The sequence below is a fragment of the Streptomyces sp. ISL-10 genome, from assembly GCF_018614575.1.
Lineage (GTDB): Bacteria > Actinomycetota > Actinomycetes > Streptomycetales > Streptomycetaceae > Streptomyces.
Genome location: NZ_JAGGOJ010000013.1, coordinates 225,299 through 275,145, shown reverse-complemented (window position 1 = coordinate 275,145; position 49,847 = coordinate 225,299). Strand labels below are relative to the sequence as shown.

Sequence of the window (49,847 nt, the reverse complement as noted above, 5' to 3'; positions counted from 1 at the left end):
GGGGTGGGTCTCGGGGGCGGGGTGGGCATCGGGGCCAGGGGCGGCGGGGCGGTTGCGCGGCGCCCCGGGGCGGCTCGGGTCCGGGGGAACGGGGCCGCCCGCGAGTACCTGGGCGACCTCCTCCTCGTACGGCATGGCCGTCGAGCAGGCGAGGCGCGCGGCGACAACCGCGCCCGCGGCGTTCGCGAAACGCATCACCCGCTCCAACTCCCAGCCGGCGAGCAGCCCGTGGCACAGGGCGCCGCCGAACGCGTCCCCCGCGCCCAGTCCGTTGACCACGTCCACCGGCACGGGCGGGACCTCGGCCCGCGTGCCGTCCCGGTGCACGGCGAGCACCCCCGCGGGGCCCTGCTTGACCACGGCGAGCTCGACGCCTGCGGCGAGCAGCGCTTCGGCGGCCGCCTCCGGCTCACGCTCGCCGGTCGCGATCGCGCACTCCTTAAGGTTCCCGACGGCGACGGTCGCCAGGGCGAGTGACTTCGCATAGTGCGGTCCGGCCGATTCCGGGTCCGCCCAGAACATCGGCCGCCAGTCCAGGTCGAACACGGTGGTCCCCGACTTCGCCCGATGCGCGAGCGCGGCCAGCGTCGCCGTACGGCTCGGTTCCGCGCACAGTCCCGTACCGGTCATCCAGAAGATGCGCGCCGCCCGGATCGGTTCCGGCTCCAGTTCGTCCTCCCGGATCTCCAGATCGGGGGCTTTGGGCTGCCGATAGAAGTAGAGGGGGAAGTCGTCCGGTGGAAAGATCTCGCAGAAGGTGACCGGTGTGGGGTACGCGTCGACCGGCGTCACCCACCTGTCGTCCACGCCGAACTCCCGCAGCGCCCCGCGCAGATACTCGCCGAAGGGGTCCCGCCCGGTCCGGGTGATCACGGCCGTCCGCCGGCCCAGCCTGGCCGCCGCCACCGCTACGTTGGTCGCCGAGCCGCCGAGGAACTTCCCGAACGTCTCGACCTGGGCCAAGGGGACCCCGGTGCGCAGCGGATAGAGGTCCACCCCGATCCGGCCCATCGTGATCACGTCGTACGGCAAAGGCATGCGCGTCCCTTCGGTCAGGGGGTGCCCCCAGGTCTAGCCGCCCCTCACGAACCCTGTCAACATTTTGTCCGGACATTCGGACCAACCCTTGACACCTTTCTCCGGTGGCCGGAAAGCTGACCGGCATGACCCCCTCCGTCCCCGCCCTGAACCGCATCCGGGTCGGCTCGGCCCCCGACTCCTGGGGAGTGTGGTTCCCCGACGATCCCCGGCAAGTGCCCTGGCAGCGCTTCCTCGACGAGGTCGCGCAGGCCGGCTACGAATGGATCGAACTCGGCCCCTACGGCTATCTCCCGAGCGACCCCGCGCGCCTCACCGACGAGACGACCCGGCGCGGCCTGAAGGTCTCGGCCGGCACGGTCTTCACCGGACTGCACCACGGCCCCGCCGTCTGGGAGGAGACCTGGGCCCACGTCTCGGACATCGCCGCGCTCACCCGGGCCATGGGCGCGGAGCACCTGGTCGTCATCCCGTCCTTCTGGCGCGACGACAAGTCGGGGCGCGTGCTGGAGGACCGCACGCTCACCCCCCAGCAGTGGCGCGACCTCACCGGCCAGAGCGAACGCCTCGGCCGTGAGGTGCTCGAACGGTACGGGCTGAAGATCGTGGTCCATCCGCACGCGGACACCCACATCGACACGGAGGAGAACGTCAGCCGCTTCCTGGACGCCACCGACCCCGACCTCGTCTCCCTCTGCCTCGACACCGGCCACTACGCCTACTGCGGGGGCGACAGCGTCAAGCTCATCGAGAGGTACGGCGAGCGGATCGGCTACCTCCATCTCAAGCAGGTCGATCCGGCGATCCTCGCCGAAGTCGTCGCGAGCGAGGTCCCGTTCGGACCGGCCGTGGGCCGGGGTGTCATGTGCGAACCGCCGGCAGGCGTGCCGGCGCTGGAACCCGTCCTGCACGCGGCCGCGACCCTCGGCGTCGATCTCTTCGCCATCGTCGAGCAGGACATGTACCCCTGCCCGCCGGACAAGCCCTTCCCGATCGCCGAACGCACGCGCGGATTCCTGCGGTCCTGCGGCGTCTGAGCACCTGCTGCACATCTGTCCCGTTTGTTGCCGTCCGGTGACACATGTATCGATTACGCCCGCCTTCTGTCACAAGCGGTCGACAGCCCTGCTCCCGCCTCGGCCCCCCGTCGTTCAAAGGGCACAGGCTCAGCAATCGCCGGCGTCCGCGCGGCAGCTCCCCACGACATCCAGCCCGCCGCCGCCGCGCGCAGGGAGGTGCCAGACACATGACGGACAGAAGGCTCTGGTCCTACAAGGACATCGCCGCACACATCAAGGTGCAGCCGGACACGATCCGCTCGTATCGCAAATACGGGCTCCTTCCGCCCCCCGACCACGTGGAGGCCGGAAAGCCCTACTGGTATGCGGACACCATTCGCGTCTGGGTCGCCAACCGCCCCGGGAACAGGGGGCGCAGGGGGTGAGGCGCGAAGCGTGAGACCCGGTGGCCCCGGACCCTGGCGGCGCGGGGCCACCGCTGTGACGGATCCGGTGACGACACTTCGCGGCGGCGCGCCACCGAAGGGCTCGCATTCATACCCCCTAGGGGTATAAAATGACTGCGTCAGGACGTCCCGCCGTTCCCTGGGGCCCTGGCGCACCCTGTACATACGCGTCACGCGTACGTTGCCTACGTACGTTCCGCTCATGAGGAGAATGCGATGACCGTCGAGACGAAGATCGAGACCGTCCAGAGCACGGGGTCCTGCTGCTCGGCCGACGGCTCCTGCCACGACACCGGGGCGGGCGCGCAGGCCGGCGGCGTCACCACGGTCTACCAGGTCTCCGGCATGACCTGCGGCCACTGTGAAGGCGCCGTCAGCAGCGAGATCTCCGAGATCGCGGGCGTCACCTCGGTGCAGGCCGTCGCCGCCACCGGCTCGGTGACCGTGGTCTCCGACGCGCCGCTCGACGAGGACGACGTGCGCGCCGCCGTGGACGAGGCGGGCTACGAGCTGGTCGGCCGGGCCTGAGCGCCGCCGGGACCCGCATCGCGGACCGGAGGGCCGGGTTCTTCCCGATCAGTCCGATACTGGTCGGGAAGGACCCGGTCCCGGCACGTGTGGAGTCCCGAAAGTGGAAACAGCCCAGGTCGAGCTCACCATCGGCGGCATGACGTGCGCGTCCTGCGCGGCACGCGTCGAGAAGAAGCTGAACCGCATGGACGGCGTGAGCGCCACGGTCAACTACGCGACCGAGAAGGCGTACATCAGCTGCCCGCCGGACATGCCGGTCGCCGACCTCGTCGCCACCGTCGTCAAGACCGGCTACACCGCCGAGGAGCCGCCGCCTCCGGCCCCCGAGCCCCAGGACACGCAGGACCGGGCCCCGGCGGAAGGGACGGCAGGGACCGGTGAGCACGGCGCAGGCGGGCGGGACGGGGAGCAGAGCACTCTGCGGCAGCGTCTGGTCGTCTCCGCGGTGCTGTCCGTGCCCGTCGTTCTCATGTCGATGATCGGCACCTTGCAGTTCGACAACTGGCAGTGGCTCTCGCTGACCCTGGCCGCTCCCGTCGTCGTCTGGGGCGGTCTGCCCTTCCACCGTGCCGCCTGGACGAACCTGCGGCACGGAGCGGCCACCATGGACACGCTGGTGTCCACCGGCACGCTGGCCGCCTTCGGCTGGTCGCTCTGGGCGCTGTTCCTCGGGCAGGCGGGCATGCCGGGCATGCGCCACACATTCGACCTCGCCGTCTCCCGCGCGGACGGCAGCTCGGCGATCTACCTGGAGGTGGCCGCCGGAGTCGTCACATTCCTCCTGCTCGGCCGCTATCTGGAGGCACGCGCCAAGCGCCGGGCCGGCACCGCCCTGCGGGCGCTGATGGACCTGGGCGCGAAGGACGTGGCCGTGCTGCGGGGCGGCACGGAGGTACGCGTTCCGGTCGACCGGCTGGCCGTGGGCGACCGTTTCGCCGTACGCCCCGGGGAGAAGATCGCCACCGACGGCACGGTCGTCGAGGGATCATCGGCCGTGGACGTCTCGATGCTCACCGGCGAGTCCGTGCCGGTGGACGTGACGACGGGCGACCAGGTCACCGGCGCCACCCTCAACACCTCCGGACGGCTCATCGTCGAGGCCACCCGCGTCGGCGCCGACACCCGTCTCGCCCGCATGGCGAAGCTCGTCGAGGACGCGCAGAACGGGAAGGCCGAGGTCCAGCGTCTCGCGGACCGCGTGTCGGCGGTATTCGTTCCGGTCGTGTTCCTGATCGCCCTGGCCACGCTGGTCACCTGGCTGCTCATGACCGACGACGCGACGGCCGCGTTCACCGCCGCCGTGGCCGTGCTGATCATCGCCTGCCCCTGCGCCCTCGGCCTCGCCACCCCGACGGCACTCATGGTGGGCACGGGCCGGGGCGCACAGCTGGGCATCCTCATCAAAGGGCCCGAGGTCCTGGAGTCCACCCGCACGATCGACACGGTCGTCCTCGACAAGACCGGAACCGTCACCACCGGCCGGATGACCCTCCAGGGCATCCATCCGGCCGACACCGCTGAGATGAGGGAACTGCTGCGTCTCGCGGGCGCACTGGAGCACGCGTCGGAGCACCCGATCGCGCGCGCCGTCGCCGAGGGCGCCGAGGAGCGCACCGGCCCCCTGCCCACCACGGAGACTTTCGCCAACGTCCCCGGACTCGGCGTCCGGGGAACGGTCGAGGGCCACGAGGTGCTCGTCGGACGCGCCGAGCTGCTGCGCAGCGCGGGCGTGGAGCTGCCCGAGGCGCTCGTGAAGGCCGCGGCCGGCGATAGGGGCCGTACCGCCGTCTACGCCGCCCGGGACGGCAAGGCGCTCGGTGTGCTCACGGTCGCCGACACGGTGAAGGCGACCAGCGCCGAAGCTATACGGCAGCTGCGGGCCCTCGGGCTCACCCCGGTGCTGCTGACCGGCGATGGGCGGGCCGTGGCGGAGGCCGTGGCCGCCGAGGTCGGTGTGGACGAGGTGTACGCGGAGGTCCTGCCCGAGGAGAAGGTGCGGGTCGTCGAACGGCTGCGGGCCGAGGGCCGCACCGTCGCGATGGTCGGCGACGGCGTGAACGACGCCGCCGCGCTCGCCGCCGCCGATCTCGGCCTGGCGATGGGCACGGGCACGGACGCGGCGATCGAGGCCGGGGACCTGACGCTGGTGCGGGGCGATCTGAGGGTCGCCGGGGACGCGATCCGTCTCGCACGTCGGACTCTGGCGACGATCAAAGGGAATCTTTACTGGGCGTTCGGATACAACGTGGCTGCCCTGCCTTTGGCGGCGTTCGGCCTGCTCAACCCCATGATCGCAGGTTTCGCCATGGCCTTTTCGTCCGTTTTTGTCGTCACCAACAGCCTGCGACTGCGCTCCTTCTCGTGACTACAAACAGGTCACAAGACCTTCACAAGGAGACCTAGATCACACATATTTGGGGGTAACCATTAAGACTCCTCGCGGGTCTAAGTGGCGATGCCGAGAACGTCTTGGGGGACGTTCATGGAATGTCTTGGGGGACGTTCCAGGCAAGCGTTGGCCGGGGCACGTGCCCGGGGAGCTTTGAGCGGCCCTCCCGTGCGTGCGTACCCCGGCAGATCGCGCGAGGAGATTCTGCTGCCCAGCAGACGCCCGGCCGGATCCCGTGGGGGGAATCCGCTGTCGGGGATATGGGAAGCGCCCCGTCCGCCGACCCGTGGGGGGATCGGCAGCGGGGCGCTTTCCGCTTTTTCGCTCGCCCCTGAACACCCGGCCCAGCCGCGAGACGGCGAGGTGCGCCGGGCCCGGCCCGGGACTCAGCGGCCTGGACCGACGGCCGACCGCGACCGGCGCGGGCTCCAGTGACCGGCGACAGCCCGGGACGCCCCGGGATTGAGGCCGCAGTCTGCAGACTCCGGTGACGGTCACAGCGGGGACGCCCCGCGAGCCGGCCGCGGCGGCAGGCTCAGCGGGGCACGGGCCGACGGCCGCCGTGGCCGGCGCTCCGGTGACCTGCGACAGCCGGGACGCCCGCCGGCGTCCGCAGCCGGCAGTCTCGCCGACGTCGACGACCGGCGCAGCAGGCGGCGGGCTCAGCGCGACTCCGCGCCGACGACCGGCGCAGCAGCCGGCAGGCTCAGCGGGCCTCGACGGGGACGAAGTCGCGCAGGACCTCGCCGGTGTAGATCTGGCGCGGACGGCCGATGCGGGAACCGGGCTCCTTGATCATCTCGTGCCACTGGGCGATCCAGCCCGGCAGACGGCCGAGGGCGAAGAGCACGGTGAACATCTCCGTCGGGAAGCCCATCGCGCGGTAGATCAGGCCCGTGTAGAAGTCCACGTTCGGGTAGAGGTTGCGCGAGACGAAGTACTCGTCCGAGAGCGCGTGCTCCTCCAGCTTCAGGGCGATGTCCAGCAGTTCGTCGGACTTGCCGAGCGCCGAGAGGACATCGTGCGCCGCCGCCTTGATGATCTTCGCCCGGGGGTCGAAGCTCTTGTAGACGCGGTGGCCGAAGCCCATCAGACGGACGCCGTCCTCCTTGTTCTTCACCTTGCGGATGAAGGAGTCGACGTCGCCGCCGCCCGCCCGGATGCCCTCGAGCATCTCCAGGACCGACTGGTTGGCGCCACCGTGCAGCGGACCCCACAGCGCGCTGATGCCGGCGGAGATCGAGGCGAACATGTTCGCCTGCGAGGAGCCGACCAGACGCACCGTGGACGTGGAGCAGTTCTGCTCGTGGTCCGCGTGCAGGATCAGCAGCTTGTCGAGCGCGGAGACCACGACCGGGTCCAGCTCGTACTCCTGGGCGGGGACCGAGAAGGTCATGCGCAGGAAGTTCTCGACGTAGCCGAGATCGTTGCGGGGGTAGACGAAGGGGTGGCCGATCGACTTCTTGTACGCGTAGGCCGCGATCGTCGGCAGCTTGGCGAGCAGCCGGATCGTCGACAGGTGGCGCTGCTTCTCGTCGAACGGGTTGTGGCTGTCCTGGTAGAACGTGGACAGCGCGCTGACCACGGAGGACAGCATGGCCATCGGGTGCGCGTCACGCGGGAAGCCGTCGAAGAAGCGCTTGACGTCCTCATGCAGCAGCGTGTGCTGCGTGATCTCGCCCTTGAATCCCGCGAGCTCGTCGACGGTGGGAAGCTCCCCGTTGATCAGCAGGTACGCCACCTCGAGGAAGGTGGAGCGCTCGGCCAGCTGCTCGATCGGGTAGCCGCGGTAGCGCAGGATGCCCTGCTCGCCGTCGAGGTAGGTGATCGAGGATTTATAGGCGGCGGTATTGCCGTATCCGCTGTCCAGGGTCACCAGACCGGTCTGGGCTCGGAGCTTCCCGATGTCGAAGCCCTTGTCACCGACGGTGCTCTCGACCACCGGGTAGGTGTATTCACCGTCCGCGTACCGCAGTACTACAGAGTTGTCGCTCACGTCATCCCTCACCGACGTAGTGCCTCTACTTCGAGGTGCCCTGACTGTCTCTACCATCCCCCATTTGGCTCAGGAGAGTGCACTCGGGGTCGACCAATGGGCCCATCGGCGGCACTCAGTGCCGCCAACCTGCTCATCTTGCCCCCTTCGCCCTGGTTCTGAAAGCCGGGGTGAGGCCGGGGCGGTTTTTCCCACCCACCGCCGCCCCTTCCCGCCCCGCTGGGCACCCCAACCGCCGTCCGCGCCGCTCAGCCGATCGGCGACCCGCCCGCCAGCCGGTGATCCAGTGCGGTGAAGCGTCTGCCTGCGGAAACCGTGCGCACGGCCTGACCTATCGCCTTGCGCGAGCCGACCAGCACGACGAGTTTCTTGGCGCGGGTGACGGCCGTGTAGAGCAGGTTCCGCTGGAGCATCATCCAGGCCCCGGTGGTGACGGGGATCACCACCGCCGGGTACTCGCTGCCCTGCGAGCGGTGGATCGTCACCGCATAGGCGTGGGCCAGTTCGTCCAGCTCGTCGAAGTCGTACGGCACCTCCTCGTCCTCGTCCGTGAGCACCGTCAGGCGCTGGTCGTCGGTGTTGAGCGCGGTGACGACGCCGACGGTCCCGTTGAAGACGCCGTTGCGCCCCTTGTCATAATTGTTTCGGATCTGGGTCACCTTGTCGCCCACACGGAACACCCGCCCGCCGAACCGCTTCTCCGGCAGATCAGGCCGGGCCGGGGTGATGGCCTGCTGCAACAGTCCGTTGAGCGTTCCCGCGCCGGCCGGACCGCGGTGCATCGGCGCGAGCACCTGCACATCGCGCCGCGGATCCAGCCCGAACTTCGCCGGGATCCGCCGCGCCGCCACGTCCACGGTGAGCCGCCCCGCGTCCTCCGTCTCCTCCGCCACGAAGAGGAAGAAGTCGCTCATCCCCGAAGTGATCGGCTGCATGCCCGAGTTGATCCGGTGGGCGTTGGTGACGACCCCGGACTGCTGGGCCTGCCGGAAGATGCGCGTCAGCCGCACGCTCGGCACAGGCCCGCTGTCCGCCAGCAGGTCGCGCAGCACTTCGCCCGCGCCGACGCTCGGCAACTGGTCCACATCCCCCACCAGCAGCAGATGCGCCCCCATCGCCACGGCTTTGATCAGCTTGTTGGCGAGCAGCAGGTCGAGCATCGACGCCTCGTCGACGACCACGAGGTCCGCGTCGAGCGGCCTGTCCCTGTCGTACGCCGCATCGCCACCCGGCTTGAGCTCCAGCAGCCGGTGCACCGTGGACGCATCGGCCCCGGTCAGTTCGGCCAGCCGCTTGGCGGCCCGGCCGGTGGGCGCGGCGAGCAGCACCTTCGCCTTCTTGGCGCGGGCGAGCTCCACGATCGAGCGCACGGTGAACGACTTGCCGCAGCCCGGCCCTCCCGTCAGCACCGCGACCCTGCTGGTCAGCGCCAGCTTGACCGCGGCCTGCTGCTCGGGCGCCAGGGCGGCGCCCGTGCGCTGCGCGAGCCAGGCCAGCGCCTTGTCCCAGTCGACTTCCCGGAACGCCGGCATCCGGTCCTCGTCCGCCCGCAGCAGCCTGCGCAGCTGACCGGCCAGGGACAGCTCGGCGCGGTGGAAGGGCACCAGATACACGGCCGTGACCGGCTCACCGCCGTCGGGACCTGGCACCTGCTCCCGTACGACCCCTTCCTCGTCGGCCGCGAGCTCCGCGAGGCACTCGATGACCAGGCCGGTGTCGACCTGGAGGAGCTTCACCGCGTCCGCGATCAGCTGCTCCTCGGGCAGGAAGCAGTGCCCCTGATCGGTGGACTGGGACAGCGCGTACTGGAGGCCGGCCTTCACCCGCTCCGGACTGTCGTGGGGTATACCGACCGCCTGTGCGATCTTGTCGGCGGTCAGGAAGCCGATGCCCCACACATCGGCCGCCAGCCGGTACGGCTGGTTCTTGACGACCGAGATCGAGGCGTCCTCGTACTTCTTGTAGATGCGCACGGCGATGGACGTGGAGACGCCGACGCCCTGGAGGAAGACCATGACCTCCTTGATGGCCTTCTGCTCCTCCCAGGCGGCCCCGATCAGCTTCGTCCGCTTCGGGCCTAGACCGGGCACCTCGATGAGCCGCTTCGGCTCCTGCTCGATGACGTCGAACGTGTCCACACCGAAGTGGTCGACGATCCGCTCGGCGATGCGCGGCCCGATCCCCTTGATCAGGCCGGAGCCGAGGTAGCGCCGTATGCCCTGGACGGTCGCCGGAAGGACGGTGGTGTAGTTCTCCACGGTGAACTGCTTGCCGTACTGCGGATGGGAGCCCCAACGGCCCTCCATCCGCAGCGACTCGCCGACCTGCGCGCCGAGCAGCGACCCGACGACGGTGAGCAGCTCACCACCTCCGCGGCCGGTGTCGACGCGGGCGACGGTGTAGCCGTTCTCCTCGTTGGCGTACGTGATCCGCTCAAGGACGCCTTCGAGAACGGCGAGGCGAGGCATGACCTGTTGGGACATGCTCCGACGGTATCGCCGGGGTCGGACACAGTGGGGGGCCTGTGGACAACGTCCGGCACTTCGGGGCGGTCCCAGCAGGGCGCCGTGCCGCTGCCGTCGCCCCAGGACGTGGCACGACTTGCCCTCCGGCCGGGTCCAGGGCAGCCGCCGGGCACGGCACAGGGTGCGCCGCTCACCAAGGCGAGTGTCTTGAGGTGGCGCGTGGCCACGCGGACGTACCGGTGAAAGTAAGGTCGCGGCCGGACCGGCAGTGGTGTTCTCGATGGGTGGCGGTCGGCGTTCGTTGACGTGATCCGGAGCGGCGAGCTACACGTCTGAGGACAGGGACAGTGACAGTGAAAACGAAACGGACAGAACAATGAAGCCGGATTGTCGCCAAGGCGCTTCTTGGGTTCTGACAGATGTGTCTCTCGTCGTCAAGGGGCACGACCTCGACCCGGATACCGTGACCAGCAAGCTGGACCTCCAACCGACTGGAACCCGCAGCCCAGGGCATAGCCGATGGGGGTCCCCGGCGGATATCAACGGGGAATGGCGACTCCGGTGCGATGAGCGCTCGACGAGAAGGTTCTCCGAGCAGCTCGAAACGATCCTGACGGCAGTCGAACCGCACTCCAAGGATCTGATTGAACTCCTGGCGAACGACATCTCCGTGACCCTCACCATCAGGGGATACGTGGACAACGACTCTCAGATCATCCTTACTCCCGAAGAGATACGCCGCGTGGCTCGCCTCGGCATACCTGTGGTCTTCGCGCCCAGCACAAGCGAACGGTGACGACTATGTCAAGAGAGTCAAACGCCTTCAACAGTTCACCTGAGTGGACATCGATCAACACGTCGTTGGCCGTTACGGGTGCCGAATTGGAGAGTTCTTCCATCGAGCGCGCCCTGGGGCTCACTCAGGCTACGGAAATCCAGGACGGAGCGTCCGTCCATCACGGCCCAGGGTGGTGGACGTACACCGTCGACGAGCGCTGCTCAGGCGACCTGAGTGAGCAGGTTTCCGCTCTGGTTCATCGGGTCAAACCGCACCTCGCTGAGCTGAAGGCATTGACGGCGGCCGGTTATTTCATTCAAGTGGCGATCTCAGGAACAGTGGAACCAAATAACCGCTTGACGCTTTCTGTGCAATCTGCCGGTCAATTGGCTGACCTCGGTCTCCCGGTTTCCTTCACGACGCTCAAGGAGGGTAACGTCCCGTCGGAGGATCCATTGAGCTGGCTCGACTGAGAAACGCACGAGGACCGGGAGGTTTCGACGCGCCGATTCGCACGGACGGGCCCAGCTGGTGCACCGAGTGCAGGCCTCCAAGTGCACGTACTTCTCGGCCGTTTCCTCCGAGGCCTCGCCCACAGTGGGCCAGCCCGACCCGCAGCGCCCCCAGGTCAGGAGCGGACTGCTCTCGACGCGGCACGCAAGGGCGGCAGCACACTTCGTCAGAACACCTCTGACACAAACCTCCTCGCCGTCTCCCCCAGAACCTCCGCCCCGTCCCGCGCCCACACCCCCTCGTTGAACAACTCCACCTCGATGAAGCCCGTCCAGCCCGTCGCCTCCACCCGTTCGCGCCACCCGCGCATGTCGATCGACCCGTCGCCGAGTTGGCCGCGGCCGGTCAGGACACCCGCCGGCAATGGCGTGACCCAGTCCGCCAGCTGGAAGGAGTGGATACGGCCCGCAGCGCCCGCGCGGGCGACCGCCGCCGGGGCGCGGTCGTCCCACCAGACGTGGTAGGTGTCCACCACCACGCCCACTTGGGAGGACGGGAAGCGTTCCGCCAGGTCGATGGCCTGGTCCAGGGTCGAGACCACACAGCGGTCGGAGGCGAACATCGGGTGCAGCGGCTCGATCGCGAGACGGACGCCCCGCTCGCCCGCGTAGGGCGCCAGCATCGACAGCGCAATCCGTTCGCGCGCCGCGACCAGATCGCGGCTGCCCAGCGGGAGGCCGCCCGAGACCAGGACCAGCGTGTCCGTGCCGAGGGTGGCCGCCTCGTCGATCGCCGCGCGGTTGTCGTCCAGCGCGCGGGCGCGGTCGGCCGGGTCGAGGGCCGTCAGGAAGCCGCCGCGGCACAGGGACGTGACCGTCAGGCCCGCGTCCCGTACGAGCTTCGCCGTCGCCTCTAGGCCGTACTCCGCGACCGGCTCGCGCCACAGGCCCACCGCCGGCACGCCCAGACGGGCGCAGGCGCCGGCGAGTGCCGGCAGGGACAGCTGCTTGACCGTCATCTGGTTGACGCTGAAGCGGGAGAGAGCGTTCACTGCGGGACTCCGTAGACCGTCAGCAGGGACTTCATGCGGGACTCGGCCAGCGCGGGGTCCGGGAACAGGCCGAGGCCGTCGGCCAGTTCGTACGCCCGGGCAAGGTGTGGCAGCGAGCGCGCGGACTGCAGGCCGCCGACCATCGAGAAGTGCGACTGGTGGCCGGACAGCCAGGCCAGGAAGACGACACCCGTCTTGTAGAAGCGGGTCGGGGGCTGGAAGAGGTGGCGTGAGAGTTCGACCGTGGGGTCGAGGAGTTTGCGGAACCCTCCCACGTCGCCGGTGTCCAGGATCCGTACCGCCTCAGCCGCCAGCGGGCCCAGCGGGTCGAAGATGCCGAGCAGCGCGTGGCTGAAGCGTCCTCCCGCCGACGGTTCCTCGCCCGCGATCAGTTCCGGGTAGTTGAAGTCGTCGCCCGTGTAGCAGCGCACGCCCTGCGGTAGGCGCCGGCGCAGGTCGACCTCCCGCTGCGCGTCGAGGAGCGAGACCTTGATGCCGTCGACCTTGTCGGGGTGGGCCGCGATCACGTCGAGGAAGACGGAGGTGGCCTGGTCGAGATCGGTGGAACCCCAGTAGCCCTCCAACGCCGGGTCGAACATCGGGCCCAGCCAGTGCAGGATCACCGGCTCCGACGCCTGGCGCAGCAGGTGGGAGTAGACGGAGAGGTAGTCGTCGCAGGTGCGGGCCGTTGCCGCGAGGGCGCGGGAGGCCATCAGGATCGCCTGCGCGCCGGTGGACTCGACGAGCGCGAGCTGTTCCTCGTACGCCGCCCGGACAGAGTCCAAGGGCACGGGTCCGGTCAGCTGGTCCGTGCCCACACCGCACGCGATCGCGCCGCCGACCGCCTTCGCCTCGGCCGCCGAGCGGCGGATCAACGCCGCCGCGCCCGCCCAGTCCAGGCCCATTCCACGCTGCGCGGTGTCCATCGCCTCCGCGACGCCCAGGCCGTGCGACCACAGGTGGCGGCGGAAGGCGAGAGTGGCGTCCCAGTCGACGACGGCGGCGGAGTCGGGGGTGGTGTCGGCGTATGGGGCGGCCACCACATGGGCGGCGGAGAAGACCGTACGGGAGGTGAGCGGCGCGCCGGGCGTGAAGCACCGCGGCTCCGTGCGAGGGGCGTACGCGCGGAGTGTGCCGTCAGCGGCAGGGAGTCGGATCGTCACAGCGCCAGCTCCGGTACGTCGAGGCGACGGCCTTCCGCGCAGGAGCGCAGGCCGAGTTCGGCGAGCTGCACGCCGCGCGCGCCGGCCAGCAGGTCCCAGTGATACGGCTCGTCCAGCGCGACATGGCGCAGGAACAGCTCCCACTGGGCCTTGAAGCCGTTGTCGAACTCCGCGTTGTCCGGGATCTCCTGCCACTGGTCGCGGAAGGGCTCGGTGACGGGCAGGTCCGGGTTCCACACCGGCTTCGGGGTGGCGGAGCGGTGCTGGACGCGGCAGTTGCGCAGGCCCGCGACCGCCGAACCGTGGGTGCCGTCGACCTGGAACTCCACCAGCTCGTCGCGGTTGACGCGTACGGTCCAGGAGGAGTTGATCTGGGCGATCGCGCCGCCCTCCAGTTGGAAGATGCCGTACGCGGCGTCGTCGGCGGTCGCCTCGTACGGCTTGCCGTCCTCGTCCCAGCGGCGTGGGATGTGCGTGGCGACCTGCGCGGTGACGGAGGTGACGCGACCGAACAGCTCGTTAAGCACGTACTCCCAGTGCGGGAACATGTCGACGACGATGCCGCCGCCGTCCTCGGCGCGGTAGTTCCACGACGGCCGCTGGGCCTCCTGCCAGTCGCCCTCGAAGACCCAGTAGCCGAACTCGCCGCGCACGGAGAGGACCTCGCCGAAGAAGCCGCCGTCGATCAGGCGCTTCAGCTTGAGCAGGCCCGGCAGAAAGATCTTGTCCTGGACGACGCCGTGCTTGATGCCTGCGGCGGCGGCGAGGCGGGCCAATTCGAGGGCGCCCGCGAGGTCGGTGGCGGTGGGCTTCTCGGTGTAGATGTGCTTGCCCGCGGCGATGGCCTTCTTCAGCGCCTCGACGCGGGCGGAGGTGATTTGGGCGTCGAAGTAGACGTCGATCGTGTCGTCTGCGAGGACCGCGTCCAGGTCGGTGGAGGTCTCCGTCAGTGCGTGCCGGTCGGCGATGGCGCGCAGCGCATGCTCGCGGCGGCCGACGAGGACGAGCTCGGGCCACAGGACGTCGCCGTCCGCGAGGTCGAGGCCGCCCTGCTCGCGGATCGCAAGGAGGGAACGGACCAGGTGCTGGCGGTAGCCCATCCGTCCGGTGACGCCGTTCATGGCGATCCGCACTGTCCTGCGTGTCACGAAGGTACCTCCCTGTTCCTCTCGGTTTTCCCGAGATCCCTCGATATGGGCGTAGCAAGCGCTTTCTACGCGGTATGAAGCTAGCCTGCCGACAGCGGCCCGGACAAGGGGGCCGGTCCATCTCCTGCGGAGGAAGCGATGACAGTCACCCTGGCGGATGTGGCGGCGCGCGCCCGGGTGTCCCCGGCGACCGTGTCCCGCGTGTTGAACGGCAACTACCCGGTCGCGACGTCCACCCGCGAGCGGGTGCTGCGGGCGGTCGACGAACTCGACTACGTGCTGAACGGCCCCGCGAGCTCGCTCGCCGCCGCGACCTCCGACCTGGTCGGCATCCTGGTCAACGACATCGCCGACCCCTTCTTCGGGATCATGGCCGGTGCCGCCCAGACCGAGATCGGCGGGCAGGAGGGTTCGGGGCGGGCCGGTGGCGAGAAGCTGGCCGTGGTGTGCAACACCGGCGGCTCCCCGGAGCGTGAGCTCACCTACCTGACGCTGCTCCAGCGCCAGCGGGCCGCGGCCGTGGTGCTGACCGGCGGCGCGATCGAGGACCCCGAACACATCGCGGCGATGAGCACCAAGCTGACGAAGCTCGCGGACGCGGGGACGCGAGTGGTGCTCTGCGGGCGGCCCCCGCTGCCCGGCAGCGACGCGATCCTGGCGTCGCTCGCCTTCGACAACCGCGGTGGAGCGCGGCGCCTGACCGAGCACCTTATCTCGCTCGGGCACCGGCGGATCGGTTACGTCGCCGGGCCCGTGGAGCGCACGACGACCCGCCACCGGCTGGAGGGCCACCGGGCGGCGATGGCCGCGGCGGGCCTGGCGCGCGGTGCGGGGGACGGATCGGCGGGCGAATCGGCGCACGGGGCGGCAGACGGGGCGGGGGACGGATCAGCCAGCGGCGACGCGGACCAGGACCGGCTGACGGTGCACGGACCGTACGACCGGCGCTCGGGTTACGAGGCCACCCTCGAACTGCTGCGGCGGGAGCCCTCGCTGACAGCCGTCGTGGCCGCGAACGACACAGTGGCGCTGGGCGCCTGCGCGGCGCTGCGCGACCAGGGGCTGCGCATCCCGGACGACATCTCGGTGGCGGGCTTCGACGACCTGCCGTTCTCGATCGACGCGGTGCCGGCGCTGACGACGGTGCGGCTGCCCCTGTTCGAGGCGGGGGCGCGGGCGGGGCGGCTGGCGATGGGCAAAGAGGCACCGCCGCCGGGAGGCATCGCGACGATCGCGGCGGAGCTGATGGTGCGCGACTCGACGGCGGCGCCGGGGCGGTGAGGCGAGGGGCGGCGGCGTCCGGGTGAGCGGCGGCGCAGGGGCGGTGACGTGGGAGCGGCGGCGCAGGGGCGGTGACGTGGGAGCGGCGACACCGGGACGGTGATGTGAGAAGGGCGACGCGGGCGAGCGCTGGGCGCCCGGCACACTGAGGGGCGCCTCGCGGCCCGGAGCGCTCACGACTACGTGGTCGGCGTCCCGGTGAGCGCTGCGCGCCCGGCACACCGAGGCACCTGGACCGGCTACACGGTCGCCGTCCGCAGGCACTCCTCCGTCGCCTCGCGTACCCCGGCCGCCGTCTCCGGCGCGAGCAGGCCCTCGACCGACAGCATGTCCCGCAGCGGCTCGGCCACCGACATCAGGACCGCTGCCCGTTCCTCCCGGGGAACCAGCGCGATTCCCTTGCGCAGCGCCACCAGGCCCTCCGGTCCGCGGCCGGAGCAGCAGCGAGTCCGCGAGGTCGAACAACGCCCAGGGGTCGCTCTCGCCACAGTCGTGCACGGTGAACAGCGCCAGGTGGTTCAGCTGCGCGAAACGCTCGACGACCTGGCCGGTGTCCCCGCCGCGCAGACCGGTCAGCAGGAGCTCGACCCTGGCCACGTTCATCAGCGGGTAGGTGCTGTTCCCGCTGAGACGGCTCGCCCGCTGGTAGCACGCCAGGGACCGTTCCAGTGCGTCGGCGTCGAGGCCGTCAGGACCGCGGGCGCGCCGCCGGTGCAGGCCGCCGAGGGTCGCCCAGGTCTCGGCGTCGTCGCCGTCGAGGGCGAGCGCCCGGTCGAACGCCTCGATCGCGGCCTCGTGCCGTTCGCCCCTCTTGCTCAGCGTGAGTCCGATCTCCCGCCACCCGGGCGCGAGATCGTCCTTGAGCGTGACGGCCGTCCGCAGCGACTCCTCCGCCTCGTCGTACCGGCCCTGTCCGCGCAGGGCGACACCGAGTTCGAAGTACGCCCGCCAACTCGCCGGGTTGCGGAGGGCGGCCGCCTGGAGCAACTCGACGCGGCGGTCCCCCGGCGGGTTCTTCAGGGCCGCCTCGATCAGGTCCTCGCCCTGCTTTTCGCGCAGTGTCCGTATCTCCTCCCGCAACGCTTCCTGTTCGGCGCGTTCCACGACGACGAGCGCCGCACCTTCGCGTACGGGACTGTCCACGCGCGAGGGGATGCGAAGCCCGCTCACGGCGGCCTCCGCGATCTGGCGGATGGCCTCGTCCAGTTCGTCGGGCATCGGGCCGTACGGAATGACCCGGCTGGATGACGCGTTGAACCGTACGTCCCCGATGTCCTGGCAGATGGGGATGGTGACGCCGTCGCGCAGCGCCCACCGCACTCCCAGTTCCAGGTAGACGTTGGCGTTGCCACCGGTCAGATCGGCGATGTAGACGTCGGCTTCGAGTGCCTCGGCGAACATGGACCGGTGGACGGCCCCCGTCGCCGTCTTATCTTTCTCGACGACGAGGAACGCGGGACGCCCCACCTCGCGACCGATGCGCGCGACGACGGGTTCGAGGAGGCGTCTCCTGATCTCCGGGATGCTCGACCAGCCGGCCGTCTCGCCCATGGTGGAGCCGGGCATGGCAACGAAGACGCGTACCGCGCCCTGGGACGCGACGTCGGGGTCGGCTACAGGAGCGGCGAGGGAATCGAGGGCCGGATCGTCGGGCGGGAGAGTCCATCGGGAATCCGGGCGGCTTCGACGGCCGGCTCCGCGGTTGCGGGGCGTCGCCTGTCGGGTGCCCTCGACCTGCCGGTGCTCTGGAGGAGTTGTAAGTCACGCCAGCGTGCGCGCCAGGCGTCGAGCCGAGGGTCCCGTCGCGGCACGGGACGCCCGCCGTTTCCGTGCGCGATCAGGGTTTGCACCAGCGCCATCAGGAAGTCCAGACCGGGCAGGCGTTTGCCGTTGAGCACCTCGCTCACGGCCGAGGCGGACAGCGACCGACCGGCAGGGGCATGACGCTCGATGACGCGTAGTGAGGGGTTGCCGTTCTCGATGCGCAGGATCACGAGGTCACGGGCCAGCTCCCCACGGGCCCGGGTCAGTTCGTCGTCTTCCTGTGCCACAGGACCAGGCTAGATTCCGCACTCCGGGACGGCGCCGTACATGACGGAACATTGCCGGACGTCCGGCGGTCTGCGGGTTCGTTCGTGCCGAACAGGCGCGGGCTGGGGGCCCCGTTGCACTGGATCCATGACGAACACGACGAACAGCAGCCCGGACAGTTCCACCGGCAGCGCCGAACGCGCCGAACGCAGTGCAGGCGTCGACACCGGCGGCGGTACCGGCGGCGGTACCGGCAACAGCGTTCTCGAACTCATCGCCCTCCTCTGCCTGATCACGCTCGCCACCGTCGTCTACGCCGCGGCCGGTCCGGAGGCGTTCGCGGCGGTGACGGGAGTCGGCGGAGGTCTGTTCACGACCTGGCGCGGACGGCCACGACGGTGAGGAATACACGATGGGGTGATGGCCCTTGTGGGGGCGAGACCGCAAGGCTTACCTTTGACTGAGTCAAAGGTAAGCCTCTGGAGGCCGCCATGTCCGTCCACGAAGTCCGTGCCTTCAACCGCTTCTACACCAACGTCATCGGCGCACTCGACTACGGCAAGCACCTCTACACGCCGTACACGCTCACCGAGTCGCGTGTGCTGTACGAGCTCGCCCACAGCCCCCGTACCGACGCCGCCGATCTGCGGACGGAGCTGTCGCTCGACGCGGGGTATCTGAGCCGGCTCCTCGGCAAGTTCGAGCGGGACGAGCTGGTGGAGCGGGCGCCGTCCGAGACTGATCCGCGGCGGCAGCGGATCACGCTCACCCCGCGCGGGCGGGAGGCCGCGGCCGTGCTGGACGAGCGGTCGCGACGGGCCGTCGGGGCGCTGCTGGAGGGGGTGCCGGAGCGGGAGCGTGAGCGGCTCGCCGAGGCGATGCGCACCGTCCGCGAGGTGCTGGCCGGTACCCGGACCGACCGTGTCGCGCAGCCAGTCCTCCGCGATCCTTGCCCTGGTGAGCTGGGGTGGATAGTGCAGCGTCACGGCGCGCTGTACGCGGCGGAGTACGGGTGGACCACCGAGTTCGAAGGTCTCGTCGCGAGGATCGTCGCCGACTTCGCGCAGGATCATGACCCACAGCGGGAGCGGGTGTGGATCGCCGAGTCGGACGGCCGTCCGGTGGGGTCCGTGATGTGCGTGCGGGCCGATGCCCCGGCCACCGCGCGGCTGCGCCTGCTGCTCGTCGAGCCGGAGGCCCGCGGACACGGCCTGGGCGACCGGCTCGTGCGCACGGCCGTGGATTTCGCGCGCACTGCGGGGTACCGGGAGATGGTGTTGTGGACCAACGATGTGCTGGACGGCGCCCGCCGGATATACCAGCGGACCGGGTTCACGCTCGTCGCCGAGAAGCCGCATCACTCGTACGGGGCGGATCTGGTCGGCCAGGACTGGCGGCTGCCTCTGCAAGAAGCGCCCCTGCAGGAAGGACAGACCTCATGAAGTTCGCCTTCTCGACCCTCGGAGTGCCGGGGATGCCCGTAGCGGATGTGGCCGCGCTCGCCACCCGGACCGGATACCAGGGTGTGGAGCTGCGCACACACCCGGAGGAGCCGGTGCATCTGGACCTGAGCACGCCCGAACGACAGGCGGTGGTGAGGGAGTTCGAGGACGCGGGTGTCGAGATCCTGGGAGTCGCCGGATATGCGCGGGTCGCGGCCGCCGGTGATGACGGTCCCGTCCTGCGGGAGCTCGACCAGTTGGTCCGCCTGGCCGGCGACCTGGGGGCCCCGTTCGTCCGGGTCTTCCCCGGCGGCGGCGACCAGGACCCGTCCGAGGCCGACGCGATCGCGGCCCGACGGCTTGGCGCGGCCGCGGAGACCGCGGCGAGCGCGGGCGTACGCATCCTGCTGGAGACGCACGACTCCCACCGCACGGGCGCCGATGTCTCCCGCGTCCTCGGCACGGTCGGTCACAAGCACGCGGGGGCACTGTGGGACGTGATGCACCCGTGGCTCGGGGGCGAGTCCCCCCGCGCGACACATGCCAGCCTGAGCCCGTTCCTCGGGTACGTCCAGGTCAAGGACGTGGCTTCGCGGGACGATCTGACCCCGGTCCCGCTCGGCACGGGCCTGTTGCCGCTCGCCGAGTGTCTGTCGTTGGCGGACCCGGAGGGCTGGGTGTGCTGGGAGTACGAGAAGCGCTGGTACGAGAAGGCGGCGGAGTTGCCGGGGCTGCTGGCTGCGGGGCGGGAGCATCTTCAGGGACTGGTCTGAGAAGGCGGCGGGGACGGTTCGGCCGGGACCGAAGGGACGCGCGTCCAGCATGGGGACGACGGCATCTCACGAGGAACGAGGTCCCATGTACCAGGACGAACTGGCCGAGCACTTCAGCCGGATCAACGGCGACCACCCGATGACGCCGGCGGACGACGCGTACGTCACCGCACAGTTCGCCGAACTGGAGGAACTGTGCGCGGCCGAGGGACACGATCCCGGGTCCGTACGCCGGACGATGCTGGCGGGGCTGCTTCCGCTACCTGGATACCTGCGCTCCGACGGCGCGGAGATGGTGCCCCGGGACCTGTTCGCGCTGACGGAACGGGCGGGCGGGCCCGACCGCCTGGAGGTGTGGTTCACGGCGCACTGGGCCGACCGGTCGGTGGGACGGCGGGAGTGGGAGGCGTATCTGAGTGGACAGTACGTGTGCCTGCACTCGGTGAGCCCGGCCACGATCCAGCGCAAGGAGCAGTTGACGGCGGCCATCACGGCGGCACCTACGGAGCCGGACGCGGGCTCGGCGGGGTGGACGGCACGGCTCCATGCGCTGATCGACGAACTGGACGCGCTGGAGCCGGCGTTCACCACCTACGACCGCCTCCGCTTCGGCGGCCCGACATCGCGCGACGTGTGCATCGGCGCGATGCGGGCGCGCTATCCGCGCGACGTGGCTATCGCCACGGAATCGTGAGCCAGGGGCTTTCCGGGTCGGAGGTGAGGATCTTGTGGGCCTCCGCGACCTCCGTGTACCACGGGCCGAACTCCTCCTCGTCGAAGTGGAGACACCTGCCCAGCACGAACCCGGCGCCGAAGTCCGTCCAGGAGCGGTACGCGACGCGGGCAGCCTCACCGGCGCGGAGGACAGCCCGTTCCGCCTCCGGCACGTCGCCGAAGCGGGCGGCCACCCCCCACCGGGCCATGCTGACCGCCCGGCCGTAGTCCCAGGCCAGGACGGAGCGGACATGGCGGCCCTCCGGCAGCAGGCCGTCCGCGCGGAAGCGGGCCTCGTAGCGGGTGATGCGGCCGATCAGCTGCTGCACGCCGTTGATCGCGGATTCGGGCACCGGCTCAGGTTCCGCGTTGCGGCGCATGACATGGGCCGCGGCGTCCCGCCAGGTGGCGGTCTCGACCGTCCCGCCGTACTGCCGCGCCAGCGTCTGGCGGATGGACAGGACGAACTCCCAGACGCGGTTGACGTATTCCGCGTTCGTCAGACAGTGCAGGGTCTCCCTCCACTCCTCGGGGCTCTTCACTCCCCACCACTTCTCCAGCGAGCTCCGCTCGTCGACGAGGCCCGGACCGTGAAAGGCCAGGGCATTCCACAGTTCGCCGTTCTTCACGGCGAACAGGGCACCGCAGCCCAGTCCGTGCGCGACCGCTCCCTGGAGTGGTCCGCCCACCCGCAGGGTCCGGAGTGTGCCGCACTCGGCCGGTGACGTGCGCTCCGTGTGCTGCCGCCACAGGTGGAGCGTCTGCGGGGTAGCGGGGAAGTACGCCTCGCCCGGGGTGCCCGGGTTGATGGCGAGCCAGCGGTTGTCGTTGCCCCAGGTGCGCACCACGTACGCGAAGGAGCGGTGTGCGAACACGGGGTCGGGCTGCGGCACCGGCAGGACGCCCTCGGTGTAGTAGGCGAAGCACCAGGTGCCCGTCACCGGGCTGTGGAAGGGGAAGTGGGGTGTCCTGCCGGCCTCCGCCTCCGCACGGGGAACGGGCCAGTAGAGGTACGTCCCCGCGAGCACGTCGAAGAACGCGGCCCAGTCGCCCCGCATCTTCGCCTCGTACAGCTTCCGCTCGACGTCCGTCGGCGCCAGCCATCCGCCCGGTGTCGTTCCTGCCGTCACCACGTCACCGGTTCCCGGACGGGCCGCAGGCACATGGCCACCGCGTCCGGGGCGTCATCGAGGCGCATCAGGTACGCGTCGCCCGTGCAGTCCTCAATCTTCGCCGTGCGGTACTGCGCCAGCGGTGAACCGCAGTCGACCGGCTGGATGTTCTGCTCCGGCCACGTGCTCAGGTTGCGCACGCAGTCCCCGACACCGATCGCCGGCCGGTCGGCGCCGTCGTCGAAGAACGCGGCACGGGTGATGCCGAAGGCGATCACGCAGGCCGAGAGCACTATCGGGACCAGGATCACCAGGGCCGGGGGGCGGGCGAGCACCCGCTTGCCCGGATCCAGGGGCGGGCGCCAGCCACCGTGGGGCTGCGCCAGCCGGCGGAACCGGGCGCGCGGACCGAGGTTGGTCAGGACGGTGATCGGGGTGATGAAGAGGGAGAGGAAGCCCCACCAGCCCTGCCACAGAGTGTCGGCGGTCATCTGCCGGTAGGCCGCGGTGCCGCACAACCGGCAGAAGACGCCCTCGCGCTTGAGGAACCGCATGATCAGGAAGAGGCCTTGGTGCCCGCGGACGACCGCGCGCACGGCGGGCAGCGATCCGCACACCTGGCACGGTGTCTCGCCGTGCGGACCCGCTCCGGTGTGCGCCTGGTAGAGATGCTGGGCGGCGGTGCCCTGTTGGGCGAAGCCCTGCTGGTAGGGCGGCGGCGTGGACACGATGTACTCCCCGTTGGTCAGCCGAAGGAAATACCTTAGAACCTCACTTCCGACCGGCCGCGACCGGCTCCGCGTCCGCCTGCGGGCTCACCGGCCCGGCCTTGCGGCCGCCGGACAACGACGTCAGCGCCACGCCGCCCACCAGCAGCGCCGCCGCACACCAGCGCAGGGGGCTGATGGACTCGTCGAGGAACAGGGCCGCAGACGACATGCCGAACACCGGGACCAGCAGGGAGAACGGAGCCACCGAGGACGCCGGATGATGGCGCATCAGGAACCCCCATGCGCCGAAACCGAAGATCGTGGTGATCCAGGCGACGTAGATCACGACGCCGGCACCCGTCCAGTCCAGCGAGCGAAGGGCCGCCATGTCGCGGTCCACACCCTCCGTGAGCAGGGACAGGCCGAGCAGCGGGAGGATCGGGACGAGGCTCACCCACACTATGAAGTTCAGGGCGTCGGGCGGGGACGCCTTGCGGGTCATGATGTTGGAGACGCCCCAGCAGGCCGCGGCGGCGATGCACAGCAGGAAGCCCACCAGCGGGCCCGACGTGCCTTCGTCGACGGCCGCGACCGCGATGCCGGCGAGGGCCACGGTCATGCCGAGGGTCCGTACCGGGCCCGGCCGTTCGCCGAGGGCCACGAATGCGAACAGGGCGGTGAAGACGGCCTGGATCTGGAGGATCAGCGAGGACAGTCCGGCGGGCGCGCCCTGGTCCATGCCCGTGAAGAGCAGGCCGAACTTGGCGACGCCCAGCACCAGTCCCACCCCGACGATCCACTTCCAGGCAACCTTCGGGCGACCGACGAAGAAGACCGCGGGCAAGGCCGCCGCGAGGAAACGCAGGGCGGAGAAGAGCAGCGGCGGGAAGTGGCCGAGGCCGATCTCGATGACGACGAAGTTGACGCCCCAGACGGCGGCGACGAGTGCCGCGAGGGCGATGTGGGCGGGTGGCATGACACGAGCGGGAGGCATGGCATCGAGCATCACCTTCAGGGACCATTTAGGACTAGCGCGAAATTCTTCATGGTTGGATGAAGCACTACTTACGAAAGGATGCGAACGTGCTCGATCTCGGCCGGCTGCGTGCCCTGCACGCCGTCTCCGTCCACGGCACGGTCGGCGCCGCTGCCGCCGCGCTCGGCTACACGCCGTCGGCGGTCTCCCAGCAGATCGCCAAGCTGGAGCGGGAGACCCGTACGACGCTGCTGGAGCGGCAGGGCCGCGGCGTTCGGCTCACCGACGAGGCACAGCAACTGGCTGACGTGGCACAGCGGTTGCTGTCCATGGTCGAGGAGGCGGAGGTGCGCCTCGAGGAGCGGCGCGGTGAGCCGTCCGGCCGGCTCGCCGTCGCGTGTTTCGCTACCGCCGCCCGTGGTCTGATGCCGCTCGTGCTCGCCGATCTCGCGCGCCGCCACCCCTCCCTGGACGCCCGCCTCCAGGAGATCGATCCGCATCTGTCGATCGACCTCGTCGCCCGCGGCGCGATCGACCTGGCCGTGGCGCACGACTGGGACATCGCGCCGATGCCGACCCCGCCCGGTGTGGAGCAGGCCGTCATCGGCGACGACCTGTGCGACGTGCTGGTTCCGGCGGACCATCCGATGGCCGGCGAGAAGTCCCTGCGGCGGGAGCAGCTCGGCGGCGAACGGTGGATCACACAGCCTCCCGGCACGGTCTGCCACGACTGGCTGATGCGCACGCTGCGTGCGGCGGGCCACGAGCCGCTGATCGCCCATCAGGCCGAGGAGTACCACACCCAGGCCGCCCTGGTCTCCGCCGGGCTCGGCATCGCACTGGTCCCCCGGCTGGGGCGCGGCCCGCTGCCGCCGCGGGTCACGGTCGTAGGACTGGATCCGGCGCCGAGCCGGCGGCTGCGGGCGCTGTGGCGTACGGGGGCGGCCAGGCGGCCGGCGATCAGGGAGACGGTCCGCACGCTGAAGCGGTTGTGGCCGGAGGTCGCCGACCAGGGTGAACAGGTCACCGAGGACGGTCGCGAAGTCATCGGATGACGGTCTTCGCCGGCGGCCGGCGCACACCGGGTGCTCTTCGCCGGCGGCTCCCCACTGCGAGGTGATCGTCTTCATCGGCGGCTCGCGCACACCGGGTTGATCGTCTTGGCCTGCGACTACCCAACCGGCACCGGGCTCGACGGGCTCTCCTCGCCGACAGCTTCGACGATCCGGGGCGGCCGAAGGGCCGGACCCGACCGCTGCGGGCCGCTCGGTCCGGCGGTGCACCTGGTCCTACCGCGCGGACGGTGCGGGAACCGACTTCGACGACGACGTCTTTGGCGTCTGTCGCGGCGCGCGGCCCGGCGAGGGTTCAACACGGTGATCTCGCACGGCCGTCGCCGTACTCGCCGGACGGATCGGCCTTCACGGCGACCGACAACGCGGTGGCGTTGGAAGCGGACGGCACCGAGCGGATGCGGCTGACGCCGCCGCGGGGGCTGGTGTCGGAGGCGGGCTGTTCGGCTTCCGCACGGCCCATCTGGACGGCGAGGGGCGGCCGGTGGCGGTCACGGCGCAGGTCGGCGACCTCAAAGGTCGGCCGGATCTCACCGCGAGCATGCTCATGGACGTGACGGGCCGGCGCCGTCATGCGCTCATCGACGTCACCGGTCGACGCCGACGCGCTGCACGGTCCGGGCGTGGCGGGCCGCCCGCCGACGGGCCCCGGCGGGCGGCCATTCGTGGTGTTTCTGCGCGGGGCCTTGACCTGGCAGTTACTTTCCGGATATCCGTGACACCTTGGCAGTTTCCTTCAACCCCCCTTGTGCAACTCCCCTGCTCTGCAAGGCCGGAAGGAGCACCAGTGCACAACCGGAGCCTCTCCAGACGCACCCTTCTCACCGCGACCGCCGTCGCCGCCGGGGCGGTCGCCACCACATCGCCCGCCGCCGCGTCATCCACTGCCGCCGGCACCCGCGACCGCCTCAAGCGCCTCATCTCCCGGATGAGCCTGGAGGAGAAGGTCGGCCAGCTCTTCGTGATGCGGGTCTACGGGCACTCCGCCACCGCGCCCGACCAGGCCGACATCGACGCCAACCTCAAGGAGATCGGCGTCCGCACGGCCGCCGAACTCGTCGCCGCGTACCACGTCGGCGGCATCATCTACTTCGCCTGGGCGCACAACACCCGTGAGCCGCACCAGATCGCTGACCTGTCCAACGGGATCCAGCGTGCCGGCCTAGCCCAGCCCACGCCCGTGCCGCTGCTGATCTCCACGGACCAGGAGCACGGCATCGTGGCCCGCGTCGGCAGGCCGGCCACGCTCATGCCGGGCGCGATGGCGCTCGGGGCGGGCGGCTCACGCTCCGCGGCCCGCACCGCCGCGCACATCGCGGGCGCCGAACTCGCCGCGATGGGCATCGTGCAGAACTACGCGCCCGTCGCCGACGTGAACGTGAATCCGGCCAACCCGGTCATCGGCGTACGGTCCTTCGGCGCCGCCCCGGCCGCCGTCGCCCGTATGGTCGCGGCCCAGGTCACGGGCTACCAGGCGGCGGGCATCGCGGCGACGTCCAAGCACTTCCCCGGCCACGGGGACACCACGGTCGACAGCCACACTGGCATCCCGGTCATCACCCACACCCGCGAGGAGTGGGAGCGGATCGACGCGCCGCCCTTCCGGGCGGCGATCGACGCCGGGATCGACTCGATCATGACGGCGCACATCCAGTTCCCCGCACTGGACCCGAGCAACGACCCGGCCACGCTCTCCCGTCCGATCCTCACCGGCATCCTGCGCGAGGAGCTCGGCTACGACGGCGTCGTGGTCACGGACGCGCTCAACATGCAGGGCGTACGGGACAAGTACGGCGACCACCGGGTGCCGGTGCTCGCCCTGCTCGCCGGTGTGGACCAGCTGCTCAACCCGCCGGACCTGGCGGTCGCCTGGCACGGGGTGCTGAGCGCGGTCAGGAGCGGTGAACTCAGCGTCACCCGCATCGAGGAATCGATCCTGCGGATTCTGCTGCTGAAGGAGAAACTCGGGCTGTTCCGCGATCCGTTCGTCTCCCACCCGGGCGTGGACCGCACGGTCGGCACCGGTCCGCACCTGACCGCCGCCGACCGGATCGCCGAGGGCACCACCACCCTGCTGACCAATCCCGACGGGCTGCTGCCGCTCAGCCGCCGCAGCACCCCGAACGTGCTGGTCGTCGGCGCCGACCCGGCCTCCCCCAGCGGCACGACGGGCCCACCGACGTCCGTGCTGGGGAGAGCCCTCACCGAGCTGGGTTTCGTCACGAGCGTGCTGTCCACCGGCACGGCCCCCAGCAACGCGAGGATCGCCGAGGCGGTGGCTGCAGCCCAGGGCAAGGACGTCGTCGTCGTGGGCACGTACAACGTGTCGGCGACCAGTTCGCAGCGCACGCTCGTGGACCGGCTGGTCGCCACGGGGGTGCCGGTCGTCGCGCTCGCCATCCGCAATCCGTACGACATCGCCCGGCTGAGCGGGGTGCAGGCGGCGCTCGCGAGCTACTCGTGGACCGACGTCGAACTGCGCGCCGCCGCCCGGGTGATCGCCGGCGCGGCCGAACCGCGGGGCAGGCTGCCGGTCCCGGTGCAGCGCGCCGACGACCCGGCGCGGGTGCTGTTCCCTATCGGGCACGGGCTGTCGTACGGCTGACGCGCGAAGGGGCTGTGTCCGCCGTACCGCGGACACAGCCCCAGGGGCGGGCTCAGGTCACGGACGAAGCGTCCGCTCCATGTCCCGCTTGTCGAGCTCGGCGTCCGCCTTGGCGAGCGGCCTCGCCTTCGCCGGGTCCTCCTGGACGGCGGCCGGGGCGACGCCCGCCCACTTCAGGATGGTGGCGGTGGCCTTCGCCTTCTCGTCGGCGGCGAGACGGGCAACGCTCGCACCGTGGTTGGCGCCCGGCGCGGTGTACACATAGCTGTCACGCGCGCCGCTGCCGAGACGGAACGGCTCCGCGCTCCACGGGTCGTTCTGGCCGTTGACGAACATCATCCGGTGGGCGTGGTGACGCACCCAGCGGTCGACGTCCTTCATCACCCACGGCTTGAACCGCATCGGGATGTCCCGCGGCACGAAGTTCCGCGGCGGCTGGTAGCCGTAGCGGCTCAGGCCGTCCAGGTGCGGCTGCTCGATGTCGGGCGAACCGAGCTCGGTGCCCGCCTGGTAGTAGTACGGCGTGTAGGTCGAAAGCCCCTGGTCCGCGTAGGCGGCGAAGCCCGAGATCGAGTCGATGCTGTCCCAGATCTGCTGGTCCGTGGCGGTGGCCGCGGCCGGGATCGTGTCGCAGTCGGCGAGCAGGCTGTACTGCCAGAACGCCCACACGTAGTCGAGGACGACGGCCTCGAAGGCGCGGTCCAGGCCGCCGACGGTGTCGAACGTGAGCTTGTTGTCCGCCGCGTACGTCTCGTACATGCCCTCCAGCGGCTCACGGCGCACCAGGGCCTCGCGCTGCACCGCGTTCAGCCTGTCGCGGCACTCCTTGGTGCCGACGTTCTCGAAGAAGCGGTCGTACGCGCTGTCCTCTTTGTTGACCACGTCGTTGGGCGCGACGTAGGCGACGACACCGTCCATGTCGCGCGGGTAGTGGCGCTCGTAGTACGTGGCGGTCATGCCGCCCTTGGAGCCGCCGGTGGAGAGCCACTTCTTGGTGTAGATCTTCTTCAGCTCGGCGAAGACCCGGTGCTGGTCGCTGGCGGCCTGCCAGATGTCCAGCTTCGACCAGTCCGCGGGAGCGGGCCGCGACGGCGTGAAGAAGCGGTACTCCAGGGAGACCTGGTTTCCGTCGATGATGGTCGTCGGCTCACTGCGGCGCGGCGTGGTGGACACGTTGTAGCCGGAGGTGAAGAAGACGGTGGGGCGGCTGGTGTCCTTGTGCAGCAGGGTGATCCGCTGCTTGAAGGTGCCCTTGTCGGGGCGCCGGTGGTCGACCGGCTGTGTGTAGTTGAGGACGAAGAACCGGTAACCCGGGTACGGCTTCTCCTCGATGAGACTCATACCCGGAATCGCCAGGACCCGGTCCTTGATGTCCGTGCCGGCCGTCGGCTCGGCGGCGGTTGCCGCCCCGGCCGTCGCTCCGGCCGCGCTCACGGTGCCTATGAGCACCACGAGCGACAGCAGCCATCTGAGCGCCTTGTACATTCACCCTCCCCTGAAGATCTCCCCTTGAGATCAAACGGTCGCGGTGAACCTAGCCGGGCCAAAGGCAGGCCCGCCACCCCCAGTTGGCTACGCGTCAGCTTTCGCAGGAGCGCTCAGCACAGGATCCAGCCGGTCGAGCGGGAAGTGCCGGAGACCGAACCGGTGGCCTTCACACAGCGGCCACGCGGCTGCACGGTGACCGGACCCGCCTGGCGGGTGAACCGCCCGCTGTCCGTCTCCGGATGGCGGCCGCGCACCTGGAGCGAGACGGACATGGACCGCCGGGGGCCGGGGCTCCTCGCGAGGGTGACGGCGCAGACCTGCTGCCCGCTCTGGTAGACCCTCAGCTCCCCGGTGGCGAAGGAGACGGACTTCGCCAGCCGCCCGGCGCACGGCGCCGCCGCCTCCGCGCGCTCCAGGCCGGGGCCCGCCAGCGCCAGGGCGGACGCGGCCGTCAGCACAGCGAGCGCACGGGCCAGTGCCCGGGCGGCCCGGCGTGCATGCTTGTTCCCGTTCCCCACCCGATCGACCACGTCCGCTCCCCACTGCCACTGCTACGTACAGGCGTACGACGCACACACGGCTGGATTGGTTGCGATGCGCCGGGTCGGGCCCCGCGCGGTTGGCCGCGTCGGCGACCGCGCGGACCTCCGCGTCGGGCCTCGCGCGGACTACTGCGTGCGGGCCGCGCGGCGGCGCATCGCGCCGACGACGCCCGCGACCACAGCCGCTGCCGCGCCGACCGCGACGGGCAGGGCCGAACCGGAGCCGGTGGAGGCCAGGTTGCCGCCGGTCGTGGCCGATCCGGTGCTGCCGCCCGTCGACGAGGTGGAACCGCCCTCCGAGGTCGAGCCGGTGCTGCCGCCCGTCGACGAGGTGGAACCGCCCTCCGAGGTCGAGCCGGTGCTGCCGCCCGTCGACGAGGTGGAACCGCCCTCCGAGGTCGAGCCGGTGCTGCCGCCCGTGGAGGAACCGCCCGCGCCGCCCGTCGCGGAGCCGCCCGACTAGGAGCCGCCGTTGCCGCCGTTGGCGCCACTGCCGCCCGTGGCCGATCCGCCCGTGGCCGATCCGCCGCCCGACGTCCCGTCCGCCGCCTCGACGACGATCTCGGCCGTGTCATTCGCGGCGTTTTTGTCGAACGGCCGCGGCTCACCCGTCAACGCCACCGTGCCCCTGGCCCCGGGCACCAGCTTGTCGACCTTCAGGGTGAACGTGAGGTCTGCCTTGAAGCCCGCGGTCACCCAGCCCCCGTGGGCGCACCTGTAGCGCCCCGCCTTCTCGGTGGGGTCGCACGGCGCGGGGACGTGCACCGGCCTCGTGCCGGCGGGCAGTGTCACCTCCACCTGGTACGTGGGGGCGCCCTGCTCGACCAGCACCCAGCCCGGGCCCGCATTGGTGTACGACAAGGTTGTACGTGCCCCGCACCCTCCCGTCACACCGTCGCGGGCTCGTCCTCCCCTATGAACGTGCGCCACAGGGCGGCGTAGTGGCCGTCGCGCGCCAGGAGTTCGTCATGGGTGCCGTCCTCGGCGACCCGTCCGTGGTCCATCACCACGACACGGTCGGCGCGGGCCGCGGTGGTGAGCCGGTGCGCGACCACCAGCGTGGTGCGCCGGCCGGTCAACCGGTCGGTGGCCTGGTTGACCTGCGCCTCGGTCGCCAGGTCCAGGGCGGCGGTCGCCTCGTCGAGCAGCAGCACATCGGGGTCGACGAGCTCGGCACGGGCGAGGGCGATCAGCTGGCGCTGTCCGGCCGAGAGGTTGCGCCCGCGCTCGGAGACCTCGTGAAGGTAGCCGCCGTCGAGAGTGGCGATCATGTCGTGCGCGCCGACGGCCCGGGCCGCGGCCTCCACCTCGGCGTCGCTCGCGCCGGGGCGGCCGTAGGCGATGGCGTCGCGGACCGTGCCGGAGAAGAGGTACGCCTCCTGGGGGACGACGCCGAGCCGGTGCCGGTAACCGGTCAGGTCCAGCTCGCGCAGGTCCACGCCTCCCCGAGAACCGTCGGCCCGGGCGGGCCCCCCTTCGTGGGGGGAGCCCTTGAGAGTGACGGTGATGCGGCCGTCGGTCGGGTCGTAGAACCGGGCCACCAGTTTGACCAGCGTGGACTTGCCCGCGCCGGTCTCGCCGACGAAGGCGACGGTCTGCCCGGCCGGGATGCGCAGGTCGATGCCGGTGAGCGCCTCCTCCTGGTCCCCGTACGAGAAGGACACGTTCTCGAAGGCGATGTCGCCGCGCAGTTCGCGCACCTCGCGCGGCTGCCGCGCGGCCGCTGTCGAGGTGGGCTCGCGGAGCAGCTCCTGCACCCGTCCGAGCGACACGGTGGCCTGCTGGTAGCCGTCGAAGACCTGGGAGAGCTGCTGGACGGGCGCGAAGAACAGGTCGATGTAGAGCAGGTAGGCGACCAGCGCACCCGTGGTGAAGGTCCCCGCGTCCACCCGGCCGCCGCCGACGATCAGCACGGCCGCGGCCGCCACGGAGGCCAGCAGCTGGACGAAGGGGAAGTAGACGGAGATCAGCCACTGGCCGCGGACACGGGCCTGGCGGTAGCTGTCGCTGCGGGCCGTGAAGTCCGCCACGCCGTCGCGCTCCCGCCGGAACGCCTGCAAGATCCGCAGCCCGGACACGGACTCCTGGAGGTCGGCGTTGACGACACTGATGCGCTCGCGGGCCAGCTCGTACGCCTTCACGCTCTTCCGGCGGAAGAAGTACGTGCCGACGATCAGGACCGGCAAAGTGGCGAAGACGACCAGTGCCAGCTGCACGTCGATGACGACGAGCGCGACCATGATGCCGAAGAAGGTGACCACCGAGACGAACGCGGTGACCAGTCCCGTCTGGAGGAACGTCGACAGGGCGTCCACATCGGTGGTCATCCGGGTCATGATCCGGCCGGTCAGCTCACGCTCGTAGTAATCCAGGCCGAGCCGCTGGAGCTGCGCGAAGATCTTCAGACGCAGGGCGTACAGGACCCGCTCGCCGGTGCGGCCGGTCATGCGGATCTCGCCCGTCTGGGCGGCCCACTGCACGACGACGGTGCCGAGCGCGAGGAGGGACGCCGCCCACACGGCACCGAGCGAGACCTGTACGACACCCTCGTCGATGCCGTGCCGGATCAGCACGGGCAGGAGCAGGCCCATGCCCGCGTCGACGGCGACGAGCAGCAGGCTGACCAGCAGGGGCCGGCCGAAACCGCGCAGGAGGCCGCGGAGCCGGCCCCCCTCCCCGGAGCGGGCGTCGGCCGGTTCGGGCCGCACCGCCCGTGCCTCGTCGATGTCGGGTCTGTCCGTGGCCGGGGGCAGCGCCTCGACCTGGGCGAGCAGTTCGGGGGTGGCGCCCGCGGCGTCCTTGGCCTCTCTGGCCTCTTCGGCTCGTTCATCGCGCACCCACAGCCGTGGGGTGATGCCGCGCTCGGCGTCGAACTCCGCGTCCAGCTCGTCCCGTACGGTGCGGTCCTCCTCGGGCCCGGGGGCGGACTGCGGGAGCACATGGCCGGGCGAGACGCCGCCGAGCTCGTCCGGGTCGGTCAGCAGCCGCCGGTAGAGCGCGGAACGCTGTTGCAGCTCCTCGTGCGTGCCGATGTCGGCCAGCCGGCCGCCGTCCAGGACCGCGATGCGGTCGGCGAGGTTGAGCGTGGAGCGGCGGTGCGCGATCAGCAGCGTCGTACGGCCCGCCATCACGTGCTTGAGGGCTTCGTGGATCTCGTGCTCGACGCGGGCGTCGACGGCGGAGGTGGCGTCGTCGAGCAGGAGCAGGCGCGGGTCGGTGAGGATCGCGCGGGCCAGCGCGATGCGCTGGCGCTGACCGCCGGAGAGGGTCAGTCCGTGCTCGCCGACCTTGGTGTCGTAGCCGTCGGGCAGATCGGTGATGAACCGGTCGGCCATGGCAGCGCGGGCGGCCCGGTCGATCTCCTCCTGGGTGGCGTCCGGCTTGCCGTACGCGATGTTCGCGCGGACGGTGTCGGAAAACAGGAAGCTGTCCTCTGGCACGAGCCCGATGGCGGCCCGCAGCGAGTCGTAGGTCAGCTCGCGCACGTCGTGTCCGCCGACGAGGACGGCGCCGCGCGTGACGTCGTAGAAGCGCGGCAGCAGGAGCGACACGGTGGACTTGCCGCTGCCGGACGCGCCGACGACGGCGACGGTCTCACCGGGGCGGATCTCCAGCGAGAAGCCGTCCAGGACCGGCCTGCCGTCCGCATAGGCGAAGCTCACGTCGTCGAACTCGACGCTCGCCTCTGTGTCCGCCGGGAGTTCCTTCGTGCCCTCGCGCAGGCTCGGCTCGGTGTCGATGAGCTCCAGCACGCGCTCCACGCCGGCCCGTGCCTGCTGTCCGACGGTGAGCACCATGGCGAGCATGCGGACCGGGCCGACGAGCTGGGCGAGATAGGCGGAGAAGGCGACGAACGTGCCGAGTGTGATCTCGCCCTTCGTCGCCAGCCAGCCGCCGAGCGCGAGCATGGCCACCTGCCCGAGCGCCGGAACGGCCTGGAGGGCGGGCGTGTACCGCGAGTTCAGGCGGATGGTGCGCAGCCTGCCGGCGAACAGCCTGCGACCGGCCTCGCGCAGCTTGCCGGTCTCCTGCTCCTCCTGCCCGAACCCCTTCACGACCCGCACGCCCGACACGGCCCCGTCGACGACTCCGGCGACGGCGCCGGCCTGGCTCTGGGCGTACCAGGTGGCGGGGTGCAGCCGGACGCGGCTGCGCTTGGCGATGATCCACAGGGCGGGGGCGACGGCGAGGGCGATCAGGGTGAGCGGGATCGACAGCCAGGCCATGATGGCCAGGGAGATCGCGAACAGCAGGAAGTTGCCGATGGTCATCGGCAGCATGAAGAGCAGCCCCTGGATGAGCTGAAGGTCGCTGGTCGCCCGCCCGACGACCTGGCCGGTCGACAACTCGTCCTGGCGCCGCCCGTCCAGCCGGGTGATCGTGCCGTACATGTCGGTGCGGAGGTCGTGCTGGACGTCGAGCGCGAGACGGCCGCCGTAGTAGCGGCGGATGAAGGTGAGTACGTACACCGCGACGGCGGCGGCGATCAGCAGACCGGTCCACACCGCGAGGGAGCGCGTCTTCGCACCGATGACGTCGTCGATGACGACCTTGGTGATGAGCGGCACCAGCGCCATGAGGGCCATGCCGCCGAGGGAGGAGCCGAGAGCGAGCACCACGTTGCGCCGGTAACGCCAGGCGTAACCGGCCAGCCGACGCGCCCAGCCGTCCTCTTTTCGAGCCGCCGCCACGTGGGCCTCCCCGTCGAATGCCGTGATTCCGCTGTTGACTCCGCTGATCTGATCTTCCGGAAGGCACCAACGCGGACCGGAGCGGATTTCATCCCGACGCAACAAATACCGGTCGCAGGTCCTAGGACCGTGATCGGATACGGGGATGCGCACACCACGCCGCGCGGCCCGGGTGGCCGTCCTCGACCCCGAGGGATCGGTCTTCCTCTTCCGCTACGACAACGAGGAGGTCGGCGTGCACTGGGCGATGCCCGGCGGCGGCCTGGAACCCGAGGAGACACCCCGGCACGGGGCGCTGCGGGAGCTGCGGGAGGAGACGGGCTGGGCCGATCTGGAGCCGGGCCGGCTGCTGTGCACCTGGGAGCACGACTTCACCCGGGCGGGCGTCCCGGTGCGCCAGCACGAGCACATCTACCTGGCGTACGGGCCGCGCCGGGATCCGGCCTCCCAAGCGGCGGACGCCCGGGCCGCCGACAGGATCCTGCACTGGCGCTGGTGGACCCCCGACGAACTGGCCACCGCGCACGAGGCCCTGTGGCCGCCGCAGCTGCCGTCCGTGCTGACGTCCGTGCAGGCCGGCACGGACGCCGGGCCGGTGGACCTCGGCTTCGTGGCGGACCTCCGGCCCCGCCCTTGACCTCAGGCGCGCTCGAGGTACCAGGCTCTCGGTCATGGACATCACCGAGATGCAGCGCGAGCTGCGCGCACTGACCGACCGGGCCGAGATCACCGACCTCCTCGACCGCTACCTCCGCTCCCTCGACGAGGGCGTCATCGACGAGGAGTGGGCCCGCGCCTTCCACACCGAGGACGTCACGGCCGAGATGCCCGTCGGCACGGTCCACGGCCGCGACGCCGTGCTGGCCACGGTCGGCCGCGCCATGGCCCTGTTCGACCGGACCGTGCACCTGGGCGCCGGCCCCGTGATCGAGATCGACGGCGACCGGGCCACGGCCCGCGGCGCCCAGCTGAGCACCCATGTCCTGGCGGACGGCTCCGAGGAGGTCTTCGTCTCCGCCGGCCGCACCGACACGGAGCTGGTCAGGACGACGGCGGGCTGGCGCATCTCGGCGACGGCGCTGCGCATCGCGTGGACACAGGGGACGCCGCCGCGGCTGCCGGAGGCCCCGGCGGGTGCGCCGGAGCCGGCCGCCCGGAGATGACCACGGCAGCCCGGACCCTCCCGGGGGCCCAGCCATCGCGGGCCGGCCCAGCCATCGCCCGCCGATTCCTCGGGACGTCAGCCGCGGAGCGGCTCGCCGCCCGGGAGGAGCGCACGGAGCAGCTGCTGGAACGCAATCGCACCACCCGTGAGCTGCACGACTCGATCGGGCACGCGCTCACCGTGGCCGTGGTGCGGGCGGGTGCGGCACGGGCGGCGATGAAACGGGCCGCCCTGACGGATCGCGAGGCAGCGGTGCTGCGGCTGTTGGCGCGGGGCCCTGCGGACGCGGAGATCGCCGCGCAGCTGGTCGTGGGCACGGAGACGGTCAGGACGCAGGTGAGCGCGGTGTCGGCCATTCCGGTGTCCGGGACCGGACGCAGGCGGTCGTCGCGGCGTACGGGGCGGATCCGCCCCGCCGGCGTGAGCGATGCGCGTGAGCGATGCGCGTGAGCGATGCGCGTGAGCGATGCGCGTGAGCGATGCGCGTGAGCGATGCGCGTGAGCGATGCGCGTGAGCGATGAGTTCCACGGCGCGGCCGAGTCCAATTTGCGGGGACCGTCGAGGGGAGCAGTGCCATGGGCATCGACGAACAGCAGATCCGGACCCTGATCGAGCAGTGGGCCCGGGCCGTCCACCAGGGCGATCTGGAAGGCGTGCTGGTGGATCACGCCGACGACATCGTCATGTTCGACGTGCCGGCGCCCCACGAGGGCGTCCGCGGCATCGACGCCTATCGCGAGACATGGCCGCCGTTCTTCGGGTGGCAGGCGACGCAGGGCGCGTCGTTCGAGATTCTGTCCCTCGACGTCACCGCGGGCGACGACGTCGCCTTCGCGCACGCGCTGCTGCGCTGCGGCACCCCGCAGGAGCTGGCCGAGCACCCGAAGACACGGCTGCGGCTGACCGTGGGGCTCCGCAGGGAGCGGGGCCGCTGGGTGGTCGCGCACGAGCACCATTCGTTCGCCGCCACGACCTGACGGACCGACCCCTGCCCCACGAGCCGGACCCCGCCGCCCCGGGGGAGTCGGGCGGCGGGGCCGGCGGACCGGGTCGCCGGGGCGGGGCCGGCGGGCGGGTCGGTCAGAGGTGCGTCGGCGCGAACATCCGCAGCAGGGCCGGGAGCACCACGACCGAGGGACCCGGCTGGGCCAGGGCCTTGGCCAGGTCCTCGGCCAGCGTGCCCGGGGTCGTACGGGTCGCCGGCACGCCGAAGGACTCGGCGAGCGCCACGAAGTCCGGACGCGCCAGTTCCGTCGCCGTCGCCCTGCCGAACGCGTCCGTCATGTACTCGCGCAGGATGCCGTAACCGCCGTCGTCCACGATCAGCCAGGTGACCGGCAGGTCGTACTGGCGGGCCGTGGCGAGCTCCGCGATCGAGTACATCGCGCCGCCGTCGCCCGAGACGGCGAGGACGGGACGCGTGGGGTCGGCGGCCGCCGCGCCGAGCGCCGCCGGGAAGCCGTAGCCGAGGCCGCCGGCGCCCTGGGCGGAGTGCATCGTGTTCGGGCGGCGGGCGTCGAAGGCGGACCAGGCCCAGTACGCCAGGATCGTCATGTCCCAGAAGCTGGGCGAGTCGTCCGGCAGTGCCTCGCGCACGTAGGCGAGGATCTGCTGCTCCAGGGTCAGTTCCTGGGCGGCGATCCGGTCGCCGACCTTGGCGAGGACCTCGCGCACGGCGTCGGCGGCCGACGGATCGCGACGCTCCTCCACCGTCTCCAGCAGGGCGGACAGCGCGAGGCGCGCGTCCGCGTGGATGCCGAGGCCGGCGTGGTTGGACTCCAGCTTGCCGAGGTCGGCCTCGATCTGGATCACGCGGCCGCGCGGGGCGAACGTGTGGTAGTTCGACGACAGTTCGCCGAGGCCGGAGCCTACGACGAGCAGCACGTCGGCCGACTCCAGGAAGTCGGTCGTGTGGCGGTCCTCCAGCCAGGACTGGAGGGACAGCGGGTGCTCCCAGGGGAACGCGCCCTTGCCGCCGAAGGTGGTGACGACCGGTGCGTCGATCCTCTCGGCGAGCGCGCGCAGCTTGCCGGACGCGTCGGAGCGTACGACTCCGCCGCCCGCGACGATCACCGGGCGGGTGGCGGTGGACAGCAGGTGCGCGGCCACGGCGGTCAGTTCGGGACGCGGTACGACGTCCTCGGGCGTGGCGTCCATCGCCGTGACGACCGGCAGGGTGGTCTCGGCGAGCAGCACGTCCTGCGGGATCTCGACCCAGACCGGTCCGTGCGGCGCGGTCAGAGCCGACTCCCACGCCGCCGCGATCGCCGACGGGATCTGCGAGGCGGTGCGCACGGTGTGCACGGACTTGACGATGTCGCGGAACGACGCCTGCTGGTCGCGCAGTTCGTGCAGGTAGCCGTGGCGTCCGCCGCCGAGCCCGGCTGTGGGGACCTGGCTGCCGATCGCGAGCACGGGCGCCGACGCCGCGGCGGCCTCCTGGAGCGCGGCGAGCGACATCAGGGCGCCGGGGCCGGTGGACAGCAGCAGCGGTGCCGCCTCGCCGGTGATGCGGCCGTAGGCGTCGGCGGCGAAGCCCGCGTTGTTCTCGACGCGCAGCCCGACGTAGTTCAGCGACGAGCGGCGCAGCGCGTCGAACATGCCGAGCGCGTGCTGGCCGGGCAGGCCGAAGACGGTGGTCGCGCCGAGTCCTTGGAGGGTCTCGACGACGAGGTCACCGCCGTTGCGCCCGGCGGGCGGGTTCAGCGCGGCCTCGGTCTGGGCGGCGGTGGGCCGCAGCACCAGGTCGTGGTCGTGGGTCACTTGATCCCGGCCTCCGTGTTCCTGGCCTCCGCGATCTGGCGGGACATGATCGTCGTCAGCTCGTAGGCCGTGTGCGAGGCGGCGACGGCGGTGATCTCGGCGTGGTCGTACGCCGGGGCCACCTCCACCACGTCCGCCGAGACCAGGTTGCAGGAGGCGAGGCCGCGCAGGATCTCCAGGAGCTCGCGGGAGGTCATGCCGCCCGCCTCCGGGGTGCCGGTGCCGGGCGCGTGCGCGGGGTCGAGGCAGTCGATGTCGATGGAGATGTAGAGCGGGCGGTCGCCGATGCGCTGGCGCAGCTGGTCGGCGACCTCGTCGGCGCCGCGGCGGTAGATGTCGGCGGAGGTGACGATGCCGAAGCCCATCTTCTCGTCGTCGGTGAGGTCCTGCTTGCCGTACAGGGGGCCGCGGGTGCCGACGTGGGACAGCGCCTCGGTGTCGAGGATGCCCTCCTCGACGGCCCGGCGGAACGGGGTGCCGTGCGTGTACTCCGCGCCGAAGTACGTGTCCCAGGTGTCCAGGTGCGCGTCGAAGTGGAGCAGGGCGACGGGGCCGTGCTTCTTGGCGACGGCGCGCAGCAGCGGCAGGGCGATGGTGTGGTCGCCACCGAGCGTCATCATCCGCGCGCCGGTGCCGAGCAGGTCGTCGGCCGCGGCCTCGACGGTCTCGACGGCCTCGTTGATGTTGAACGGGTTGGCCGCGATGTCGCCGGCGTCGGCGACCTGGGCGAGCGCGAAGGGCGAGGCGTCCTGCGCCGGGTTGTAAGGGCGCAGAAGCCTCGACGCCTCACGGATGGCGTTGCCGCCGAAGCGCGCACCGGGTCGGTAGGAGACCCCGGAGTCGAAGGGGACGCCGACGACGGCGACATCGGCGGTGCCGACCTCGTCGAGCCGGGGCAGCCGGGCGAACGTGGCGGGTCCGGCGTACCGCGGGATGCGGGACGAGTCGATCGGACCGCGCGGCTGCTCGTTGCTGCTCATAGGGATGCCTTCCTTCTCGCGCTCCATTGCGCTTCCACATGTTTTTGGTGCGTTTGTACGACTTTAACTGTTGGCGGTGGCGGGCACGGACGCCGGGGTCCCCGCCTCCGCCTCATCTCCCCCGCGGCCCGCGAGCCGCTCGCGCCAGTTCGCGAGCACCGCGGCGTCCGTCGGGCGGGTCAGCAGGCTGATGATCACGTAGGCGGCGAGCGAGGAGAGCAGGCCGTAGTAGACGGGCTGGTTGGCGAGGATGCCGTACACCGCCATCAGGCCGACGACCGAGAGGCCGCCGACGACCACGGAGGCGAGCGCGCCCTGCACGGTGCCACGCTTCCACAGCAGGCCACCGAGGATGGGCACGAGCAGGCCGCCGACGAGCAGGTTGTAGGCCACGGTCAGTGCTTCGACGACGTTGTTGAGCGCGATGGCGATGCAGATGACGGCGATGCCCATGAGGAGGATGAAGGCGCGGTTGCCCTTCACCTCGTCGTGCGCGCGTTCCTTGTGCGCGAGCCCGCGCAGCCGCGACCAGATGTCGTTGTTGGCGACGGTGGCACAGGCGATCAGTGCGCCGGACGAGGTCGACATGACGGCGGCGAGGGCCGCCGCGAGCACCAGGCCGCGCACACCCATGGGCAGTTCGTCCTTGACGATGGTGGCGAAGGCGTCGTCGGCGTTGGCGAGATCGGGGTAGAGGACCTTGGCGGCCGTACCGATGACGGCACCGGCGAGGGCGTACACCAGGCAGTACGTGCCGGCGACGGTGCCGCCGCAGCGGGCGACCTTGTCGCTGCGCGCGGTGAACACCCGCTGCCAGATGTCCTGCCCGATCAGCATGCCGAAGGTGTAGATCAGGACGTAGGTGAAGATCGTCTCGCCGCCGATGCCGAGCGGGGCGAAGTAGTCGGTGGGCAGCGCGGCCCTCATCTCGCTGAAGCCGCCCGCCTTGACGACCGCGATGGGCAGCAGGAGCAGCAGCACACCGATCGTCTTGACGACGAACTGCACCATGTCGGTGAGGGTGATCGACCACATGCCGCCGAGCGTCGAGTAGGCGACGACGATCGCGCCGCCGAGGACGATCGAGGCGGCGCGGTCGATGTCGAAGAGCACGTCGAAGATCGTGGCGTACGCGATGGTCGAGGTGACGGCGAGCATCAGCGTGTACGCCCACATCACGACGCCGGAGATGACGCCCGCCGTGCCGCCGTAGCGCAGGTCGAGCATCTCGGAGACGGTGTAGACCTTCAGCCGGGCGATGCGCGCCGAGAAGAGGACCGACAGTGCGAGCAGCCCGAGTCCGATGGTGAAGACCATCCAGGCGCCCGAGAGTCCGTACTTGTAGCCGAGGCCGACGCCGCCGATGGTGGACGCGCCACCGAGGACGACGGCGGCCATGGTCCCGGAGTACATCCACGGGCCGAGGCGGCGGCCCGCGACCAGGAACTCGCTCTTGGACTTGGCACGGCGCATGCCCCACCAGCCCATGCCGAGCATGCCGGCCAGATAGACGACGATCACTGCGTAGTCGACAGCCATCGGCTTTCCTTCCGTCTCGTCCCCCGGAACGGTCCTGGTGCGCGCTTGTGAGAGTCGACGGTAGGTGGCCGGAAAGAGGCGCAGAAGTGTACTTTTTATCCACCCTCTCCGCCTCCAGTGGATGGACTGTCCATGCCCGAGCCCGCGACTTCCCCGCCCACCCCGCCGATCCCACTCGCCTCGCTGCTCGCCGACGCGGATCTGGGGCTGCGGCAGGTCGCGGGCCCGCCCGCGGCCGAGGGCACGGCCGTCCACATGGTCCACACCTCCGAGATGGCCGACCCCTATCCGTATCTGCTGGGCGGCGAGCTGCTGCTGAGCGCGGGCGTGCTGCTGAAGGACGCCGACCGGTATGTGGCGCGGATCGTCGAGGCGGGGGCCGCGGCGCTCGGATTCGGGGTCGCGCCCGTGTACGACACGGTTCCGGCCGAGCTGGTCGAGGCGTGCGACCGGCGCGGACTGCCCCTCCTGGAGGTGCCGCAGCGCACCACGTTCACGGCCGTCGCGCGGGCCGTGTGGCGGCTGATGGCAGAGGCACGCCACCGCGAGCTGCGCCGGGTGACGCAGGCGCAGCAGGGCCTGGCCTCGGCGGCCGCCCGTCCCGACCCGGTCCCCGCGGTGCTGCACCAACTGGCGGTGCGACTGGAGGGCTGGGCGGTCCTGCTGGACGCCGACGGCGCCCGGCTGTACGCGGCGGGCCGCGAACCGGCGCCGGACGCGGTGGCAGGGGTGGCCCGCCTGGCACGGGTGGTCAGCCCCGGCGCCTCCCACCGCCCGGCTCCGGCCTCCGCGACGGACCTCGTGGATGCCGGCCACCTGTCCGCATACGCGCTCGGCGGCGGCGAGGGCCTGGTCCTGGGCCTGGCCGCGCCCGCCAGGGAGGCCGGGGACCACACCGTCGCCGGGGTCGCCGTCGTCCTGCTCTCCCTCCTCACCGCTCCCCAGCAGGGCACGGACGCGGGCAGCCGCAGCGCCGCGCTCGTACGGCTACTGCTCGGCGCGAGCCCCACCGCCACGGCCCCGCTCCTCGGCCCCGGCCCCTGGACCGTGATCCACGCACGCGGCGGCGACGGCACCCCCTTTGCCGCCACGGCGCTCGGCGCGACGCTCGGCAGCGCGTTGGTCGACCCGGACGCGGACGGCTCCGTCCGGATCCTGCTCCCCACCGCCCGCGAGGTCACCGCCCAGCCCGGCTGGACGCTCGGCGTGAGCGCCCCGTCCGACCCGGCCGCCCTGCCCGCCGCCGACACCCAGGCCGCACGTGCCGTACGGCACGCCGTCGCGACGCGCAGGGACCTGGTCCGGCACCGGGAGACGGCCCCCCTGTCCCCCGACGAGGCACGCCTGCGCCTCGCGCCGCTGACCGACTCCCCCGCGCTCGTCGAGACGCTGCGCACCTGGCTGTCGCTGCACGGCAGCTGGGACCGCACGGCGGCGGCGATGGAGATCCACCGCAACACGGTGCGCCAGCGCATCGAACGCGCCGCGAGGCTGCTGGAGGAGGACCTGGACGACGTGGACGTCCGGATGGAGCTGTGGTTCGCGCTGCGGCACGGGTGAGGTGACGGCAGGCCCACGGTTTCGCGGTGAACCCACGCCTCTTCGGCGACACGGGTTCCGTGGGAAGCCCACGACTCTCCTGCCCGAGGACTGTGGAACCGAACCCAACTCCCTTCGCCATCCGGTGTGTTGGAATTCCTGCATGGCCACTCCCGATGACGGAACCGTGCTGCTGGACCCGAACGAGCCCGCACGCCGCCTGCGCGGCGAAATCATGCGCCTGCGCGACGAAGCGACACGCCAGAAGGAACTCGCCCACCGCCGGGCGGAGTTCTGGACGAAGACCGACATCGCCCTCGGCTTCCCCGCGGCCCTCCTCGCCGGCACGGCCGGAGCGGCGGGCCTGGCCACCGCGGACGCCCGCATCCCCGCGGCGCTGCTCGCCCTCGCCTCGGCCGGTTTCGCGGCGGGTGCGGGCTTCCTCCGCAGCGACACCCGCCGCAGGGCCAACAAGCGCGCCCGGCACGCATGGGCGGCGACGGAGGGCCGGGCGACGGTGAAGCTGGCCCAGGAACACCTGACCCCGCAGGACCTGGTCGAACTGCTCGATTTCCGCCAGGCGGCACTCTCCGCCTACGACAGCGAGGACCCCCAGCCGGGCCCCTCACCTCTTTCGGGCTGACCGCCGGACGCGCGCCGACTGCAGGAGACGTGTGCGACGGGGCCGTTGCGGCATCCGCGTGTGCGGCCCCGCGTGCGCAGCATCACTCTGGACAGTTTCAACAACCGCCGGGTAACTTAGCCCTGAGCAAGCGCTTAGACATCCAGCGTACCCAAAACTGTCACGAGGAGGCGTCCGTGCGCCGTACCGTTTTCAACGAGGACCACGAGGCGTTCCGGGACACCATCCGCGCCTTCATCGAGGCCGAGGTCGTCCCCGTCTACGACGAGTGGTTCGCTGCCGGTCAGGCGCCGCGCGACTTCTACCACAAGCTCGGCGAGCTGGGCATCTTCGGGATCAACGTCCCCGAGGAGTTCGGCGGCGCGGGCCTGGACACGCACAAGTTCGAGGCCGTGCTCTACGAGGAGACCTCGCGCGCGGGCGTCATCTTCGGCGGCTCCGGTGTGCACGTGCTGCTCGCCCTGCCGTACATCAAGATGCTCGCCACCGACGAGCAGAAGAAGCGCTACCTGACGAAGTTCGTCACCGGCGAGGAGATGTGGGCGCTGGCGATGACCGAGCCGGGCACCGGCTCCGACGTCGCGGGCATGAAGACCACCGCCAAGCTCTCCGAGGACGGCACCCACTACGTTCTCAACGGCGCCAAGACCTTCATCACCGGTGGTGTGCACGCCGACCGCGTGATCGTCTGCGCCCGCACCTCCGCCCCGCGCGAGGACGACCGCCGCTTCGGCATCTCCCTGTTCGCCGTGGACACCAAGTCCGAGGGCTACTCGGTCGGCCGCAAGCTGGACAAGCTGGGCCTGCGCACCTCCGACACCGCCGAGCTGGCCTTCGTCGACGTCAAGGTCCCGGTCGAGGACCTGCTCGGCGAGGAGAACAAGGGCTTCTACTACCTCGGCCAGAACCTGCCGTCCGAGCGCTGGGGCATCGCGTTCGGCGCGTACGCACAGGCCAAGGCCGCCATCCGGTTCGCCCAGGAGTACGTGAACGACCGCACCGTCTTCGGCAAGCCCGTCGCGTCCTTCCAGAACACCAAGTTCGAGCTGGCCGCCTGCCAGGCCGAGGTGGACGCCGCGGAGGCCGTCGCCGACCGCGCGCTGGAGGCCCTGGACGCCGGCGAGCTCACGCCCGCCGAGGCCGCATCCGCGAAGCTGTTCTGCACCGAGGTCGCGCACCGCGTCATCGACCGCTGCCTCCAGCTGCACGGCGGCTACGGCTACATGAACGAGTACCCGATCGCCCGCCTGTACGCCGACAACCGCGTCAACCGCATCTACGGCGGCACCAGCGAGGTCATGAAGTCCATCATCGCCAAGTCGATGGGCCTGTAGGTTCCCTGACGTGAACCAAGCGCTCGACGAACTGCTCGATCTGCTCGACCTTGAGCAGATCGAGCAGAACATCTTCCGGGGCAGTTCCCGTTCCGCCCTGGTCCCGCGCGTCTTCGGCGGACAGGTCGCGGCCCAGGCGCTCGTCGCCGCGGGCCGCACCGTCCCGGCCGACCGCACGGCGCACTCCCTGCACTCGTACTTCCTGCGCATGGGCGACCCGGGGGCGCCGATCGTCTACACGGTCGACCGCATCCGCGACGGCCGGTCGTTCACGACCCGCCGGGTGGTCGCCGTCCAGCACGGGCAGCCCATCTTCCACCTGTCGGCGTCCTTCCAGGTCCACGAGGAAGGGCTGGAGCACCAGGCGGACATGCCCGCCGCGCCGGACCCGGAGTCGCTGCCGACCGCGGCCGAGATGCTGCCGCGGCACCTGCCGGCCAAGGTCGCGCAGCGGCTGGTCGAGGCACGCGCCGCGGTGGACCTGCGGTACGCGGACACGCCCCCGTGGGGCAGCGTCGGCGAGCCGCGCGAGCCCCGCTCGCAGGTCTGGTTCCGTACGAACGGCAAGCTCGCGGACGACCCCCTGCTCCACGTGTGCCTCGCCACGTACGTCTCCGACATGACGCTGCTCGACTCGGTGCTGCTCGCGCACGGGCGGGGCGGCTGGGCGGTAGGCGACGTGGTCGGCGCGTCGCTGGACCACGCGATGTGGTTCCACCGCCCCTTCCGCGCCGACGAGTGGCTGCTGTACGACCAGGAGTCCCCGTCCGCGTCCGGCGGCCGGGGCCTGGGCCAGGCCCGCATCTGGACCCAGGACGGGCGGCTGGCGATCTCCGTCATCCAGGAGGGCGTGGTCCGCGTCCCGCACTGACGGGGCGCTCAGGCCGCCGGGGCGTGGGCTGTGAAGGTGACCCATTGAGGTGTCACCGTCCAGCTCGACGCCTCGCCTCGCGTGGAGAGGCGGGCGAACAGCGGCAGCGTCGGCAGGGTGCTGCCGACGCTCCACGACGCAGGAGATGTCACCGGTTGACTACTCCTGCCCCGGCACGGGCGGCTCAGCTCCAAAACCGAGCGCCGCCGGCACCGGCAGCGTCGCGGCGAGGGCGAAGCCGCCGTCGGGGCTCGGGCCGGACGTGAACGTGCCGCCGAGCGCCGCCGCGCGGGTGCGCAGGCCCGTCAGGCCGTGGCCGCCGGGGTCGGGGACTGTGCGGGCGGCGGGCGGCGGGCCGTTGTGGACCAGGACGAGCAGGGAGTGGCCGGTGCGGCGCACCGTCACCCTGGCCCGTGCGCCGGGGGCATGGCGGCGGATGTTGGTGAGGCCCTCCTGGACGATGCGGTAGGCGGCGTGCTGGACCGCCGGAGGGCAGGCACCGGGATCCAGGTGCACCGAGTCCACCAGGTCGCGTGCCGCATCGAGCAGTTCCGGCAGCTGTGCGAAGCCGGGGCCGTCGTGGCGGATGGCCCGGCGCAGGTCGGCCGCGGCCCGGCGGCTGAGTTCGCCGAGGGCGGCGGCCTCCTCCCGGTACCGGACGGAGTCGGCGGCCGTGGCGAGTCCGCTGCAGCGCAGGCTGATCAGACTCAGGTGGTGGGCGGCGGTGTCGTGAACGTCGCGGGCCAGCCGTTCGCGTTCCCGCAGCGTGGCCTGTTCGGCGGCGTACCGGCGCTCACGCTCACGGGAGAGGGCCAGTTCGGCGAGGCGGCCGGCGAGTTCGGCGCGGGCACGGCCGAGCAGGCCGAGGGCGGCGGGTGCGACGGCCAGCAGTCCCGAGAGCAGGAGGCCGAGCGTGACGTCTGGCAGGGACCAGGAGTAGTCGTCCATGTGCTGCCACGGCACGAAGGACACGACGGCGACCGCCCCCGCCGATGCGGCCACCTCGCTGCGGCGCCGTTCGGACGCGGCGACGGCGTGCAGGGCGGCCATCGCCGGGATCCACAGCACACCGGTGGCCAGCGTCGGCAGGGCGAGCAGCATGAACGCGCGGGGGGAACGCCGCCGCAGCGGAAGCGCCACGGCCACCGCCGGCGCGATCCAGACCATCCAGCCGGTGAGCCAGTGACGGGTCGCCAGCGCTTCGGCGAGGGCGGCGGCCACGACCACGCCCTCGACGGCCACCGGGGCGGCCCCCAGCCGGCCGAGCCGACAGCCGACGCGCGGACGGCCGACGCGCGGACGGCCGAGGCGCGGACGGGCGGCCCCCGGGCCGGCGCCCCTGTCTCCGCGGCCCGGGATCGGCAGGCCGGTTCTCACCGCGCGGCCGACCGGTGCATCACGGACGCCAGCGCGACCCGGCTGCCCACCGCCAGTTTCCGCTTCAGTGCGCCGATGTGGGTCTTGACCGTCGTCACGCCCATACCGAGATGGGCCGCGATGTCGGCGTTGGACAGGCCGGCGGCGATCAGGGCGAGAACGTCCCGTTCGCGGGCAGTGAGGTCGTCGAGGGTTTCGACGCCGTCCGGGACCGGCGACACCGGGGCCGAGGCCGCGTACCGGGAGAGCGCCTCCGCGCTGCCGGGCGGTGTGCAGACCACGCCGCCCGCGGCGAGCAGGCGCACCGCCTCGACGAAGACCCGCGGGTCGGTGGTCTTGAGCAGGAAGCCGGCCGCGCCCTCGCGCAGGGCGCGTTCCACGTGGTCCGCCGTGTCGAGGGCGGTGAGCATCGCGACGGCCGGCGGCCGGGGCAGGCCCCTCAGCGTGCGCAGCACGTCGAAGCCGGGCACGGAGGGCATGTCGATGTCCAGCAGGACGAGATCGGGTGCGAGGTCGCGTACGGCGTCGACGGCGTCGGGACCGTCGCAGGTCCCGACGACGGTCACGCCGCCGGCCGAGCCGAGAACCTGCTGGAGTGCGGTGCGTACGAGCGCCTCGTCGTCGACGACGAGGACACGCACCGGCCTCAAGTCGTAGGGCAAAGGTCGTCCTGGAGTCTGAGCGATGCAGCGGCCGCTGCTGCGAGCCTGGTTGCAGATCCTAGGACGCCACAAGCGACCGCCCGGATCCCCGGGGGTCGACCAGCCCCCGGGCCCACGCTGCCCCGGACACCGAGTCGGGCCGCCGAGTCGGCCCACGAAGGGAACGGATTGCAGTGAGCGCGCCACCCCCGGCCGAGGAGGAACCGTCGTACGACGACCCGTCGTCGCACGACGCGGCCGGGACCGGCGCCTGGGCGAGGGCGTCGCCCGTCGCGCGGGCGCTGTGGACCGTCGGCGGTGGCGCGCTGATCGTCGGCAGCGTGCTGCTGCTGATCGTCGCCCGCGACTGGTCGATCGGCCACACCGGGGGGGTGCGTCACGGCCTCGGGCTCGCGCTGCGCGGCGCCCTGACGCTGATGCTGCTCTGCGGCACCTACGGCGTCGTACGCGGCACGTGGCGTGACTGAAACCCCGGGGCCCTGAAGCCCTGGGTCCCGCAGCTTCGCCGCCTCGCAACCCCACAACCCCGCCGCCCCGCCGCCGGATCAGTCCGCCGGCCCCAGCCCCGCCGCGTCCAGCAGGTAGGCCGTCATCGGGTCGTAGAACCGCGGGTCGGTCACATGGTCGTCGAGCGGGACCGTCACCTGGAGCGTGCCCTCGGCCTCGGCGATGAACAGGGCCGGGTCGTTGCAGTCCGCGTAGCCGACGGCGTCGATGCCGCGCTGGCCCGCGCAGCCCGCCCAGCCGTGGTCGGCCACCACCAGGTCGGGCAGCGGCCGGCCCTCGCGCGCCAGACCGTCGAGGATCGCGGCCATCGGCGCCGGCGAGTGGGTGTGCCACAGGGTCGCGCCGCGCTCCAGCATGGCGACGTCGGCGAACTGGAAGACCATGCCCTCGTCGGCCATCAGCCCGCCCGGGATCCGTACGATCTCGCAGCCCGCGGCCCGCAGCGCGGCGGCGGTCTGCCGGTGGACGTCGAGCAGGCCGCCGGGGTGACCGGTCGCGAACAGCACGCGCTCGTGGGCGTCGGCGGCCTTGCGCAGGCGGGCGGCCATGCGCTCCAGGGCGTCGACGGTCAGCTCGGGGTCGATGGTGTCCTGGCCCTGCCGGTGCTCGGGGTCGTCGCTGACACCGCACCGCTCTGCCATGACCGCCAGCACGTCCTGCTCGTCGCTCCAGCGGTCGCCGAGCTCCAGACCGAGCCAGTAGTGCCGGTCACCGTTGGCGAGTCTGCGGTAGTGGGAGAGATTGTTGTCGCGAGGGGTGGCGACGTCTCCGGCGATACGTGAGCGGACGAGATGGTCGACAAGAGCGGCGCGGCTGGGTATCGGCATGGGCCCCATTGTGCCGTGGTGTGCGCGGAGGGTACCCACCGTCTCGCCCCACGGACGCGCGGCGAGGCGGACTCTCGGACTCCGCTACGCCCCCCACGGACGCGCTCCGGACGGACCCTCCGATTCCGCTACGCCCCCCACCACGGACGTGGCGCGGACCGGACCCTCCGACTCCACTAAGGCCGTCCCTGCGGCCCTGAAGAGCTGTCGCCCACCGGCCCCAAGGACCCCGCCGCCTGCGCTACCGCGCCCCCAGCGGCCCCAGCGCCGCGAACGCCCCGTGCGCCAGCCGCCTGAGCAGGGACTCCGTCGCCGCGCGGCCCAGGGGGCCGCCTCCGTTCGCACCCAGGTGGGGCGTCGAGTTGAGCAGGCCGAACACCGCGTGCACCGCCGTCCTCGCCTCGGACTCCGCCACGTCCGGGTGCAGCTCGCGCACCACCGCCACCCACAGCTCCACGTACTGGCGCTGCAACTGGCGCACCAGCTTGCGGTCGCTGTCCCGCAGGCGGTCCAGCTCCCGGTCGTGCAGAGTGATCAGCGGGCGGTCGTCGAGCGCGAAGTCGATGTGGCCGTCGATCAGGGACGCCAGGACCGCGTCCGGGCCCGTCGACGCCTCCTCGACCCGCAGTCGGCCACCGCTCAGGAGACGCTCGCTGATGCCCACGAGCAGCTCCGCGAGCATCGCGTCCTTGCCGGGGAAGTGGCGGTAGAGGCCGGGGCCGCTGATGCCCACCGCGGCCCCTATCTCGTCGACTCCCACGCCGTGGAAGCCGCGCTCGGCGAAGAGGCGCGCGGCCTCCTTGAGGATCTGCTCGCGGCGCGTCGGGGCCGAGGTCCTGGTGCTCATGGGAATTCATTCTAGACAGGGCTGTTAGCGGTCGTTAACCTTGGAGAAACACGTTAACGCTCATTAACCGAGCAAGGGAGCTCGAGCAATGCAGCAGGCACCAGTGCTGGCGAGCGCCGCGGACCCGGCGTCCGAGGCCTGGCAGGCCAACGAGGCGGCACACCAGGAGCTCGCCGACGGTCTGCGCTCACGCCTGGCGGCAGCCCGCCTCGGCGGCGGCGAGAAGGCGCGCGCCCGCCATACGGCGCGCGGGAAGCTGCTTCCGCGGGACCGCGTGGACACCCTTCTCGACCCCGGCTCGCCCTTCCTGGAGCTCGCTCCGCTTGCGGCCGAGGGGATGTACGACGGGCAGGCCCCGGCGGCCGGGGTGATCGCCGGGATCGGGCGGGTCAGCGGCCGCGAGGTCGTGGTCGTGGCCAATGACGCCACCGTCAAGGGCGGCACGTACTACCCGATGACGGTCAAGAAGCATCTGCGCGCGCAGGAAGTGGCGCTGGAGAACCGGCTCCCCTGCGTGTACCTCGTGGACTCCGGCGGCGCGTTCCTGCCGATGCAGGACGAGGTCTTCCCCGACCGCGAGCACTTCGGCCGGATCTTCTACAACCAGGCCCGGATGTCCGGCGCCGGCATCCCCCAGATCGCCGCGGTGCTCGGTTCGTGCACCGCGGGCGGGGCGTATGTGCCCGCCATGAGCGACGAGGCAGTGATCGTGCGCAACCAGGGCACGATCTTCCTCGGCGGCCCGCCACTGGTGAAGGCGGCGACCGGCGAGGTCGTCACCGCCGAGGAGCTCGGCGGCGGCGAGGTCCACTCCCGCGTCTCCGGCGTCACCGACCATCTCGCCGAGGACGACGCCCACGCTCTGCGGATCGTGCGC

47 protein-coding genes and 2 pseudogenes (1 of these 49 cut by a window edge) are annotated in these 49,847 nt (G+C 71.3%); 24 read left to right on the top strand and 25 right to left on the bottom strand.

The window, feature by feature from the left end; genetic code table 11:
- Positions 1–1,038: 5-dehydro-2-deoxygluconokinase (iolC, locus tag J7E88_RS17895; RefSeq protein ID WP_215182153.1), on the bottom strand; the 1,038-nt coding region annotated here is incomplete at its 3' end.
- 125 nt (positions 1,039–1,163) lie between these two features.
- On the opposite strand from iolC, the gene J7E88_RS17890 reads away from it, so the two are divergent.
- The 4 genes from J7E88_RS17890 to J7E88_RS17875 all read left to right on the top strand — a co-directional run bounded on the left by J7E88_RS17890 (position 1,164) and on the right by J7E88_RS17875 (position 5,399).
- Positions 1,164–2,075, top strand: a complete 912-nt coding sequence (locus tag J7E88_RS17890; protein ID WP_215182203.1) for a sugar phosphate isomerase/epimerase — start codon at positions 1,164–1,166, stop codon at positions 2,073–2,075.
- A 209-nt stretch (positions 2,076–2,284) separates the two neighbouring features.
- The gene (locus tag J7E88_RS17885; RefSeq protein ID WP_215182151.1) at positions 2,285–2,482 is read left to right on the top strand and encodes an AlpA family transcriptional regulator; all 198 of its coding nucleotides are present in this window, start codon (positions 2,285–2,287) and stop codon (positions 2,480–2,482) included.
- Between the two features lie 237 nt (positions 2,483–2,719).
- Positions 2,720–3,031 (top strand): heavy-metal-associated domain-containing protein, encoded by a 312-nt coding sequence (locus J7E88_RS17880; RefSeq protein ID WP_215182149.1) that lies wholly within the window; start codon positions 2,720–2,722, stop codon positions 3,029–3,031.
- A gap of 139 nt (positions 3,032–3,170) precedes the next feature.
- Positions 3,171–5,399 (top strand): heavy metal translocating P-type ATPase, encoded by a 2,229-nt coding sequence (locus J7E88_RS17875; protein WP_215182201.1) that lies wholly within the window; start codon positions 3,171–3,173, stop codon positions 5,397–5,399.
- A gap of 730 nt (positions 5,400–6,129) precedes the next feature.
- Here J7E88_RS17875 and J7E88_RS17870 read toward each other — a convergent pair.
- Complete coding sequence (locus J7E88_RS17870) at positions 6,130–7,419, bottom strand: citrate synthase (RefSeq protein ID WP_215182147.1); 1,290 nt, start codon at positions 7,417–7,419, stop codon at positions 6,130–6,132.
- Positions 7,420–7,667: 248 nt separating this feature from the next.
- Positions 7,668–9,887, bottom strand: coding sequence for an ATP-dependent RecD-like DNA helicase (locus J7E88_RS17865; protein WP_215182199.1), 2,220 nt, complete (start codon positions 9,885–9,887; stop codon positions 7,668–7,670).
- Between the two features lie 418 nt (positions 9,888–10,305).
- Here J7E88_RS17865 and J7E88_RS17860 point away from each other — a divergent pair, with 418 nt between their 5' ends.
- Entirely contained in the window at positions 10,306–10,680 is a 375-nt protein-coding gene (locus J7E88_RS17860; protein WP_215182145.1) for a DUF4279 domain-containing protein, read from the top strand.
- A gap of 5 nt (positions 10,681–10,685) precedes the next feature.
- Entirely contained in the window at positions 10,686–11,135 is a 450-nt protein-coding gene (locus J7E88_RS17855) for a DUF4279 domain-containing protein (protein WP_251022812.1), read from the top strand.
- Positions 11,136–11,341: 206 nt separating this feature from the next.
- Here the strand turns inward: J7E88_RS17855 and J7E88_RS17850 are convergent, their stop codons facing one another.
- Genes J7E88_RS17850 through J7E88_RS17840 form a run of 3 tightly spaced genes read right to left on the bottom strand, consistent with a single transcriptional unit; the run spans position 11,342 to position 14,477 of the window.
- Positions 11,342–12,133: a sugar phosphate isomerase/epimerase gene (locus tag J7E88_RS17850; protein ID WP_215182198.1), complete on the bottom strand. Its 792-nt coding sequence runs from the start codon at positions 12,131–12,133 to the stop codon at positions 11,342–11,344.
- Between the two features lie 29 nt (positions 12,134–12,162).
- Positions 12,163–13,329 (bottom strand): dihydrodipicolinate synthase family protein, encoded by a 1,167-nt coding sequence (locus J7E88_RS17845; protein ID WP_215182141.1) that lies wholly within the window; start codon positions 13,327–13,329, stop codon positions 12,163–12,165.
- Positions 13,326–14,477, bottom strand: coding sequence for a Gfo/Idh/MocA family protein (locus J7E88_RS17840; protein WP_215182139.1), 1,152 nt, complete (start codon positions 14,475–14,477; stop codon positions 13,326–13,328). The genes J7E88_RS17845 and J7E88_RS17840 overlap by 4 nt, the downstream gene beginning before the upstream one ends.
- Positions 14,478–14,615: 138 nt before the next feature.
- Between J7E88_RS17840 and J7E88_RS17835 the strand changes: the two genes are divergently transcribed.
- Positions 14,616–15,758: a LacI family DNA-binding transcriptional regulator gene (locus tag J7E88_RS17835; RefSeq protein ID WP_215182137.1), complete on the top strand. Its 1,143-nt coding sequence runs from the start codon at positions 14,616–14,618 to the stop codon at positions 15,756–15,758.
- A 239-nt stretch (positions 15,759–15,997) separates the two neighbouring features.
- Here the strand turns inward: J7E88_RS17835 and J7E88_RS17830 are convergent, their stop codons facing one another.
- The 3 genes and pseudogenes from J7E88_RS17830 to J7E88_RS17820 all read right to left on the bottom strand — a co-directional run bounded on the left by J7E88_RS17830 (position 15,998) and on the right by J7E88_RS17820 (position 17,809).
- Positions 15,998–16,171, bottom strand: coding sequence for a hypothetical protein (locus J7E88_RS17830; RefSeq protein ID WP_215182207.1), 174 nt, complete (start codon positions 16,169–16,171; stop codon positions 15,998–16,000).
- A gap of 238 nt (positions 16,172–16,409) precedes the next feature.
- Positions 16,410–16,976, bottom strand: a pseudogene (locus J7E88_RS37445) (tetratricopeptide repeat protein); the annotation flags it as partial.
- Positions 16,977–17,371: 395 nt separating this feature from the next.
- The gene (locus J7E88_RS17820) at positions 17,372–17,809 is read right to left on the bottom strand and encodes a hypothetical protein (protein WP_215182135.1); all 438 of its coding nucleotides are present in this window, start codon (positions 17,807–17,809) and stop codon (positions 17,372–17,374) included.
- 127 nt (positions 17,810–17,936) lie between these two features.
- On the opposite strand from J7E88_RS17820, the gene J7E88_RS17815 reads away from it, so the two are divergent.
- The 4 genes from J7E88_RS17815 (at position 17,937) to J7E88_RS17800 (ending at position 20,698) form a co-directional block, all read left to right on the top strand.
- Positions 17,937–18,191 (top strand): hypothetical protein, encoded by a 255-nt coding sequence (locus J7E88_RS17815; protein ID WP_215182133.1) that lies wholly within the window; start codon positions 17,937–17,939, stop codon positions 18,189–18,191.
- Positions 18,192–18,280: 89 nt separating this feature from the next.
- Complete coding sequence (locus J7E88_RS17810; protein ID WP_215182131.1) at positions 18,281–19,231, top strand: helix-turn-helix domain-containing GNAT family N-acetyltransferase; 951 nt, start codon at positions 18,281–18,283, stop codon at positions 19,229–19,231.
- Complete coding sequence (locus J7E88_RS17805; protein WP_215182129.1) at positions 19,228–20,004, top strand: sugar phosphate isomerase/epimerase; 777 nt, start codon at positions 19,228–19,230, stop codon at positions 20,002–20,004. Before J7E88_RS17810 ends, J7E88_RS17805 begins: the two co-directional genes overlap by 4 nt.
- Before the next feature lie 85 nt (positions 20,005–20,089).
- On the top strand, positions 20,090–20,698 hold the full coding sequence (locus tag J7E88_RS17800) for a DUF6058 family natural product biosynthesis protein (RefSeq protein WP_215182127.1): 609 nt from the start codon (positions 20,090–20,092) through the stop codon (positions 20,696–20,698).
- Here J7E88_RS17800 and J7E88_RS17795 read toward each other — a convergent pair.
- Genes J7E88_RS17795 through J7E88_RS17785 form a run of 3 tightly spaced genes read right to left on the bottom strand, consistent with a single transcriptional unit; the run spans position 20,679 to position 23,516 of the window.
- Positions 20,679–21,848 carry a DUF1266 domain-containing protein gene (locus tag J7E88_RS17795; RefSeq protein WP_308307528.1) on the bottom strand — a complete coding sequence of 390 codons (1,170 nt, stop codon included), beginning with the start codon at positions 21,846–21,848 and terminating at the stop codon, positions 20,679–20,681. The two genes, J7E88_RS17800 and J7E88_RS17795, sit on opposite strands and share 20 nt — an antisense overlap.
- On the bottom strand, positions 21,845–22,558 hold the full coding sequence (locus J7E88_RS17790) for a hypothetical protein (RefSeq protein WP_215182125.1): 714 nt from the start codon (positions 22,556–22,558) through the stop codon (positions 21,845–21,847). The genes J7E88_RS17795 and J7E88_RS17790 overlap by 4 nt, the downstream gene beginning before the upstream one ends.
- A gap of 43 nt (positions 22,559–22,601) precedes the next feature.
- Positions 22,602–23,516 (bottom strand): EamA family transporter, encoded by a 915-nt coding sequence (locus J7E88_RS17785; RefSeq protein ID WP_215182194.1) that lies wholly within the window; start codon positions 23,514–23,516, stop codon positions 22,602–22,604.
- A 107-nt stretch (positions 23,517–23,623) separates the two neighbouring features.
- Between J7E88_RS17785 and J7E88_RS17780 the strand changes: the two genes are divergently transcribed.
- On the top strand, positions 23,624–24,571 hold the full coding sequence (locus tag J7E88_RS17780) for a LysR family transcriptional regulator (protein WP_215182123.1): 948 nt from the start codon (positions 23,624–23,626) through the stop codon (positions 24,569–24,571).
- A 313-nt stretch (positions 24,572–24,884) separates the two neighbouring features.
- Here the strand turns inward: J7E88_RS17780 and J7E88_RS17775 are convergent, their stop codons facing one another.
- Positions 24,885–25,163 (bottom strand): hypothetical protein, encoded by a 279-nt coding sequence (locus J7E88_RS17775; protein ID WP_215182121.1) that lies wholly within the window; start codon positions 25,161–25,163, stop codon positions 24,885–24,887.
- A gap of 213 nt (positions 25,164–25,376) precedes the next feature.
- Between J7E88_RS17775 and J7E88_RS17770 the strand changes: the two genes are divergently transcribed.
- Positions 25,377–27,194, top strand: coding sequence for a glycoside hydrolase family 3 protein (locus tag J7E88_RS17770; RefSeq protein ID WP_215182119.1), 1,818 nt, complete (start codon positions 25,377–25,379; stop codon positions 27,192–27,194).
- A 57-nt stretch (positions 27,195–27,251) separates the two neighbouring features.
- Here the strand turns inward: J7E88_RS17770 and J7E88_RS17765 are convergent, their stop codons facing one another.
- Together J7E88_RS17765 and J7E88_RS17760 are read right to left on the bottom strand one after the other, a co-directional pair.
- Positions 27,252–28,679 carry a S28 family serine protease gene (locus tag J7E88_RS17765; protein ID WP_215182117.1) on the bottom strand — a complete coding sequence of 476 codons (1,428 nt, stop codon included), beginning with the start codon at positions 28,677–28,679 and terminating at the stop codon, positions 27,252–27,254.
- Positions 28,680–28,792: 113 nt separating this feature from the next.
- The gene (locus tag J7E88_RS17760) at positions 28,793–29,212 is read right to left on the bottom strand and encodes a hypothetical protein (RefSeq protein ID WP_308307527.1); all 420 of its coding nucleotides are present in this window, start codon (positions 29,210–29,212) and stop codon (positions 28,793–28,795) included.
- Between the two features lie 64 nt (positions 29,213–29,276).
- On the opposite strand from J7E88_RS17760, the gene J7E88_RS17755 reads away from it, so the two are divergent.
- Complete coding sequence (locus tag J7E88_RS17755; protein WP_215182115.1) at positions 29,277–29,687, top strand: hypothetical protein; 411 nt, start codon at positions 29,277–29,279, stop codon at positions 29,685–29,687.
- On the opposite strand, the gene J7E88_RS17750 is transcribed toward J7E88_RS17755, so the two are convergent.
- A complete protein-coding gene (locus tag J7E88_RS17750; RefSeq protein WP_215182113.1) occupies positions 29,684–30,085 on the bottom strand; it encodes a hypothetical protein in 402 nt (133 codons plus the stop codon). The two genes, J7E88_RS17755 and J7E88_RS17750, sit on opposite strands and share 4 nt — an antisense overlap.
- A gap of 26 nt (positions 30,086–30,111) precedes the next feature.
- Positions 30,112–33,915, bottom strand: a complete 3,804-nt coding sequence (locus tag J7E88_RS17745) for an ABC transporter ATP-binding protein (RefSeq protein WP_215182111.1) — start codon at positions 33,913–33,915, stop codon at positions 30,112–30,114.
- Between the two features lie 145 nt (positions 33,916–34,060).
- Between J7E88_RS17745 and J7E88_RS17740 the strand changes: the two genes are divergently transcribed.
- The 4 genes and pseudogenes from J7E88_RS17740 to J7E88_RS17725 all read left to right on the top strand — a co-directional run bounded on the left by J7E88_RS17740 (position 34,061) and on the right by J7E88_RS17725 (position 36,058).
- Positions 34,061–34,552, top strand: a complete 492-nt coding sequence (locus J7E88_RS17740) for an NUDIX hydrolase (RefSeq protein WP_215182109.1) — start codon at positions 34,061–34,063, stop codon at positions 34,550–34,552.
- 34 nt (positions 34,553–34,586) lie between these two features.
- A complete protein-coding gene (locus J7E88_RS17735) occupies positions 34,587–35,078 on the top strand; it encodes a nuclear transport factor 2 family protein (protein WP_215182107.1) in 492 nt (163 codons plus the stop codon).
- 50 nt (positions 35,079–35,128) lie between these two features.
- A pseudogene (locus J7E88_RS36795) lies at positions 35,129–35,425 on the top strand (histidine kinase); the annotation flags it as partial.
- A 231-nt stretch (positions 35,426–35,656) separates the two neighbouring features.
- Complete coding sequence (locus J7E88_RS17725; protein ID WP_215182103.1) at positions 35,657–36,058, top strand: nuclear transport factor 2 family protein; 402 nt, start codon at positions 35,657–35,659, stop codon at positions 36,056–36,058.
- Between the two features lie 103 nt (positions 36,059–36,161).
- Here J7E88_RS17725 and J7E88_RS17720 read toward each other — a convergent pair whose 3' ends face one another.
- From J7E88_RS17720 to J7E88_RS17710, 3 genes are all read right to left on the bottom strand, one after another.
- Positions 36,162–37,844: a thiamine pyrophosphate-binding protein gene (locus J7E88_RS17720; protein ID WP_215182101.1), complete on the bottom strand. Its 1,683-nt coding sequence runs from the start codon at positions 37,842–37,844 to the stop codon at positions 36,162–36,164.
- A complete protein-coding gene (gene speB / locus J7E88_RS17715) occupies positions 37,841–38,824 on the bottom strand; it encodes an agmatinase (RefSeq protein ID WP_215182099.1) in 984 nt (327 codons plus the stop codon). Before speB ends, J7E88_RS17720 begins: the two co-directional genes overlap by 4 nt.
- A 63-nt stretch (positions 38,825–38,887) precedes the next feature.
- Positions 38,888–40,363, bottom strand: a complete 1,476-nt coding sequence (locus J7E88_RS17710) for a sodium:solute symporter (RefSeq protein WP_215182097.1) — start codon at positions 40,361–40,363, stop codon at positions 38,888–38,890.
- Between the two features lie 132 nt (positions 40,364–40,495).
- Between J7E88_RS17710 and J7E88_RS17705 the strand changes: the two genes are divergently transcribed.
- From J7E88_RS17705 to tesB, 4 genes are all read left to right on the top strand, one after another.
- Positions 40,496–41,923, top strand: coding sequence for a PucR family transcriptional regulator (locus tag J7E88_RS17705; RefSeq protein WP_215182095.1), 1,428 nt, complete (start codon positions 40,496–40,498; stop codon positions 41,921–41,923).
- 142 nt (positions 41,924–42,065) lie between these two features.
- Positions 42,066–42,545: a hypothetical protein gene (locus tag J7E88_RS17700; RefSeq protein ID WP_215182093.1), complete on the top strand. Its 480-nt coding sequence runs from the start codon at positions 42,066–42,068 to the stop codon at positions 42,543–42,545.
- A gap of 176 nt (positions 42,546–42,721) precedes the next feature.
- Positions 42,722–43,879 carry an acyl-CoA dehydrogenase family protein gene (locus J7E88_RS17695; protein WP_215182091.1) on the top strand — a complete coding sequence of 386 codons (1,158 nt, stop codon included), beginning with the start codon at positions 42,722–42,724 and terminating at the stop codon, positions 43,877–43,879.
- 10 nt (positions 43,880–43,889) lie between these two features.
- Complete coding sequence (tesB, locus tag J7E88_RS17690) at positions 43,890–44,750, top strand: acyl-CoA thioesterase II (protein ID WP_215182089.1); 861 nt, start codon at positions 43,890–43,892, stop codon at positions 44,748–44,750.
- An 8-nt stretch (positions 44,751–44,758) separates the two neighbouring features.
- Here tesB and J7E88_RS17685 read toward each other — a convergent pair whose 3' ends face one another.
- The 3 genes from J7E88_RS17685 to J7E88_RS17675 form a co-directional block, all read right to left on the bottom strand.
- Entirely contained in the window at positions 44,759–44,902 is a 144-nt protein-coding gene (locus J7E88_RS17685; protein WP_215182087.1) for a hypothetical protein, read from the bottom strand.
- Positions 44,903–44,909: 7 nt separating this feature from the next.
- Complete coding sequence (locus J7E88_RS17680; RefSeq protein WP_215182085.1) at positions 44,910–45,992, bottom strand: sensor histidine kinase; 1,083 nt, start codon at positions 45,990–45,992, stop codon at positions 44,910–44,912.
- Between the two features lie 131 nt (positions 45,993–46,123).
- Positions 46,124–46,789 carry a response regulator transcription factor gene (locus J7E88_RS17675; RefSeq protein ID WP_251022769.1) on the bottom strand — a complete coding sequence of 222 codons (666 nt, stop codon included), beginning with the start codon at positions 46,787–46,789 and terminating at the stop codon, positions 46,124–46,126.
- A 173-nt stretch (positions 46,790–46,962) separates the two neighbouring features.
- Here J7E88_RS17675 and J7E88_RS17670 point away from each other — a divergent pair, with 173 nt between their 5' ends.
- A complete protein-coding gene (locus J7E88_RS17670; RefSeq protein ID WP_215182083.1) occupies positions 46,963–47,256 on the top strand; it encodes a hypothetical protein in 294 nt (97 codons plus the stop codon).
- Between the two features lie 78 nt (positions 47,257–47,334).
- On the opposite strand, the gene J7E88_RS17665 is transcribed toward J7E88_RS17670, so the two are convergent.
- Both J7E88_RS17665 and J7E88_RS17660 read right to left on the bottom strand, forming a co-directional pair.
- The gene (locus J7E88_RS17665) at positions 47,335–48,123 is read right to left on the bottom strand and encodes a phosphatase (protein WP_215182081.1); all 789 of its coding nucleotides are present in this window, start codon (positions 48,121–48,123) and stop codon (positions 47,335–47,337) included.
- 241 nt (positions 48,124–48,364) lie between these two features.
- The gene (locus tag J7E88_RS17660; protein ID WP_215182079.1) at positions 48,365–48,970 is read right to left on the bottom strand and encodes a TetR/AcrR family transcriptional regulator; all 606 of its coding nucleotides are present in this window, start codon (positions 48,968–48,970) and stop codon (positions 48,365–48,367) included.
- Positions 48,971–49,058: 88 nt separating this feature from the next.
- On the opposite strand from J7E88_RS17660, the gene J7E88_RS17655 reads away from it, so the two are divergent.
- Positions 49,059–49,847 carry the start of a carboxyl transferase domain-containing protein gene (locus tag J7E88_RS17655; RefSeq protein WP_215182077.1) on the top strand. Its footprint extends 828 nt past the window's final position, so the window shows 789 of its 1,617 coding nt (coding positions 1–789); its start codon is at positions 49,059–49,061; the stop codon falls past the right edge of the window.

Bases quoted from the DNA above. Each gene is read 5' to 3' on its own strand.
- J7E88_RS17890 (WP_215182203.1), top strand. From the start codon at position 1,164: ATGACCCCCTCCGTCCCCGCCCTGAACCGCATCCGGGTCGGCTCGGCC.
- J7E88_RS17885 (WP_215182151.1), top strand. From the start codon at position 2,285: ATGACGGACAGAAGGCTCTGGTCCTACAAGGACATCGCCGCACACATC.
- J7E88_RS17880 (WP_215182149.1), top strand. From the start codon at position 2,720: ATGACCGTCGAGACGAAGATCGAGACCGTCCAGAGCACGGGGTCCTGC.
- J7E88_RS17875 (WP_215182201.1), top strand. From the start codon at position 3,171: ATGACGTGCGCGTCCTGCGCGGCACGCGTCGAGAAGAAGCTGAACCGC.
- J7E88_RS17865 (WP_215182199.1), bottom strand. From the start codon at position 9,887: ATGCCTCGCCTCGCCGTTCTCGAAGGCGTCCTTGAGCGGATCACGTAC.
- J7E88_RS17855 (WP_251022812.1), top strand. From the start codon at position 10,686: ATGTCAAGAGAGTCAAACGCCTTCAACAGTTCACCTGAGTGGACATCG.
- J7E88_RS17850 (WP_215182198.1), bottom strand. From the start codon at position 12,133: ATGACGGTCAAGCAGCTGTCCCTGCCGGCACTCGCCGGCGCCTGCGCC.
- J7E88_RS17835 (WP_215182137.1), top strand. From the start codon at position 14,616: ATGACAGTCACCCTGGCGGATGTGGCGGCGCGCGCCCGGGTGTCCCCG.
- J7E88_RS17815 (WP_215182133.1), top strand. From the start codon at position 17,937: ATGACGAACACGACGAACAGCAGCCCGGACAGTTCCACCGGCAGCGCC.
- J7E88_RS17810 (WP_215182131.1), top strand. From the start codon at position 18,281: ATGTCCGTCCACGAAGTCCGTGCCTTCAACCGCTTCTACACCAACGTC.
- J7E88_RS17805 (WP_215182129.1), top strand. From the start codon at position 19,228: ATGAAGTTCGCCTTCTCGACCCTCGGAGTGCCGGGGATGCCCGTAGCG.
- J7E88_RS17800 (WP_215182127.1), top strand. From the start codon at position 20,090: ATGTACCAGGACGAACTGGCCGAGCACTTCAGCCGGATCAACGGCGAC.
- J7E88_RS17785 (WP_215182194.1), bottom strand. From the start codon at position 23,516: ATGCCACCCGCCCACATCGCCCTCGCGGCACTCGTCGCCGCCGTCTGG.
- J7E88_RS17775 (WP_215182121.1), bottom strand. From the start codon at position 25,163: ATGACGGCGCCGGCCCGTCACGTCCATGAGCATGCTCGCGGTGAGATC.
- J7E88_RS17765 (WP_215182117.1), bottom strand. From the start codon at position 28,679: ATGTACAAGGCGCTCAGATGGCTGCTGTCGCTCGTGGTGCTCATAGGC.
- J7E88_RS17755 (WP_215182115.1), top strand. From the start codon at position 29,277: ATGCGCCGGGTCGGGCCCCGCGCGGTTGGCCGCGTCGGCGACCGCGCG.
- J7E88_RS17740 (WP_215182109.1), top strand. From the start codon at position 34,061: ATGCGCACACCACGCCGCGCGGCCCGGGTGGCCGTCCTCGACCCCGAG.
- J7E88_RS17735 (WP_215182107.1), top strand. From the start codon at position 34,587: ATGGACATCACCGAGATGCAGCGCGAGCTGCGCGCACTGACCGACCGG.
- J7E88_RS17725 (WP_215182103.1), top strand. From the start codon at position 35,657: ATGGGCATCGACGAACAGCAGATCCGGACCCTGATCGAGCAGTGGGCC.
- speB (WP_215182099.1), bottom strand. From the start codon at position 38,824: ATGAGCAGCAACGAGCAGCCGCGCGGTCCGATCGACTCGTCCCGCATC.
- J7E88_RS17710 (WP_215182097.1), bottom strand. From the start codon at position 40,363: ATGGCTGTCGACTACGCAGTGATCGTCGTCTATCTGGCCGGCATGCTC.
- J7E88_RS17705 (WP_215182095.1), top strand. From the start codon at position 40,496: ATGCCCGAGCCCGCGACTTCCCCGCCCACCCCGCCGATCCCACTCGCC.
- J7E88_RS17700 (WP_215182093.1), top strand. From the start codon at position 42,066: ATGGCCACTCCCGATGACGGAACCGTGCTGCTGGACCCGAACGAGCCC.
- J7E88_RS17665 (WP_215182081.1), bottom strand. From the start codon at position 48,123: ATGCCGATACCCAGCCGCGCCGCTCTTGTCGACCATCTCGTCCGCTCA.
- J7E88_RS17660 (WP_215182079.1), bottom strand. From the start codon at position 48,970: ATGAGCACCAGGACCTCGGCCCCGACGCGCCGCGAGCAGATCCTCAAG.